We start from the raw sequence: 56,292 nt of genomic DNA, 5'->3' as shown, positions 1-56,292 counted from the left end.
CAATGGTCAGATTTTAAAATTAACAGAGTGTCAATCGCAGTTAAATAATCTAGAATCACACACGACAAATAGTTGGAAAAATCAGTTTAATGAGAGGGGGGTTATTGACCGACATGACCGGAAGCTTTAATGTAAACGTAGAACATGCTGCGAAAGAACACGTGAAATTCAAAAATTGTAAAGCTAGGTGATAGGAATAAAACCAATTCTATCAACTGGCTTAGCGGATCAGTTCCATTAAGAATGAATCAGCTGTTACTTTTATGAATATCTCGATATTTTGACTAAATTATTTTACGCAAACTAGGAGGGATATCCATGACCATTTTAAGAACAGTTGACTTGACGAAGAGATTTGGGGATTTTACAGCGCTGGACAAAGTGAATATTCAAGTAGAAAAAGGTGAAGTTTACGGGTTTATCGGACCTAATGGATCAGGTAAGTCTACAACCTTGCGCATTTTGCTTGGCATTTTAAAAGCTACAGAAGGACGAACTGAAATTTTTGGTAAGGATTCGTGGAAAGATGCGGTGGAAATCCACAAGCGTGTCGCTTATGTTCCTGGCGACGTCAATTTATGGCCTAACTTAACAGGAGGAGAAGTTATCGATTTGTTTGTCAAACTGCGCGGAGGTAACAACCTGAATCGCCGACAGGACCTCATCGAAAAATTCGACTTAGATCCAACAAAAAAATGCCGAACGTATTCTAAAGGAAATCGGCAGAAAGTCGCGTTGATTGCAGCGCTGTCATCAGATGTAGATTTGTATATACTAGATGAACCGACTTCTGGTCTTGATCCTTTAATGGAGCGAGTTTTCCAGGAATACATTATCGAAGCGAAAACACAGGGGAAGAGCGTTTTATTGTCCAGTCACATCCTATCTGAAGTCGAAAAGCTTTGTGATAAAGTCGCGATTATTCGTGAAGGAAAAATCATTGAAACGGGCTCGTTAAACGAGCTTCGCCATTTAACAGGTTCGGTTTTGCTAGTGGAAACAAAAGAACGAATTCAAGATTTGGCAGGACTTAAAGGCGTGAGTGGCATTGAGCAGAAAGGAAATGCGTGGTCTTTCCACGTGGACACGCAAGAAATGGAGCATGTAATTCGGTATGTTAGTCAGTTCGGCGTAATTCGCATCGAAAGTTCACCGCCGACTTTGGAGCAACTATTTATGCGTCATTACGAAGGAGCCAGTAAACCGACAGGAGCAGGGGGCGGATTATAATGAAGCGACATCTTTTTGAAGGGACAGCAACGTTAATCCTTTTTATTCTCCGTCGCGATCGTCTGCGTCTACCTATCTGGTTGATATCGTTCGCTGCTGTCTCAGTCATTGTTTCCTTAGCTTTTGTTGGCTTGTATCAAACGGATGCAGAAAGGCAAGCGATGGCTGAAACGATGCGGAATCCTGCCATGACTGCGATGGTGGGACCAGGGTATGGGTTTAATGATTACACAATCGGAGCTATGACTGCTCATGAAATGCTTTTAATGACCGCGATAGTGGTCGGTTTAATGAACATTTTGCTCGTAATTCGTCACACACGCACAGATGAAGAAGATGGTCGCATCGAAATGATTCGCTCTTTGCCAGTAGGCCGACTATCGAATCTGTTGTCTATTTTACTGGTGTTGATCGGAGTCAATGTAGTATTGGCGCTATTGACTGCTGTTTCGTTAACGATGCTAGGTATAGAAAGTATGGGGTTTGAAGCATCGTTAGTATACGGTTCTGCTTTGGGCGCGAGCGGATTAATATTTGCTGGTGTGGCAGCTGTCTGTGCACAGCTATCTTCAAACGCTAGAACGACATTGGGATTGTCTTTTGTTGTTTTGTTGCTAGCCTATATCATTCGCGCTATCGGTGACGTGACAAATGAAACCTTGTCTTGGTTGTCGCCACTCAACTGGATTTTGCGAACAGAAGCTTACGTCAATAATTATTGGTGGCCAATAGGGTTAACCGTGATAGTTGCGTTGCTATTGATGGGATTAGCTCTGTACCTCAATTCAATCAGAGATCTCGGATCAGGCTTTTTGGCTTCACGGACAGGAAAAGAAGGAGCTTCAAAATTACTTCTCAGTTCGTTTGGGCTTGTTTTTCGGCTTCAGCGAACCGGTTTACTTGTATGGGGGCTAGGTTTGCTACTCATCGGCATTTCTTATGGTTCAATTCTCGGTGATTTAGAATCGTTTTTTAATGAAATTGATATTATGCAACAAATGATTGTTCAGACAACGGGCTCTTCTTTGATAGAGCAATTCATTCCAATACTTATGGCGGTTATGGCGATTATAGGAAGCATTCCGGTATTAATGGCCATTCTGAAATTGAAAACAGAAGAAAAGAACGATCGACTCGAGCATATTTTGAGTCGTGCAGTTTCCAGAAACCACATAATGACTAGTTACCTAGCGATGGCCATTTTAACGGCAGTTGTGATGTTGAGTATCGCGCCTGTTAGTATGGGGCTGGTAGGAAATTTGGTAATGGCAGAAAATCTGTCACTCGCCATGTTTTACAGTTCGGCGATGGTTTATTTTCCAGCAGTTCTTGTTATGGTCGGGGTCGCGTCGCTGTTGCTTGGTTGGGCTCCTAAATGGACGAGTGTGGTATGGCTGTATTTACTGTTTTCTTTTATCGTCGTTTACATGGGCAACCTGTTTCGATTTCCAGACTGGGTAGAAAAATTAACGCCTTATGGTCATGTGCCTCAACTTCCGATTGAGGAGATGGACTATTTGACTGCAGCCATACTGATTTTGGTCGCCATTGGTTTCATTGTCATTGGCATGATTGGATTTAATCGGAGGGATATTGGGAAATAACAACGAATTGAAAGCAATAAAAGAAAGGGCTGTCCCAAAAGGTCACGAAAAACGACTTTTGAGGGCAACCCTTTTTCTCTGTCTTTTTTATTTTAGAGGATTATGAGACAGCCTCTTCTTACTGTTTTACAGGAGCAAAAACGCCGCAACAGGACCTAGTAAGGCCCCAAGTACAGCACTTAAGGTCATGGCAACAGAGCTCATCGAAGCTTCTTGCTGACCGTATTCAAAGGCTTTTGCTGTGCCCATGCCGTGTGAGGACGTACCGAGTGCGATGCCGCGACCGATTGCCGAATCGATATGCAACCAGTTTAAAAAGAACGGGCCGATAATATAACCGGTAAACCCTGCAACCATAACGAAAACCGCAGCTAGAGAAGGAATACCACCAAGGTCGCTTGCCACTTGCATCGCGACGGGTGTCGTCAATGATTTTGGTAAAACGGTCAAAATCAGTTGTTCTGAAAAATGGAATAGCTGAGTAAACAGTATTCCGCTCGTCATGCCAACTGCCACCCCTGCAATAATGCCTGAAAAAATAGGGAGTAAATTACTGAAAAGCAAACCGCGTTGTTTATAAAGAGGAATGGCTAACGCGACAACTGCCGGCCCTAAAAGTGTACCGATCCAGCTGCCACCTGTTAAATACGTATCGTAAGGGATGTTGCCGACTACCAATACAACCGATAGGATTGCTGTAGAAGCAAGTACTGGGTTCAATAGCGTTTTTTGATATTTCACATAAACAACATTCGTAAGAAAATAAACAGCAATAGTCAAGGCGGCAAAGAAAACAGCAATTAGATTAACTTCCATTATGAAGACGGCTCCTTTCGCGCGGCGATATATTGACTGACCCAGCCGGATACCGCGATGGTAAGAAACGTACTAACCATGACAATGGGAATTAGTAAAATTCCTTTTCCAGAAAACAGCTCTCCGTATTCAACGACACCAACAGTAGCAGGAATAAAATAAAGTGGTAAAAAAGCCAATAGAAAATGTGCACCTGAATCAATCCATTTTAGTGGAAAAACTTTAAGCATAAGAACAGCAAACAATAAAAGAAAACCAATAATACTGCCAGGCAGCGGAATGTTGAAGAGGGCTTGAATTGTTTCACCTAATAAATAAAAGCCAGTGATGGCGAAAAGCTGAAGAAAGATGTAGATGATTTTCAAAGAGAACGCCGCCTTCCGGTTAGTAATAAAAAACCCTGCTCTTTCCATAGTAAGTTATTTTACAGCATTTCATTTGAAAAGCGAGAGTAGAGGCTGTGTTTGTCTAATCAGATCAGAAATAACGATGCGAGAATCCAAGCTGTATTTTTTGTGGATAGTGTTAAAGTCATTTATCTTTCTTTATTGCGTTACGGTGCGCGTGTATCCACATAGAGAAATATGATTTTTGATTATTTATACACTTAATAGTATAGATACTATATTGGAAGAATAACCCGAAAATGACAATTGACTAAATAGACGGAATTTAAAAACAACTTCCGTTGAAAAGCTTGCATTTTGGACTCAATGTTGTATTATTATTTTATGCAATATATCGTATACGTTTTAAAAAGAAGAAACGTGTTATATTGAAATTGTAAATACTAAAGACGAAACCATGGTTTTAATCTACAGGAGGAAATAGTAATGGACAGTAAGTTATCGTTTAAGTCTTATGCAGTAGTAGGGATGATGTTGTTTGCGCTGTTCTTCGGAGCAGGAAACTTAATTTTTCCGGCGCAGCTGGGACAATATGCAGGAACAAACGTATGGATCGCAATCTTCGGATTTTTGATTACTGGTGTCGGCTTGCCGTTACTTGGAATATTGGCAATTGGCTATTCGAAAAGCAATGATTTGCAGGATTTATCAAGCCGTGTGCATCCCGTTTATGGACTGATTTTCACGGCAATGCTGTATTTAACAATTGGACCTTTCTTCGCGTTACCAAGAACGGGTGCAGTTTCGTATGAAGTTGGAGTGGCTCCGTTTATTGGAGCAGGAAACGCAACGATCGGTTTGCTTATCTTCTCATTGATCTTTTTTGGCGTTTCACTTGTTGTGTCATTAAACCCAACAAAAATAGTTGATAGTATCGGAAAAGTTTTGTCACCAGCTATTTTGCTGACGTTGGGCGTTTTGTTGGTCGCCGCTTTTGTGAAACCAATGGGCAACCAAGAAGCACCACAACCGGTTTATAAAAGCGACGCTTTCTTTACTGGATTTACAGAAGGCTATAACACGATGGACGCACTTGCTTCTCTTGTGTTCGGAATTATTGTCATCTCGGCTGTTCGCAAAATGGGCGTGAATTCGCCTAAAGGCGTATTGATGGCTACCTTGAAAAGTGGCGTGGTTGCATCAGCTTTATTGGCAATTGTCTATACAGGAATTGCTTATTTAGGATCAACGAGTACAGCTACTTTAGGTCTTATGGAAACAGGGGGACCCGTACTCAGTGGGGCTTCTGATTATTATTTCGGAACTTTTGGTGCCATGTTGCTTGCTGTCATCATCATCCTAGCTTGTTTAACAACAGCGATTGGCTTGACAGTGGCAAACGCTGAATTTTTCCACAAATTAACGCCGAAAATCGGTTATAAGACGTATGTTGTGATTTTCTCTGTCTTTTCATTGGTCGTGACCAATGCGGGACTTGCGAACATCATTACCTATTCAATTCCTGTGTTAATGTTCTTGTATCCATTAGCGATTGTCTTGATCATCCTGGCGTTCTTGTCGCCGTTGTTCAGACATGCGCAACTGGTTTATGTATCGACAATCATTGTTACATTATTTATTAGCGTCATTGATGGATTGAAAACCTTAACTTCTTCAATCGGAGTCGACAATCCAGCATGGTTGCAGTCGATTATCGATTTTTATGCAGATACGTTGCCATTATACAGTAACGGTCTTGGTTGGCTTTTGCCTGCGCTACTTGTTATCGCGATCACAACGGTTATTGCTCGGACCAAAAAAACTGTGAAAGTTCAATCGGCTCAGCATAACGCATAATTTTAAGCAATAATGGCGGGTCTGGTAAACCAGGTTTGCTTCTAAAATAAAAGCTGCATCAAAAGCGTCTATGCTTTTGATGCAGCTTTTTCTAATTAGTTTACAGAAGTTTTTCAGTCGACAACTCATCAATCGTACGAATCCAATTGGATTTCATAAGTTGTGTCACTTTAGTTGGATTTTTTTCTTTTAAGGTCTGGATAATTTCGACGTGCTCATCGTATGAGCTCTTAGTTAACATCAATGAATGATGAAAAAATTGTCGTCTTACATGAGACTGGAGACTGCTGAGGATTGAGTGGATATAAGGATTATCTGCAGCATCGACAATAATTTGATGAAACTCTTGATCGATTTTTAAAGCTGAAAAACCATTTTGGCTTTCAATGGCTTCAATAAATCGTTGGTTAGTTTCTTCGAGCAAACGAAAGACATGCTCATCAAGATTAGGAATAGCAAGTTCTGCTGACAAGGCTTGCAAAACAGCGAGAGGTGGCAACAAGTCTTTGAGGTCCCCTTTTTTAATAGTAGTGACGCGTGTAGCTTTTCCTGGAAACATTTCTACAAACCCTTGAACTTCCAACAGCTGCAACGCTTCGCGTATTGGAGTTCTACTCAAACTCAATGCTTGCGCCAATTCTGTATCGATTAATTTTTCTTCAGGCTGTAGCGTACCATCAATAATCCATTGCTGTAATTGAAGATAAGCACTTTCTTTAGCTGACACGCGGACTGGCTTAGCGTGATTAACTGGAATAGGCATTACAAGCTCCCCTTTTTACTGCGTAATAGATTCTATTATACAGTAATTGGCACCATCGACAAAATATTTCATGCAATATATCGGTAGATAGCATTAAAAAGTCTGGCTATAGCCGTTTGTTAGCTTCTAAATGGGGAATATGAAAACTAACAACAAGTCTATTACTGACGAGGAGGAATAAAGATGTTGTCATTTGTACCAAGCAAAGACATAGAAACAATCGCTATTGAATTCGAAGGAGCAGCCACATACCAGGATGCGATGAAAATTGATAAAATCATTCAAGAAAAATATGCGGATAAAGGAAAGTTCAATATTTATGCCATCATAAGCGAAAGACAAGGCGCATCTTTTGAAGGATTAGAAGAAAGCATGAAAGTAAACATGGATGCATGGAATCATTTTCATAAATTTGCTGTAATCAGTTCCAGCCATATAAAAGAAAAGTCAGCAGAAATAGAAAAATTATTACCGAAACTCGAAGTGAAATATTTTACATTAGATGAAATGAACAATGCTTGGGACTGGATTCAGGAATAGAAAAAGCGTTTTGCATCTGTCATGCAAAACGCTTTTTGTAGTCTGAATCTGCTTTATGACTCTTCTATGCTAATTAAATCGGCTTTGACGATGTGGAATACGCTTAAGACAATCGTTTTCCCTTCGATATTTTCAACAGAAAAAAGACTCACCGAAACCCCTGGAAAGTGGTCTTCAAGAGGTCCTTCAACGCGGATGTTCTCCAGGTATTCCCCATTAGTTAATAGAATATTGTAAACATAAAACTTCTGCTTCATGGCAATTCCTCCTACTGAGTGTGTTGGAAAATTCACATGGCGAGGGTGGGAATCCGGTCAGCTATCGTATACACTAATTATAAAGCAAAACAGTGGTTGACAGATAGGATGAGAGATTATGAATTCGGAAATTTCAGTTAAAATAAATGAGAAATTTAAGACAGGTTACGCTAACGGTTATCCTTTAGTGACGAAAGAAGCTTTAGAAAATGCAGAATTTCTCCAAACCGAAGGAAGTATTTTGAAACTTGTTGATAAACAAGGACGTTTTTTAGCAAAAGGCTATTACGGCTTACAAAATAAGGGGTATGGCTGGGTGCTGACCAATGATGAAAATGAAACTGTCGATCAAGCATTTATTGAACGCAAGTTGACGACTGCGATTTCTCGTAGACAAGCTTTTTTCAATAACTCAGAGACGACCGCTTTTCGTGTTTTCAACGGTGAAGGTGATGGTTTCGGAGGGTTGATCATTGATTATTATGACGGTTTTTATTTGCTTAGCTGGTATAGTGAAGGGGTTTATACGTTTAAAGATCAAGTCATTGCCGCACTTCAAAATGTGACGGAATGCAAAGGCATTTACCAGAAAAAACGATTTGATACAAAAGGTCAGTATATCGAGGAAGATGATTTTGTTGCGGGCGAACGCGGTGAATTTCCGTTAGTCGTCAAAGAAAATGGTGTGAACTTTGCTGTTTACTTAAACGACGGAGCGATGACAGGAATTTTCTTAGACCAGCGTGATGTACGAAATGTGATCAAGCAAAAATACGCCAAAGGCAAAACAGTACTCAATACGTTTTCCTACACTGGCGCATTTTCAGTAGCAGCCGCACTTGGTGGAGCACGGAAAACGACGAGTGTCGATTTGGCGAAGAGAAGTTCTAGTAAAACGATTGAGCAATTCAGTGTGAATGGCATTGATTTTGAAAATCAGGATATTTTGGTTATGGACGTCTTTAATTATTTTAAATACGCTAAGCGAAAAGAATTAAGGTTTGATGTCGTGATTTTAGATCCACCAAGCTTTGCGCGTTCAAAAAAATACACGTTTAGTACGTCTAAGGATTATACGAACTTGATGAAAGAGGCAATCGCCATTACAGAAAAAAACGGCGTTATCGTTGCTTCGACCAATAGTGCTTCTTTTGGCATGAAGAAATTTAAAGGATTTATCGACAAAGCCTTTAAGGAACTTGGTGGAAAATACAGCATTGTTGAGGAATTCACATTACCTAGTGATTTCCGCGTGCACAAAGAATTTAAAGAAGGCAATTACTTGAAAGTTCTTTTTGTGAAACTAGGATAACGTAGAAAGGTTTCTTTATTCTAGCCTAGTCAACTAAGGAACGACTCATGGTTTGTGTCGAAATTTTGCGTACTTTTGTAGAAAGTTCCCGCGTTCTCCCGCTAATCCCTGTACAGCGTTCCCCTTTCGCTTTTATAATGAAAGCAGAATGCGAGGGATAGTTCATGTTTAAAAATGCGTTAAGCACATTTCGTTTTATGGGCGTAGTTGAAGGCGGTTCACTGCTAATCTTGCTGTTTATTGCGATGCCGTTAAAATATTTTTTTGATTTTCCAGAAGCGGTTAGCGTGATTGGACCGATTCACGGGGCTTTGTTCAGTATGTATATTTTAATTACCATTTATATGACGTTTGTTTTTAAATGGCCGTTCCGTTTTTCTGTAGGTGCCGTTGTTTCAGCATTCGTGCCGTTTGGTAATTTCATTTTAGATAAACGCCTTGAAAATTGGCAACAGCTGAAAACTTTAGCTGCCTAAACACCGATTTTATAAATGGAAACACCTGTGGAATTTTTCTGCAGGTGTTTTTAGTGTATGTAGAACAGCTATAAGTTTTCTGTAATAAACTAGTGAAGAACTAGAGTAACTTCGCTTCATGCGACTGACAGAACAGGGGCTCCTATGATGAAAAAGAACGCTAAAGAAAAGAGTTTAAAGCCGTTTATTTCGCTATTGTTGACATTGAAAATCCCGAAACTTGCGCTAGCTATTGGTTTGACGGCTAGTCTGATTACTACGCTTGTTGGACTTGTGGTACCGTTATTAACAAAAAATCTAGTTGATGGTTTTTCCCTTAATGACTTAAGTGTTCCGTTGATTGTTGGAATCGTTGCGGCTTTTATTGTGCAAGCTGTCATTAATGGCATTTCGATTTACTTGCTCAGCATGGTCGGACAACGAGTAGTCGCTGGCTTGAGAGAGCGCATGTGGGCAAAATTGATCCGCTTGCGTGTCCGTTATTTTGATCAGCATTCCAGTGGAGAAACGGTAAGTCGAGTTGTCAATGATACGGGAATTGTTCGGAATTTAATCACGGATCATTTCCCTTCTTTTATTACCGGCATTATTTCTATAATTGGGGCAGTAATTATTTTGGTCATTCTGGACTGGAAAATGACGCTTCTGATGATGTTGTCGGTTCCGCTAACAGTTGTCGTTATGGTACCGCTAGGCCGCCAAATGGCCAAAATTTCTCGTAGCTTACAAGACGAGACTGCTCATTTTACGGGGCATGTGCAACAAACTTTGGGTGAAATTCGGTTGATGAAATCTTCAACGGCTGAACATACAGAAGAAACAAAAGGTGTACAAGGCATCCATAAATTGTTTGCGCTTGGTATGAAAGAAGCCAAAATTTACGCATTGATTGCACCGTTAATGTATTTGGTCGTCATGGTCGTTATCGTATCAATCATCGGCTACGGCGGAATTCGTGTAGCAAATGGGGAAATGTCGACAGGTTCGCTCGTTGCATTTTTATTGTATTTATTTCAAATTATTGTTCCGATGGCGACTTTCGCGCGCTTTTTCACAGAGCTTCAAAAAGCCAAAGGTGCGACAGAACGCATTATCGACATTTTAGAATTGCCATTAGAAGAACAACAGCCAAAATCAACTTTAGATATTGCCGGGAAATCGTTACAAATTAATAAGTTAAGTTTTTCTTATGGGGAAGGAGAGCCCGTTCTAGCTAATATCTCATTTGAAGCACAACCCGGTGAAATGATTGCATTTGCAGGACCAAGTGGTGGTGGAAAGACTACAATTTTTGGGTTGATTGAACGCTTTTACGAACCACTGTCAGGTGAGATTTTGATAGGGAACATGCCAATCGATGAAATTTCAATCACGTCTTGGCGAGATCAAATCGGTTATGTGTCGCAAGAAAGTGCTATGATGGGTGGCACCATTCGCGAAAATTTAACGTACGGATTGCCAAACTCGGCAGCAATTTCAGCTGAAGAATTGTGGCAAGTTGCACGTATGGCTTATGCGGAAGATTTCATACGTGGCTTTGCTGATGGACTGGATACAGAAGTCGGGGAACGCGGCGTTAAGTTATCCGGCGGTCAGCGCCAACGAATTGCCATTGCCCGAGCTTTTTTACGCGATCCCAAAATTTTGATGATGGATGAAGCGACAGCGAGTTTAGATAGTCAGTCAGAAGGCATCGTTCAACAGGCCTTAAGTCGCTTAATGGAAGGGCGGACTACTTTGGTTATCGCTCATCGACTGTCGACAATTGTGGATGCGGATAAAATTGTTTTTATTGAAAAAGGGCGTGTTACCGGAATTGGAACTCACCAAGAACTAATAGCGAGTCACGCGCTGTACCGCGATTTTGCCACACAGCAACTAACTTGATTAACCTGCTTGACCTTAACGCAACGTCAAGGTGTAGGGTAGATTCATCAGGAGGTGGAGAAATGGACTATACCGTGCAAAAGTTGGGGGAGTTAACCGGAGTTAGCACGCGGACTTTGCGTTATTACGATGAAATTGATTTATTGAAGCCGTTAAGAAAAAATGCGTCCGGATATCGAATTTATGGCGCGCGGGAAGTCGATAAGCTGCAGCAAATTTTATTTTACCGCGAACTCGGATTGAGACTGGAACAGATAAAGAACATCGTTAATGACTCTGGCTTCGATAGTGCCAAAGCTTTAAAAGCACACCGGGAAACACTTCTCGCGAAACGGCGGCAATTGGATCTCTTGATTATCAATGTGGAAAAAACCATTTCCACGAAAAAAGGAGAGAGCATGATGGGGGACAAAGAGAAATTTCAAGGCTTTCAGCAAAAACGTGTGGACGACAACGAACAGCAATATGGCAATGAAATACGCAGTAAATATGGTGATAGTCTAGTCGATCAATCGAATGCCAACATGTTAGGGATGGGCGAAGAGAAGTTTCTGGCGTTTAAAAGTTTAGAGCAGCAAGTATTAAACAGCTTGGCAAACGCTATCGAAACGAAAGACCCGTCGAGCGACGCGGCTCAGCAAATGGCTGCGTTACATCGCCAGTGGTTAAACTTTACGTGGCCGTCCTATAGCAAGAAAGCGCATAGAGGACTCGCAGAGATCTATGTGGCAGACGAGCGATTTGCTGCGTATTACAACAAAGTAAACCATGGAGCCGCTGAATTTTTAAGGGACGCCATTGTGGTTTATACATCACCAGAAGAATAAAAATTTGTTCAAGTGCAGGCAGCCGAGACTTAATAGGCTGTCTGCATTTTTTATGTTGCGATTGGTTTAGAGCGGAACTTTTGTTTTTGCTGCGCATCTCTAAATTCTACTGAACGTGCGTAAACTTTCTTGGGCGTGCGTAAACTCTACTGAACGTGCATAAATTTTCTTGAACGTGCGTAAACTCTACTGAACGTGCATAAATTTTCTTGAACGTGCGTAAACTCTACTGAACGTGCGTAAATTTCTTGAACGTGCATAAATTCTACTGAACGTGCGTAAACTTTCTTGGACGTGCGTAAACTCTTCTGAACGTGCATAAATTTTCTTGAACGTGTGTAAACTCTACTGAACGTGCATAAACTCTTCTGAAATGGAAGCAAGTCGTAACACCTCGGATTTTCCGTTTACGAAATCTTTACACTCTTGTCACAGCCACTTCACAAGCACTTGTTATACTAAAGCCAATTAAACAGCTGCCAACGATTTGTGTTCATCGAAAAGGAGAGGTTTGCATGCACGGGAATCAAAAGAAAGCACCAATTGTCAAAGTTATGTCTTTTAACATTGCTCATGGGTTGGGGATGGATGGAGTCGTCGATTTGGAGAGGACCGCAGGAGTTATCGAGGAATCCTGTGCGAACATTATTGCCTTGCAGGAAGTTGACCGTTATTTTTCTGCTCGCAGTTCATTTGTGGACCAAGTAGAGTGGTTGAGCAAAAGACTTGGCATGCATGCGGCTTACGGAGCCAATATGAGTTTTGCACCTGAAGATTCAGAACGTCCGAATCATCAATATGGCAATGTCATTTTGAGTAACTACCCAATCAAATACGTCGAAAATCATTTATTGACTCAAGTTCCGTGTCCATTTGGAAATAATGAACAACGGGGTCTGTTAGAAACCATCATTGAAGTGGAAGGTAGTTATTTGAGTGTATTTAATACCCATTTAGCGCTGAAAGATGAAGAGCTAGCAGTTAGTGTTGATGAAATTTTGACCCTTACAGAAAAAACCCGCTTTCCACAAATTCTTGTTGGGGACTTTAATGCCCCACCTTCGAACGGTTATATGCAAAAACTCAACAGCCAGTTCAACGATGCTTTTTTGACAATGAAAAGAGGCGATGCCTACACATATCCCTCTCCTTACACAAATAAAGAAACAGCTGAGATTTTGTCTCCAGCAATACGAATCGACTATATTTTTTCAGATAGCGCTATTGATGTCGTACAGGTAGCCGTTATTGAGACGGCCGTTTCCGATCATATGCCGATTGTAGCGGATATGGTCCTGACTGGTGCGACAGTACACAGTAAAGATGGTTTGCAAAAAGAACGGGCAAAGGTCTAAACAGTCAAACTTCAGCATATATGATGAAAAAACCGGAAGCTCTCTATTGGAGAGCTTCCGGTTTTTGATGTCCGTAAATTTGATGGCCTGCTAGATCGCGTCTGCATAACTTGACGAGTAAATACACCAGTGGCGTGTCGGCTGCAGCCACGAGCCATTTGAATGCATATTGTGTCACAATCATGCCAAGTAATACACTAGTTGGCAAAGTGCCGTAAAAAGCGATGGTGATGAAAATGCTCGTATCGACCAATTGGCTGACCATTGTTGAGGCATTATTGCGAAGCCACAACTTGGAATGACCATGTTTTTCTTTCAGTTTATGGAAAATAGTGACGTCCAGGTTTTGACTAATAAAGTAAGAAACGAGACTGGCTACAGTAACACGAAAACCTGCAGAAAAGATGGTTTCGAATGATTCTTGATTCGTAAAAAAAGAAGCAGCTGGCAAATGAATAGCAAGAAAAATAAACGCCAGTGCACAAAGCTGTGTAACAAATCCTGCTGTAACGGTTTGTCTTGCAGCTTCTTTGCCATATACTTCTGCAATCGTATCTGTGATCGGGAAAGTGAAAACATAGACGATGACAGCAGCCGGTAAAACAGCCCATTCGCCGATACTGAATAATTTCACCGCGAGTATATTCGATAAGATTAACAAGCCGACAAATGCGCCGTTCAAATAAAGTAACATTTGCTGAGCTCCTTATCGATTGGTAATCGTTTCGGGATTCATGTCGTGATTCATCATCCGGTACGATGCCATTTCTTCGTATTTTGTTCCAGGTTGGCCATAGTTTGTGTAAGGATCAATCGACAAACCGCCACGTGGCGTGAATTTTCCCCAAACTTCGATATACCGAGGATCCATCAATTTGATTAAATCATTCATAATGATGTTAACAACATCTTCATGAAAATCTCCATGATTGCGGAAACTGAATAAATAAAGCTTCAGTGATTTGCTTTCGACTAATGTTTTGTCGGGAATAAAGCTCAAGTAGATCGTAGCGAAATCGGGTTGCCCAGTTTGCGGACAAAGGGAAGTAAACTCAGGACAATTAAATTTCACAAAATAATCACGGCTGTGCAGATTGTCGATGGGTTCTAAAATGTCTGGATCGTATTCAAATTTATACTTGGTGTTTTGATTGCCAAGCAATTCTAAATGCTCGAGCGTGTCTTCGTTTCTTCCTGCCATAAAAACGGCCTCCTTTTAGATGCCCGGTTAGGAAGAGGGTTATAAAAAACGGACAAAAGAAAAAGCCAAATCGCATGTGGATTTGGCTGAGTTTCGACAATCCATAGTTTTTTATAGAGGGTGAAATGCTATGAACCTCTCCCGTTGCCGGGGTATTTACTTTTTACTCATCTATCGTATAAGACTTACTATGCGTTGTCAATCGACCAAATTTGTTAACATATTAGCAACAGCCAAAGGAGAGGATCGCATGGGGCATGATCATGATCATTTTGAAACAGTTAGAAGCGGCAATAAAAAAGCTTTATCTATCGCACTTATCATAACAGCCGGCATCATGTTGCTAGAGTTTTTCGGCGGACTCTTCACAAACAGTTTGGCTTTAATTGCAGACAGCGGTCATATGTTGTCGGATACGGTTTCACTGGTACTGAGTTTGTCAGCTATTTGGTTTGCGGGAAGAGCAGCGTCTGCTAACAAAACCTATGGCTACTACCGTTTTGAAATTCTTACCGCCTTTATTAATGGTATTACGTTATTTGTTATGGCAGGTTTTATCATTTATGAAGCTGTCCAGCGTTTATATGAGCCTGCGGAAGTTCAAGGAGGTTGGATGCTAGTCATTGCGTCAATTGGTCTTGCTGCTAACGTATTGAGCGCGTGGGTGTTAAACCGTGGTGCCGATGTTCAAGGCAATCTTAATATGAAAAGTGCTTATATGCATATTATCGGAGATGCGCTTGGTTCAGTAGGCGCCATAGTAGCGGGCATGCTTATTCTGTTATTTGACTGGACGATAGCGGATCCGCTGATTTCGGTCGCTGTTGCGTTATTGATTTTGCGGAGCGCCTGGGGCATTCTTCAAAATAGCATTCATATTTTGATGGAGGGAACACCTGAGACGATTGATACGCAGCAAGTGAGAGAGCGGCTGCTTGAAATCGAAGGTGTGTTAGACGTTCATGACCTTCACGTGTGGACGATTACATCTGGCATGGACTTGTTTACATGCCACATTGATGTCGATGTCAATATACAAGAGCAAAAGGTTCTTCAAGAAGCTTTGAAATTGGTTTATGATGTGTGCGGAATTGAACATGCCACCATCCAAATTGAAAAAACCGACACTGTACACGACTCACTAAAGGTATAAATTTAAAAAGAGTGGATTATCTGTTAATTTCTCTATCATTGACGGATAGCATCCATATTTTTCATGGTAAACTAAAGGTAAAAGATAGGCAGAAAGGAGCGACAAGAATGGCAGGCGAACAGTATGGATTACAAAAGCAATCAATAGAATGGGTGAAAAGCCAACTAAACGAGCAAGTAGAAATCATCGACGTTGATCCGCTGACGGGCGGAACCTCTTCAAAGCTATTTGAGCTAACTGTCAAAGAGAACGATCAAGTGCTTTCTTACGTTCTGCGACTTTTTCATAAAGCCGATTGGTTGGAAAAAGAGCCTGATTTAGCAAGACATGAAGCAGATAGCCTTCAGTACGCTGAGCAGTCCGGCCTTCTTGTCCCTCACTTAATCGCTTATGACGAAACCGGACAAGAAAATGGCGTGCCTGCAGTATTCATGACAAAAGAGTCTGGCTCTGTCGTACTTCAACCAACTCATGATAACAAATGGACAGATCGACTGGCAGCGGCTTTGGCAGAGTTGCATCAAATAAAGGCAGAAGACTTTCCATACGAATATTTTTCTTATAACGATGCGTTCTTACTTGAAAAGCCGACGTGGTCCAAAGTTCAAAACGATTGGATGCGAGCTTTTTACATTGTTTCTGGAAACCGTCCTAAAGTGCGGGAGTGTTTCATTCATCGAGATTTCCATCCAGCTAATGTGCTGTGGGAAAACGGCGAAATTAGTGCTATCGTAGACTGGGTCAACGCATGTCGAGGGCCCGCAGGAATCGATGTTGGCCATTGCCGTGTCAACCTAGCTCAGATGTATGGAATTTCTGTTGCTAATGAGTTTCTGGCAGCGTATCAGCGGCATGCTGGGAATCTATTTGTTTACGATCCGTATTGGGATCTGGTTTCACTAATAGACACCTTAAATGGATCACCTACTGTGTACCCGGGGTGGAAAGCGTTCGGTATGAAAGGATTGTCTGACGAGTTGGTACGACATCGATTAGATGATTATTTATTAAGTCTTTTGGATCGATTTGATGACTTTTAAGTCCTCCTGCTAAAAGAGTCAGTATCATTTCAGGTTTGATTTCCCCGATAAAGGCAATATAACAATAAGTGAGTTTTTTGAGGAGGAAATTGGATGACAGATGAACAACTAAAGAAATTGAAAAAGCAATTAGTAGAACAAGTAGAATCACTAGAAGAACGCGTAGAGCATACAGAAGAGTTTGAGACGACCGAACTTTCAAACTACGATAATCATCCTGCTGACAATGCCACAGATTTATACGATCAAGAACGCGGTCTGGCGATGACTCAGTTTAAAGAAGAAGAATTAGCAGACGCTAAAGCAGCTCTAGCTGCAATTGAAGACGGTAGCTACGGGACGTGTTCAGTGTGTGGCAAAGAAATTCCGTTTGAACGATTGGAAGCATTGCCAACCGCGTTGACTTGTATCGATCACGCAGATCAACATCCGGATTTGGAAAGTCGCCCATCTGAAGAAGATGTTCTACAGGCTTCCACAGCACAGCCTGTCAAAAAAGAAGACGACGGCATTCGAGACTACCAAGATAGTTTTGAAGATGTAGAGGATTTTGGCTCGTCGGATACACCGCAAGATCAACCAAGCGAAGATTCACAAGATTTTTTCAAAGACGATAAATAAAACGATCCCCTCCTGCCGTTAGGCAAGGAGGGGATTTAAAAAACAGCACGATTTCCCGGGAAATAACAGCTAGGGGGTTAAGTATGGATAGATTGAAAGAAGAAATTTATAGGCTTGAATGCAGCCACTTGGAGCCGGAGTGTTGGGTTTCAACCGATAAGTTAAGTGAAGTGCTGGACGATGAGTTTTTTGAATTTGGCAGTTCTGGAGGTCTTATTAAACGTCAGGATTTTGAAGGGGATTTTCCATCAAATCCCGACCCAATGGCTATTCATTTTTTCGAAATGCACAAATTAGGTCCAGATGCTGTGCTGACCACGTACCAAATAACCAACTTAAAGACGGGAAAGCTGACGAACCGGAGTTCTGTCTGGAAAAAACGAGAAAATGGCTGGAGATTATTTTTCCATCAAGGAACAGTTTCAGCTAGCAACGTGTTTGAATAAAGAAAGAATAGGCTATTCACATAACAGAACTATTTTGTCGAAGGAGGAATTTTTCATGGAACATGCCATCGTATTATTTGATGGAGACTGCAATTTTTGCGATTCAAGCGTTCAATTTATCATCAATCATGATCCCGCTGGCTATTATCAGTTTGCTTCGTTGCAAAGTGAGATTGGCCAAGAACTTTCAAGGAAATTCAAAGTACCGGGAGATGTCGATAGTTTAGTATTGATCAAGGATGGACAGGCGTTTGTGAAATCTGAAGGGGCTTTAATGATTTCGCATCACTTAACAGGTCTCTGGAAATTGGCGCATTACTTGAAACCATTTCCACGAGTAGTTCGTGACGGCGCGTATGACATTATCGCTAAAAATCGGTATAAAGTATTCGGCAAGTTGGATAGCTGCATGCTGCCCCCTCCTCACATACGCAAACGATTTCTGGACAAATAATAGAACAAGCCCGAATCCGGTAATCCTCGGGTTCGGGCTTTCTTAGGAATAGAAAATCTCAGTAGAAATTGGATATTCGCCAATAGTGACTGGCAGTAGGTCCTGCCATAAAAGCGAGACCTTCACTTTCTTTTTGATGAATGGCCGTCCATTCGTGGTTATCTTCAAACTTCAAATAAACTTCGTGATTGGGCGATTGATCATGTACGCCAATAATGTCATACGTGCCATTTTGATAAAAATCAGCTGATAGTTCGTAATCAATGTTTGGTGACGTTGTGAGTGGGTTTCCTACGCAATGCGTTAAGGTGATGACCATTTTTGGTTCGATTTCTGCTGCTTTCTCTAATTCAATTTTTTGAGAGGAAGCAATATCAGCTTTGCTAAAATTTTTTCGCCAATTGTATCCAATGGTGGGTCCTATGTGCTTGTCCCATACCAATGTCGGACTTTGGTTAAAGTTAATAGTAAGATTGACTTGAGACCGGTAATGCGGTGACTCAGCGTCAAAGCTTCGTCCATCCCCTTGAAAATAGGCAAAAGGGGACAAGAGATTAGGGTTTTTCAATAAGGTATCTGGCAGAAAAGTAGTATAGCGTAATTGCCAGGCTGGGACTAGTTGAGTCGATTCTTTATCGGACAATAAAGAATCGAGAGAAGCAATTTTTTTAGTCAGCCAAAAGTCTTCTGTTGCTGCTTTTTTTTGCGGAGATTTTTGGTGTAAACTATTAAAAAACTTATTTAACGCAATTTTTTTGTCGCTAACCTTTTTTTGAGACTTTACGATTGGACGGTTGCCACGAATCCAGTAAGTTGCTTCTTCGTTCATCGAAACTTGTCGGTCCGTGTACTGATTTTTTTCAACGGTTTCAATAAATGCTCCATTGCGATAGATATCATAAGCCGTAATGCCAACAATTTTTCCCCAAGCTAAAGAAATACGACTGTTAGAAACAATGGTTGTTAAAACTAACTCTGCTAAACGATTGTTGCTGTTCATTTGTCGTTTTTCTGTTGCTGTTTGTAGCTTGATTTTATCTACCCAGTGTCCTGACGCATCTAGGCGTTCAAGTGTATAGGTATACAAGTGACCTTCTTTTAATCCTTCATCTTTAAAGCGATTTTGAGTGCCGGTATAAACCATTTGCCCATCTCGCTTTACGCGGCAAACGTCCTCGGTCGCTGTCCATCTGAAATAAATGAATGTATTGGATTGTTCCAATACGAGAATATCTAATTCGTTTTCCATATTTACACCTCCACATGCTATTGTTAGGCATATACCCTTTCAACAATAAAAATGAACCTTTTTAGAAGAGAATAAATAACCATCATACCGGAAAGCTGTTAATGGCAATGTCGGTAAAATTACGTAAAGAATGAGCAAAGCGGATAGGGGGAACAGCAATGGAAACTGCGCATGAAGCAAAAGGTTTTGGTAACTTTGATGATGCAGCTGCCTATATTTTGCAGTTGCTAAGCAAGCAAATTGGCATTAATTCCTTATTTATTGCTAAAAATGATGGCGAGACAAATAAGATTATTAAAGCACATAATAGCAGTAAGAGCCTTGTAGAAGAAGGGAGTTCGATGCCACTCCCTCAGTCTTACTGCAGTTTGAGCATAAATCACGGACCTACTCCGTTAATCATAGAAGATGTTTCAGCAAGTGAGTTAACTCGTTCGATGGCTATTACAAAAAACTATGGTCAAGGTACATTCATCGGCGTTCCAGTTTATTACAGCGATCGTACGGTTTATGGTACGATTTGCGGACTAGATGATCAATCCCATAAACTTTCTGAGGAAGACCTTTCTACTTTTGAAATGATGTCGACTTTATTGACCTATGTATTAGAACTTGAGAAAGCCAATCAGCAAATTCAAACACTGACTGCGCCTATCGTGCCAGTAACTAAAGGTGTAGCAATCGTTCCTGTTATAGGTGAAATTACAGCTTCGCGTGCAGAAGTTATCATCAAGCACGTACTTGGAAAATGTAGCCAAGAATCTATGGATTATTTGATTATCGATGTTTCAGGTGTCTTACAAATCAACTCTACTGTTGGGGAATACTTACTAAAATTGGTTAATATCCTGAAAGTAATTGGTGTCACGCCGGTTATTACGGGAATTCAGCCTTTTATGGCGTTAAAAGTGCCACATTTTGCGGCTGCACTAAAAGGGGTCATGATTGAAGCTAATTTAGAGACAGCTTTAAAACAGCTTGGGTTCGTACTGATAAAAGAGTGCAAAGAAAAATCAGACTCTCATTGAGGAGGTCTGATTTTCTTCGTCCTATTTGACTGCAATACGTAGTTAAATGAGTTGCTCGCAGCCTAATTTTCTTTATCAAAGAAAACGTGTTTGAGTTCCCACGAATCGTCTATTTCTAATAAACCAAAAGAATATTGTTGCTGCCTGCGCTTATCGGTTGGTGAGCCAGGATTAAATAATGTCACACCATCAACTTCTCGTATGACGGGTGTATGGGAATGTCCGAAAACGATAATGTCCACATCGTCATCGCTAAACGTGTCATAAGCTTGCTGTTCGGTCGGTTTACGGTCACTGTCACCGTGAACGACTCCGACTTTCAAGTCTCCGAAGGTAAAAATCTTTTTGCGGCCAAACTTTTCAAGAATGTCCCACGGATCGACATTGCCAGTGACGCCATCAATTTCAGCATAAGCTGCTAATTCATGATAGACATCCATCGTTTGCCAATCACCTGCGTGAATGATAAAGTCAGCTTCTTGGCATGCATCCACCAGTTGCTGAGGTAGTTTTTTAGCGCGAAATGGAATATGTGTATCTGAAACAATAACAATCTTCTTCATCTGAACGCCTCCAGTCAGTATCTTCTGTTTACTTTACCAAACAAATGCCTCATCGTCGAAACCTAGCTACTCAATCTGAAGTTTAAGATAGAGTGTCTAATGAGAAGTAAAAAAGAAATATATATGTTGAACTAATAAACCTATAGTAGTCGATATTCCGCAAAACAGCTCGCTTGCCGGGGGCTCGCGCTGAACTAACTCGGGCTAAACGCCCGAGTGGATTTCAGCACTTCGCTTGCTCCCCAAGGCGTCTTCGCTATTTTGCTCCATCTCTTCAGAGACACTTCCCAGCAAAGGCTTGTCCATAGCGCCGAAGCGGCATATTTGTTGGATTCTTTAATTCAACCTATATAGTAAAGAAAATCCACAACCTAAAAAAACTACGAGACCAGTCTCGAAGCAGCTTTTAATATCGGAATTTTTGAGGGGCAGCAACTATTGGAGGAGAGAAATGATATGGAAAACAACAGAAAAGTGGTTTGTTACATTGCTACGAGTGTAGATGGATATATTGCAACAACAGAAGACTCACTGGACTGGCTGTTCAAAGCAGCGGAAGGACAAGAAGGAGATATGGGTTACGCTGAATTCATAGCTACCATTGATACGGTAGTGCTAGGACGCAGAACGTATGATTGGGTAATGGCAGCGGAAAATGGTCAATTTCCTTATCAAGATAAAATGAGTTATGTTTTTACATCAACAGTTGCTGAGGAACATGCATTTGTCACGTTTACAGATCAAACGGTTTCAGACTTTGTAAAAGCACTCAAAGAAAAGTCAGGGAAAGATATTTGGGTAGTTGGCGGTAGCGGGTTGCTTCATAGTTTCGTCGAAGAAAACCTAATTGATGAATGGATCATTTCCATCGCCCCGGTATTACTTGGCAAAGGTATTCCGTTATTCAAAGAGGTCAATGTGGAATCCTCTCTGAAGCTCAAATCGGTAAAATCGTATGGAGACTTTGTACAGCTTCATTATAAAAAATTATAAGCAAAACAGGTATCTGAGAAATTTTCAGATACCTGTTTTGCTTTAAACATTCGTTTTTCGATTTCGTAAGAGAAAAGAACTAATATTTAGCAGGAGAAAGCACCTTTTTTTATAAAAAAATCAGTATCTTATTCATTTTGACTAGTTATCAATAAATTTAAAGTAGTTACGTTGGATTGAATTCATATAATTACAATTATATACTATTAAAAAGAGTCGTTTGTTGATTCTTGGAATTGAAGGGAGAGAAAGTATGAAAAATTTTAAAGCACTATTGTTTGCTTTGTTTACGGTTTTATTTTTAGGTTTTTCTCAAACGTCTGTGGAAGCACATTCGCCAGATTTACACGAAGGTGTTTCTGGACAAGATGTAAAAGAACTACAATCTACATTAGGGAAATTAGGTTATTTCCATACGACAGCTACAGGTTATTATGGTTCTGTAACTAAAAATGCAGTTATGCAGTTTCAGCGTGACTTTAATGTCTCAGCTACGGGCTTTACGGGACCGTTAACACGTAAAAAAATAACAGAAGTTGAGATGATGGCACGTGTTGTAAATGGAGAAGCACGAGGAGAGAGTTATACCGGACAAGTTGCGGTAGCAGCTGTTATCCTAAATCGTATCGACTCTTCTGCGTTTCCAAACAGTATAGATCAGGTTATTTTCCAACGTAATGCGTTTACTGCCATAAATGATGGGCAGTATAATTTGAAACCGAGTGCATCGTCTTACCAGGCTGTAAAGGCTGCGGTGAAGGGATCTGACCCATCACTTGGTTCAACTTATTACTATAACCCGAGCGGTGTTACGGATACATGGATTTTCTCACGCACGACGATTACGAAAATCGGTAAGCATGTATTTGCAAAATAGTTTTGAGAATCGCCCTGGTTTTTACGGGGCGATTTTTTTTGAGGTGAATAACAGGGCAGAAAAGGGTTATACTGAGAAAGAACAATGAGAGGTGGAATTTAAATGTCTGAAAAAAACGTGCAGCAATTGCCGCCGAAAACTTGTAGCATCGAAAGACTCGTAACGAACAAGCAGGATGTCGAAAAGGTTCTGCTTGGTCAGAAATCGGCGACACGCCGGAATGGTCGTTATGCAGATGTAGGAGAAATCATGGTGCTAAACGATAAGAAATTCTTAGTAAATCACGTCTACCAACAAACACTTGGTGAGTTAACAGATGAACTAGTGGCACGAGAAGGATATGCAAGTGTTGAGGAATACAAACAATCAATACTGTCTACTCACGCAGGTATGCCGTGGTTACCTCAAATGACTGTTTGGGTTCACGAATTTCATTTGATGGAAGAGTAACTGCAACATGTACTCGCTCATATTATTCGCTCATATTTTAAGTGCGGTGCTATCTATTGGACCATTCTTTGTCCTTCTTCCTCTAGTTAAGCGAATGGAGACAGCCTCTGGAGATGTTCTTCAGTCGCATATCGTAACTTTTAAATCAGCGACACGCCTCGTTAAGCATGCAGGTCATGTATTGGTTACAACAGGCGTTCTGCTAATTTGGCAAGGACCGTGGGGCTGGGGAACTTCATGGATTTTAGGTACACTGGCTGTTATGGTCGGATCTGTTTTTTTCTTGGCACGTGCGTTCACGCCGACTCTGCGCAAATTTGGCAATGAAAAATTCAACCACTTGCAGTTAGTTAAGAAGTTACATCGTTCATTATGGATTTATATTTTCTTGTTGTCATTGATGCTATGGTTCATGGTCGACAAGCCGAATTTCTGGTAACGAAAAAGACGGAGCTGTCCCAAAAGTCATGAAAAATGACTTTTCGGGGCAGCCTTTTTTTGTATGGATGAGAAATGGCTGATGTCCATTCCGACGGACGCTTTCCGCGGGCACGGCCTCAGCCGTTCTAAAACGAAAAAAGGATACAAAAAATCGTCCATTTCTGTAAAGTGGGAGTTACCACACAACATTGGAGAAAGGACGATTTTGATGTGCAATCCGAAGATTACTTCCCAAATGATAACCCTGAACAAACTGTATTTCCACGCTCTCGTCTTGTTGTGATTCCAATGATTAAATCCAGAATTGTCTAAATGATTCCAGCTTATAGTTGACAAATCACTGTGTATTTAATACGATAAGCACAACCTTTTTTGTGCGGATTACGGTTGAAGGTGTCGGGAGCGACACCGCCGAAGTCTAGTTGAGCAGAGCATAGTAGAGCTAAATCGATGAGTAAGAAGAGTAGCGCAGATCAACCTCTCAAAGAGAGTCAGTGGCAGGTGGAAACTGACGGGGTGTCTGGGTGAATGGACTTATGAGTGATTCTTTGAACAAGCAGTAGAAGAATCCGTTTCCCCACGTTATCAGGGATCAAGTGAAGGCTTTGTCAGCTTTAACATGAGGTGGTACCGCGGTGATTCCGTCCTCTGCAAGGAACAGTTCTGTTCTTGCAGAGGGCTTTTTTGTTTTAAAAGAGAGTAAAACGTGCAGCAAGGTCTGCGTTTTTAAGAAATGGAGCTGAGTTGAGATGAGTAAAGAAATGAAAATGAGAAAAATTGATGGGGACTCTTTAACACCGATTGCTGTGTTTAACCGACTAGTTGGGGAACGTAAATGCCTGTTAGAAAGTTCGTTAAAAACAAGTGTTACGGGTCGTTATTCGTTTATCGGAGCAAATCCGTCTGTTGGTTATATTGGTCACGGTCAACAATTGCGTGAAATTGATTTTCGAACAGGCGCTGAGAAAATCTACGAGGGAAAACCATTAGAGTTGATCAAAGCACGAATGCCTCGTTACGAAGCAGAAGTAGAGGGACTGCCTTTTACAGGAGGGGCCCTTGGATATATCGGTTATGATGCGATTCAAGTGTATGAACCAATCAAAGCACCAAAAGAAGATAGCTTGCAGATGCCGGATATTCATTTACAAATCTATGAAACCATTGTGGTGTTCGATCACGTAAAAAATGATGTGACCATTTTAACGTTTGAAGACAAGCTTGATGAAATTGAACAACAATTAGCCATTCCTGAACAAGCGGCTATGGCAGTAAATCAGGAATCACTACAATTCGACTCCAAAACGAGTGATGCTTTTTTCCGTAAACAGGTAGAACAAGCAAAAGACCATATTCGTAAAGGTGATGTTTTTCAATTGGTTTTGTCGCAGCGCTTAACGGCAAGTTACAAAGGAGATGCCTTTGCGTTATACCGGAAATTACGCAAACAAAATCCATCTCCCTATCAATTCTTTATCGATTTTGATGGCTATGCAATTGTCGGTGCGTCACCTGAAAGTTTGTTAACAATCCGGGGCAGCCACATGATAACAAATCCGATTGCTGGCACACGAAAACGCGGTGAGACCGACCTTGAGGACAATCGATTGGCAGAAGAACTAGCTAGTGACGAAAAAGAGCAAGCAGAGCATAAAATGCTAGTAGACCTCAGCCGCAACGATGTAGGACGTGTCGCACAAATTGGAACTGTAGAAGTACCGAAATATATGGTTATTGAAAAATACCAACACGTGATGCATCTGGTGTCGGAAGTAACAGGACAGCTGGATAAAAAAATGCACCCATTAGATGCTTTAGTATCCTGCTTGCCTGCGGGGACGGTGTCAGGCGCTCCGAAAGTACGCGCTATGCAATTGATACAAGAATTTGAAGAAGAGCGCAGAGGAGTCTACGGGGGAGCTATTGGCTACTTAGGATTTAATGGCAATCTAGATGTCGCACTGGCAATTCGTACTTTTGTCGTTAAAGATGGAATGGTCCATGTCCAAGCAGGGGCAGGCATTGTCTTTGATTCAGACCCACAAGCAGAGTATGAGGAAACGCTTCATAAAGCGCGTTCACTCACGGAGGTGTTCGGATGATTCTGTTAATCGATCATTATGATTCTTTTACTTATAATATTTATCAAGCTGTTGCTGCTATGGGAGTGGAAGTAGAAGTGGTCCGTTCCGATGTGTTAACACTAGAGGAAATTAAAGCCAAAAACCCGAAAGCAATTATTCTTTCACCGGGACCTGGTCACCCACTGGAATTGCCTGAATCGATTAAACTAATTCAAGAGGTGCACCAATCGATTCCAATTTTAGGGATTTGCTTAGGGCAGCAACTAATTGGAGCAGCATTTGGCGGAAATGTTGTCGAAGCACCATTTATCCGACATGGTAAAGTGTCTCAAGTATCACATGTTCGGCAAGGGTTGTTTAAGAATATGCCACTGCCACTACCGGTCATGCGTTATCATTCACTTGTATTAGAGCCCGAAACTTTGGCTGATTGTTTAGAGGTACAAGCGCGGGCACTCGATGACGACACGATTATGGCTGTTAAACATCGGGACTATCCGGTTTATGGAATCCAGTTCCATCCAGAGTCGATTGGTACGCCGGACGGGGTAGCATTGATGAAAGAATTTGTTATACAGGTCCATGAGGAAGTAGCGAGTCGTTTATAGAACACATGAAAAGAGGCTGTCCCAAAAGTCATGAAAACATTACTTTCAGGGATAGCCTCTTTTGGCAATTGTCAGAAAGGGCTGATGTCCATTTCGACACACGCTTCGCGGGCACAGCCTCAAGCCATTCTAAACTTAAATCAGGAGATAAAAAACCGTCCATTTCTGTAAAACGAAAGTTCCCATACACTCCTTACAGAAAGAACGATTTTTATGTGAAATCTGAAGCTAACTTCCCAAAAAGGATAGCACGGAAAAGGGATGGTGGACATCCTCTTTGAATAGATAACGCAAAATTGACGCAGAAAGTGTGTTCGGTCCTATCAAAGGCACACGACGTTCCGGATTGTGACATGGACCTACAATTTCTTGAAAGTAGCAGGCATTCGCCAACTGCTTTCAGGGCGCTTATCCTAAAAAGACGATGAAAAAGAATTTCTTTTTCATCGTCTTTTTAGAGACTTATGGGGCAATTGCTTTTTTTACACGCGTATCAAAGGCATAGTGCAGCAACGGAAAGCACCACCGGATTTGATAATTTCGGAATAATCGACTTCAATTACATGGAAGCCGCGGGAAGTTAATTGCTTATTCACTTGTGTGTTCTGCGGCTGGCTGAAAACTTGGCGATTGCCAATAGACAGTACGTTGGTGCCTAAAGCAAACTGCTCTTTCTCATTGACACGAATTAATGTATAGCGCTCAGCGAGCATTTCGACAGTAGCCCTATCGAGCGCTTCAGGAAAAATGAGTGCTTCTGTTGGTGACAAGATATTAAAGACACAGTCAAGGTGCAGGTATTTTTCATTAAACGAAATAGGCAGGACTTTAAAATCCGGTAGCTCACGCTGTAAATCACCGATAGCTTTTTTGGAAGTACGGCTGCTGATACCGACAAAGACAGTGTCGCGATCGATGATGACATCACCGCCTTCGATGCGATGACCTGTCAAATTTTTGAAGTTGACATCACGTGTTTGCATCCACTTTCGAAGTTCTTGTTCTTCGCCTTGGCGAATTTCAGAGGCCATTTCGCTAATAAACACCGAGTCTCCAATGGTAAATCCAATATCTCGTGTAAATACTTGTTCCGGATAATTTTCAGCAGGCTCAATCAAATCGGTTTGAACACCACGATCAAGTAACGCTTGAACAAATTCATTGTGTTGATTGAGTGCTTTGTCTATATCGATATTTTCGTCCTTATACCTTTTCTGAACATCATTGATGACATCTTTTATCTCCATAAAGCGTGGCGGGCATAACAAAACACGCCGAAGCGAATCGTATTCGCTCTGGCAACGTGCAGATAGACTTTCTTTTATAGTTGATGACATATAGGTTCCTCCAAAGAACATAGTTATTAATTTACTATTCCTTTTGGGTAGTAAATTAAAACATGCTAATTAGGAGATGGTACACAAAAAGAGGCGAAAATGAGAAAATGTAAAAAGAAAGTTTTTCGATACAGGAGGAGACTGTTACGATGAAAATTATTCAACAGGAAGTGGCGAAAGACCGAGATTTTATACGGAAGAAAATTATTGAACACAATGTCGCCAATTTGCCGGGAGAAGCGAACTCCCCATTTGAACAAATGAGTTTTATCGTGCGTAATGAAGAAGAGGTAATTATAGGCGGTTTAACAACCACCGGTTTTTGGCGCAGTCTTCACATCGATTTCCTGTGGGTTGACCCAGCATTTAGAGGTACCGGTATTGGAGAAAAATTGATGGCACGGGCAGAAATTTATGCGCGCAGTAAAGAATATCGAATGATGATTGTCGACACCTTCAGTTTTCAAGCGCCTGAATTTTATAAGAAACAGGGATTTTCGGAAATTGGTGTAGTTAACAATCATCCAGTAGGCCATAACCATTACTATTTAGAAAAATGGCTCTTGGATTCATCAAGACAATAAAAAAACGGAAGCCCAAAAGGCCTCCGTTTTTTTATTCTTGTTCTTTGTAAAATACTTTGTCTACATTGTATTTGGCTTTTTCTGTGTTAATCAAATACGTTTCGTAGATGTCGCGCTCCATTGGATCTTCTATAATGGAAACGGTAATGCGGTAAACTTCTTCACGATGATTCTTCAATGGCGATACTGAATCTTCGAAATGTTTTTTTACACGTTGGCGTAGTTTGCGGGCTTTTCCGACAAACAATAGTTCTCCACTGTGGTTAAAAAATTGAATGATGCCGCCTTTATCGCGTGGAACATCGTGCAAATCGATAAAGCCGAATAATGGTTTGATGACAGCTTCGTCACCTGTAATTTCTTGTTTGCGCTGTGTAATCGTCACATCCGCTTTTGGTGGTTGAATATTAATCATGCTTATCACGTCCTCTAGTTATCGTATTGCCTAGTTTAACACAAAAAAGAGCGGAAATCCATCCGCTCTTTTTCGCCTATCATTCGAAAATTTCTTATAAAGTCTCTAATTGGTCGCCAACAGGCTGCTCGCCTTGCAGTACTTCAAATGTTTTGTGATACGTATTGTTGCGATCGAGTACATCTACTAAGACTTTAGCGACGTCTGCTCTTGGAATTGATCTTCCTTCAAGAGAAGAAAACCCATTTGAAGAAACCTCGATTTTACCTGACTTGTCTTCGTCTGAAAGAGCTCCAGGACGAACGATTGTATAATCCAAATTAGTAGCTTTCAGGAGGTCATCTGCTGTGCGTTTTGCTACTAGATAAGGCTTCATCGCCTCGCCACCCGCATCCGGATTGTCTGAGCCAACTGAGCCAAGTTGCACAAAGCGTTTAACGCCGTTGTCTTGTGCGTATTGAGCTGCTTTCACAGAACCCCATAAATCAATGGTTAAGGTTTTATCAGCCCCTGTTTTTGGACCAGATCCGGCTGCGAAAATCACGGCATCTACGCCTTCAAAAGCGGCACTGAAATCTTTTTCTAAATCGCCCAATACGACATTAGCAGCACCAAGTTCTTTCATTTTATCAATTTGATCTTCTTTACGGACCATAGCGGTTGCTTGATGATTTGCTTCTGATAATTCTTTGACAACGTTGCGGCCGACTTGACCGTTTGCTCCAATAACTAGTACGTTCATTCGATATCCACTCCTTTAATTGTCTTCACTCTACTTATATCCCCTTTTAATTTCACGATAAACGTTTTATTTCTTCGTTCAACTGTCCAAAAAGCTGTAGACAAGCTAGAATAGAATAACGGAGGTGTTACAATGCAAATTACAGATTATGTGTTTCACAAAATTAACGACCCTACAGGAATTATGGTGGGTGACCGTTACGAATTCTTGTTGAATGTTGAAGTTGATGAAGAAGATGAGTTATATACAGAGGGCGGCTTAGAACTGCGTGTTATTATTGCTGCAGAAGAAGCAGGAGCTCGTATCGCACATTACAACTTTATCGATAAGCAAACAAGAGGTGCACTTGAGTTTGGACTTGAAGATGAGGAAGAAGAAGAAATTCTTGCTTACTGTTCAGAAAAACTAGCATAATCAAAAACATCCTGCTCAATTTGAGCAGGATGTTTTTGATTAGATGTTAACTTCTATTTCAGCTGTTTTCTTTAGTTCTTCAATTTGAACAACTACAGCCTCTTGTGTTTTTTGCTCTTCGAGAGATGTGCGGATTGTCGGTTCCATTTCTTCAAAAGCGGGTGCTTCTTCTTCAGAAGTTTCTGCAAAGCCCTCATAAGCTGTTTTCACTTCTTCGTCTGTCACTTCTCCTGCTGTTACCTCTTCTGCAACATACTGCTCGTAAATCGACTGTTCACGAAGCTGAACTTCCATGTCAGCTAGCGTAAAGCCAGTTTCTTTTAAGGCTTTGTCCATTACCTCTGTCGATTCAAACTGACCCTTTAGTTCTTCTAAGCACTCTTCAACTATTTTTTCATCTGCTTGATAGCCTTTTTTTGCTGCGTCTTGCAAGATTACTTTGTTACCAATCAATACGGACAATGCCTGTTCTTTTACAAGGGCAGCATTTTCATCTTCGGACACATTTTGACCTTGTGCAGTTAATGACGATTCTAGTTGACGAGCCACACTATTATAAACTTTGCCCAAAATTTCTTCCTCATTCACGACAACAACTACATCTTTTTGCTCCGGTAATTCTAAAGCTGATTCGGTAGGAGTGTTTTCACCTGCTGTTTCTTCAGTCGTTTCAGGCGCAGTATTTTCTTCGGATTTAGTTTCTTCCTGATCAGAGCACGCGCCTAATGTTAGCAATAAAAGAATTGGGGCGAACACAAATTTCATTTTCTTCATCATTTAAAAACGCCTCTTTCAGTCTGTCTGCTTAACAGTAAAACATATTTTATTGGGTAGCACAAATAGTTGTACGTGCTTGTGCAAATAAAGCCGCAATTCGGTATAATAATAAGAGATAGACAAGTAATAGAATTAGAAAGCTAGAGTAAGCCGCATGTCTAGTGCGGTTTAGCTAGTGAATTCGATTTGAAATGTCCGTTAAGCGTGTTATGATTGTAGGAATCTGTAGATAATGATACATAACTTATACTTTTGGGGGAATCTCTATGACAAGCTCACATACGATTAAAGCACGTAAAACATTAGACAAAATTCAACCATACTCACCAGGAAAGCCAATTTGGGAAGTGCAAAAAGAATTAGGACTTGATCGTGTCATTAAATTGGCGTCTAACGAAAATCCATTAGGGCCTTCGCCTAAAGCGGTAGCAGCGATTCAAAATGGATTGGCAGAACTAAACCGTTACCCTGATGCAGATGCGAGCGCATTGAAAAAAGCCATTGCTAACAAATTTCAAGTAACTCCTCAACAAGTAATTACAACAAATGGTGCTGACGAATTGATTACGTTGATTTCTGAAGCTTTTCTCGAAGCTGGAGATGAAGTCATTGTTCCGTCTCCGTCATTCAGTGAATATGATTTTGGTGCACATATTATGGGTGCCACAGTTGTACCGGTCAAATTCAAAGAAGGATTTGAATATGATGTAGATGCGTTACTAGCAGCAGTAACAGAAAAAACCAAAATTATTTACATCTGTACGCCGAACAATCCAACAGGTACGTATATACCAAAATCAGATTTGGATACATTAGTAGAAGCGATTGATAACGTATTGGTCGTTATTGATGCGGCTTACGATCATTTCGCTGATGCCGCGGACTACACAAATGGTGTGGAATACATCAACGCGGGACAGTCAGTCGTAACATTGGAGACCTTCTCAAAAATTTATGGTATTGCTGGAGTACGAGTTGGCTTTGGAATCGCTCCTGAATCAATCATTCAATCGATTTTAAAAGTAAAAGAACCGTTTAACGTCAATACATTAGCGCAAATTGCAGCAACTGCAGCAATTGAAGATACTGAACATGTACAGACTTCCCAAGAAACCAATAAAGCAGGACGCGAACAACTATACAAAGCCTTTAAAGACCTAGGGTTAACGTACGTTGAAAGCATGGCCAACTTCGTATTAGTGCAGCTGGGCGAAGATGGCGAAGAACTGTACAAACAGTTAATGGCGAACGGAGTTATCGTTCGTCACGGAAAAATTTGGGACTTACCTGATTACATCCGTGTTTCTGTTGGGACGACAGAAGAAAATCAGTTCTTTATTGACGTTTTAAAAGGATTATTAGTTAAACAAGCATAAAGAAGATGCTCCTGAAACTAGGAGCATCTTTTTTATAGGCTACCGAATTCGTGTATTCATCATTAACGATTTGAGCTGTGTATAAACGTATGCTTTGCTTAAAACCCTGCCTATACGATAAACTTCTAGGAAAAGATTCTTAAGGAATAGGAGGAATGCCAGCTTGGACCAAGTAAATTTATTGTCGTCCATCACTTACATTGATACAGAGCGTTCTATTGAATTCGGAGAAATAAAAATCACCGATACAGAATGTAATATTCACCTATACGAAGATATCGTGGTAACTTCTGCGACGAAATTCCAAGTAGCAAACGTATGGGATGTATCTTATAAGTCCTTTTCATCTGAAGCAAGTTTGTTGTATCTGCATACTCATAGGGGAGTATTAACGTACAAAGTCTATACAGATCCAGATCACTTTGTGGAAACGTTTAAAAAACTGAAAAATAAACATTACTAAAGAAGATAGGGATGGTCCTGTCTTCTTTTTTGATTCTATCGAGTTGCAGAAAAGCTAGGCTATAACAGAGGAGAGATGGTTATAGAGGACAATCTTAAAATTGCAGATAGATGGACAACCAAAGTAAACGACAAAGATGTTAAAGCAGTACTAGAAATATCAGATCTCCACGTTGAATTGGTAGGTCCAAGAGCTGCGGTAGAAGGTCATGATATTCTAAGGAAATGGATTGAAGAGTTGGACGTTCATATGGAGACGCAACACCAGTATGTAAAGGGGATGAAGTGATTTGCGTGCAGAAGGCTACTTGGCAAAACCAAAGTGGCCATGTACCGATTTATACTTTCATGGAAAGCAGCAATGGAAAAGTTCATCGCTTGGGGAGGTTTGATACCTTAGATGATGCTTTTGGGCAATGCCAATTGAGCGAAGAAGATAAAGTTGACTAAAGTGAAGTTCCGATTTTGAAAGTAATAGAATACATCAAAAAACCATAGAAGGAAAATAATCGATTCTTCAATGGTTTTTTTGATTGGAAACTTACTTTATTTCACTATTTATTAAATCGCCCAACTCATCCCAATTCTCAACACGTGGCAAATCGAGGTGCCGATTATAAGATTGATCTTTGACGATAACTTTTACAGGAGTATTCGTTAAAGTATCCAAGACAGCAGGCTTATCGTCGAAATAATAATCCAGCTGCAAATTTTGAATGATCTCCACTTTTTCCGAATCTTTCATGCCACAGAAAAAGTTTTCTCTTACGATAGGGAAGTCTTGTTCAACCATCCAGTTGAACGTATTGTCAGCATACTCTGGGGGACGTGATGTTATATAGTAGATGTCGTGACCACCTGATTCGAGTTGTTTCAGTAGATCAAGTGCCCCGAAGTAGAGGGGACAGTCCGTGAAATACAAAAAATCCAAAGAGCGATTCCACAAATCCTTGCCTTCTTCATCACTTAATCCGAACGCTTCATGTATTTCGACGCGATTCAAGGTGTGGAAAATATCGATGTCCACACGTTTACCTAATTGCTGTTGGTAATAATGAAAGGCATATTCACGTAAATTAATCAATGTATCGTCTATGTCAAAGCCAAATTTCATATGCTGCTGCCTCGCTTTTCAGGATAGCCTGTAAATTTAAAGTCTTTGCCAATTTTGCTGAATTCACCATCACGTAAATCGATGGCATCTTTCATCCAGTCCACACCTATTCCTTCAATAAAAGTAGGTGCTAATTTGCCTCCGACTATTTTAGGAGCAAAGTAAAACACGACTTTATCGATTAAGTCATTTTCTAGAAATGCGGCATTGATGGTACCGCCACCTTCGATAAAAAGCGATGAAATGCCTTTTTCACCAAGTGTCCGAACAACATCTAAAACATCTACTTGCGTATCGTGACTCGTTGCAAAAATAGAAATACCTAACTTCTCTAATGCCTGTCGTTTATCACTATCGCAATTTCGACTTGTGAAAATCCAAGTATCTGCGATTCCATCTGTCAAAAGCTTTGAATCAAGCGGAATACGTAATGTGGAATCTAAAACAATACGAAGCGGATTGCGGCCATTTGGGATTCGAGCCGTCAATTCAGGATCGTCTTCAATTACCGTACCCACCCCCACCAGTATGGCCATATGCTGACTCCGTAATAGATGAACATCCAATCGAGCTTCTTCAGAAGTAATCCATTTGCTGTCAAGAGAGTGAGTAGCAATTTTCCCATCAAGTGTAGAAGCGGCTTTCAAGGTTACGAAAGGGGTTTTACCGACGATGAATTTATTGAACACTTCATTCATTTTTCGTGACTCTTCCTCGCGTATGCCGACGATTACATCGATACCCGCATCTTGAAGCATCCGGACACCGTTTCCGGAAACCAGTGGATTCGGATCTAACGTGGCCACGACAACTCTTTTGATGCCGGCATCGATAATGGCTTGTGCACACGGTCCCGTCCGCCCAAAATGGGAGCAAGGTTCAAGCGTTACGTAAATCGTAGCGCCATGACTCCTATCACCCGCCATGCGAAGTGCATGGATTTCGGCATGAGGTTCGCCGGCTTTCAAGTGAGTTCCAATACCGACAATTCCGCTGTTATTGACAATGATAGAGCCGACCAATGGATTTGGATCTGTCTGGCCCTTTAAAGCTTGTGCATTACTGAGCGCAAGGTCCATATAGAATTCATGGCTTGACATGCATCATGTCCTCCTCGTCTTTAAGGTGCCCTGAGCGTTCAATTTTGGTCTGCAAATAATCCGTGTTGTATTGAGACTCGTCTCCCCATAGGGAAGTTCTTGAAGCAATTTTAAGTCCCGCTTTTTCAATAGCTGCAACTTTTTTAGGGTTATTCGTCATTAACGTTACGGGCTTGGTACGCAATGATTGCAATACAGCAATAGCATCACCGTAATTTCTTGAATCGTCTACATATCCTAATTTTTCATTAGCTTCGACCGTATCGTAACCATTTTCTTGAAGTACATAAGCCATCGCTTTGCTGAACAAACCAATGCCACGACCTTCATGATTCGCCAAATAAAATAACGCACCGGTGCCATGGTCAGTAATTCGTTTCATCGATTGTTTTAATTGAAAGCCACAGTCGCAGCGCTTGCTGCCAAAAATATCGCCTGTATGGCAAATAGAATGCATACGAATCAAGGCATCTTCATTGTTCTCAAAATCACCGTATACGAGGACGCTCGATTGCTGATACTCAGCAAGGTTTGCGGAGTTCAGTTTTTCAATAATGCTCTCGTAATCCTCAGTCACTTCATCGAGGCTCAACCAGCAATACCAATTAAATATAAACGTTTCGTTATATAAGTCAACAGGAAGACGGATGGGGCCGACCAAGTAAACGGCGCCTTCTTCAGTCTGGATCATTTGGATTTTTTCTTTTAATAGGGCAAAGACTTGTGGATCTAATTTCATATCGTGCATGCCAACATCCCCTTATATAATTCTTATACAATATATCGTACTACAATCTGTTGATAAAAGTGAGTGGTTTGTACTTAACGATAATTATTATCATTTAAATAAAGTATAATTCCTTAATAATTGATATTTATTATCAATTAGAAACAAATATTCTCATTTGATTTGATTAATTCGATAGGCTATGTTATATTGTCTACATTATAATAATTATAAATAAGAGCGTAGGAGGAATAAACATGTTATCAGAAAAACTGACGAACGCATTGAACGATCAATTTAATAACGAATTACAGGCTGCACATGCTTATACTGCGATGGCCGCATATTTTTCGAAAAAAGGCTTTCATGGATTTGCAAACTTCTATCTTATCCAATCAAAAGAAGAGCATTACCATGCAATGAAATTTTATCATTATTTAGTGACGATGGATGAAAAACCGGTTCTACAAGCTTTGACTGAACCCAAAAATCATTTTGTTAGCGCGTTGGACGTTCTTGAAAACTCATTGTCTCAAGAAAAAAGCGTAACGAGCAATATTTACGCATTGGTAACATTAGCTGGTGAACTAGAAGAGCATGCGACACTGTCTTTCCTTGATTGGTTTGTTGAAGAACAAATGGAAGAAGAAAAATCGTTCCGCGACATCATTGCGAGAGTAAAAGCCATCGAAGAAGGTGGAGAATACTTCCTGAAAATGGACGATGAGTTTGCACAACGTAAGCTAGAAGCATAATAGTAACGAAGCAGCACACAGAACAAGGTGTGCTGTTTTTTCTGTCTGAAAGGAAGTGATGATTCATGACGATAACTTATAAGCCGGCAATTCATTTCAATCACGTTGATTTTTCATTTGCAAAAACTCCTGTGTTAAAAGAGATTACCGGCTCTTTTCCAGAAGGAAAAATTACGACGCTGGTCGGTCCATCGGGGGCAGGAAAGACAACGCTTTTAAAATTGTGCAACGGCTTATTGTCGACTCAATCGGGAGAAGTTTATATAAAAGACCGGCCGATTGAAAGCTATGAGCCCGTCAAACTGCGTCGCTTAGTCGGAATAGCGCTTCAAAGTGCACCGATGATAACCGGCAGTGTCTATGAGAATTTAAGCTTGCCGCTAGAATTACAAGGCAACTCTTTATCTAAAGAGGAAGCAATTGAATTATTGCATGACGTTGGACTAGAAGAAGAGTTGATGGACAGGAAAGTGAAAGACTTGTCCGGTGGTCAACGCCAAAAGGTTTCAATTGCGAGAACACTCGTCAACAAACCGACAGTTTTACTGCTTGACGAAATCACTTCTTCTTTAGATCGGACGTCCTTACGGGAAATTGAAGAACTGATCGTCAAAATTAACCGGAAATACGGCACGACCATCATCTGGATTACGCATAATCTTCAACAAGCGCTTGAAATTGGGGATTATACGTGGGTAATGATGGATGGTGAAGTCGTGGAAACAGGAGAAAGTGATTTACTCAATGATCCTGTCAATGACAGAGTTCGGCAGTTTGTTAAGGGGGAGGCAGAATGAGTTACTTAACTTTATCCATTACCCTCATTTTTGTAGCGATTCCTCTCTTATTGTCCAAGACCTTAAACCTCGGCTTAGAAAAAGATACAATTATCGCAACTTTACGTTCGATTGTGCAGTTGTTAGCAGTCGGTTACGTCTTGAAATTCGTTTTTGATTCGGAAAGCCTCATCTATATTTTCTTGATGGTTGGCTTAATGATTGTAGCAGCTACACATAACGCCCAGAAAAAAGGATCGGCGATTCGAGGCATTACGATAAAAGTAGCCGTCACCTTACTATCTGTAGAAGTATTGACGCAAAGTATTTTACTTGGCTTTGCCATTACACCGGCTACGGCCCAATACATTATTCCCATTAGCGGAATGGTTATCGGAAATTCCATGGTGTTGTCGATTTTGTTCCTGAATCGTTTTACAGCAGAAGTCGAGTCAAATCAAGACCAAACAGAGCTAATTTTGTCTCTTGGTGGAACGCCGAAACAGGCAATCCATAGACAATTGATCACAGCCATAAAGGCTAGCATGATTCCGACAATTGAAAGCCAGAAAACGGTAGGACTCGTTCAGCTACCAGGAATGATGAGTGGACAAATTATTGCAGGGGCAGATCCAATTCAAGCCGTTCAATTCCAATTGCTCATCATGTTCTTATTGCTGACAACCGCTGCTGTAACGAGTGTTATGCTTGGTTTCTTGTCGTATCCGACGCTTTTTAACCAACGCATGCAGTTAATAAAAAAATGATTTTGATTCAGAGAAAAGGCACATTCGATTACCGAATGTGCCTTTTCTTATGAAGGGTAAAACGTATCGAGTTCAAAAGATCCAGAACCAGGCAATCCTTCGATAAGGCTTGAACCGAAAAGACCCGCTGGAGTGTAATAGCCGCCTTCAATTTTTTCGATTAGCAAGCGGCGTACAATTTCCAGTGAACTGTAGATCGTTAAATCATAGACGTTGGCCGTTTGAATTCGTGCAACTTTTTTAACGCCTTCATGATTGATCGCTTCTCCCCAAATGTAAGCAGGAGAACTGGCGCGATTTTTGTGATCAGGACCTGTCACTTTTTGCTCTACTAGCTTTTGCAGTTTTTGCTTCACCCAGTCTGTCGCGAGTAGCTGTCCTGTTGAACCTACTAGACGGGCGCTATAGATTTGTGACTTGGGCAGTGGAATCCAAGTAGAGATGTTCGGAATGCCTGTTGTGTAGAAAGCAGTCGAGACATCGCCCCAAGGAATGCCCATAGCGGAGCGGGAACCTCGACCAAAATCGATGGTCCGCTGTTGTTTGCCGAGCGGGACGGTTTCCAAGATACCTTCTTTTCTATGCATGCTACCAGAACCCAAGCCTTGAATCATGGTTTTAAATGTTCCCGGTGAAACGCCAGAATCTGAATCAAAGCCGAGTGCTAGGTTAACTGCATCCGGTAACTCTTCTTTTAATTTCAAGGCAATGCAGTCTGTTGGCACGATGTCAAAGCCGACACCTGAACATAAAATGATGGCTCTTTCGACAGCTTGAGTGTGTAAGAAATGAGTATGTTCAAAGACAGAAACCTCGCCTGTAATGTCTAAGTAATGTGTTTTTGAAGATAGACAAGCTTGAATCATCGGTTCACTCGTTAGTTGAAACGGACCGGCACAGTGAAGAACCAAATCAATTTCTTCTAGTTGCTCTGCTGCGTGTTCATCTAATGGAAAAGCTTGGAAATTTAATGATAATTCTTCTGCTAAGGCCTGAATTTTTTTGGCACTACGCCCTCCAAGTACAGGAGACATACCTCTCCTTACCGCTTCTCTAGCAATCAACTCACCTGTGTAGCCATTTGCCCCGTAAATCATCCATTTTTTCATTTCATCGGCTCCTTACTTTTAGCTCCTCTATAGGTATTCTGGAAAACCTAAAGAAATCCTTTGTTCAGTTGTACTGATCGCATTAATAGAGGGCAACAAACTGTTTGCAAAATGAATTTGTATGTTAATGACGAAGCATAAAAGCTGAAAAGAATAAGTGATATATTTACATTTTTTAGAAATAATTATTGACTATAAAAATGAGGGGTGCTTTAATTATTTATGTATTCAGAAAAATAAAAAGGAGTGAGAGATTTGACGAAGGAAATTGCAGGAAGTGAAACCCATAGTAAAAAAAACGACGAAGAGCACGTGCGTGCCAGACAGTCTGGTGGCATGCCTGATTTCGAAAAGATAGAAAATTCATCAAGTTTCAGGGAATTAATGAGCAGAAAAAAGCGCTTTTTGATTCCGACAACAATTCTGTTTTTAGGACTTTATCTTTTGTTTAATATTGTTATTTCGTATACAACTTGGTTGAACGCAACTTTTATTGGAGATATCACATGGGTATGGGTTTTTGCTTTCGGATTGTTTGCAATGACGTGGATTCTTGTAACTGTTTATATGAGACGTGCGGCGAAGTTCGATGAAATGGCTAAAGCCACGTTGAAGGAATTTGACTATGACGAGGAGGAACCTAAATGAATGTTACGGTTATAGCCATTTTCGTTTTTATTGTTGGGATTACGCTTGTTATTACTTATTTTGCAGCGAAACGAACGAATTCTGCTAGTGATTTCTACACAGCAGGAGGCGGGTTAACTGGTTGGCAAAATGGACTAGCTATTGCTGGGGACTATTTGTCAGCAGCCTCTTTTCTAGGAATTGCCGGAGCCATCGCTTTGTTTGGTTTTGATGGGTTCTTGTTTTCTATCGGTTATTTGGTAGCGTATTTGGTCGTTCTTTTCATCGTGGCTGAACCGCTCCGTAATTTAGGGAAGTATACGCTTGCAGACATGATTAACGCACGCTTTAATGCGAAAAAAGTTCGCGGAGCAGCAGCGTTAAGTTCCATTACCATCGTTATTTTCTACATGATTGCCCAATTGGTTGGGGCGGGGGCATTGATTCAATTGCTGTTTGGCATTGATTACATATGGGCTGTTCTGCTTGTTGGCATTATGATGACTATTTATGTATTGTTCGGTGGGATGACAGCCACAAGTTGGGTGCAGATTATCAAGGCAGTGCTGTTGATGATTGGTACGGTTATCTTGTCTTTCCTCGTACTGAAGAATTTCAACTTCAATATTTTAGAAATGTTTACGCAAATGAAGACGGCAACGCCGCACGGAGAAGCTTATTTAAGTCCTGGTGTAAAATACAAAATTCCACTAGATACCATTTCATTAATGCTGGCTTTGGTCTTGGGAACTGCAGGGCTGCCGCACATTCTGATGCGTTTCTTTACTGTTAAAGACGCCAAAACGGCAAGAAGCTCAGTGATGTGGGCTACATGGATTGTTGGGATTTTCTATGTCATGACCATCTTCCTTGGTTTTGGGGCAGCCGCTTTTGTCGGATCTGATTTGATTACTGCGACAAACCCAGCCGGAAATATGGCAGCACCGCTTCTTGCCCAAGCGCTAGGTGGCGACGTATTGATGTCGTTCATTTCAGCAGTGGCATTCGCAACGATTCTTGCAGTAGTAGCAGGACTAGTTTTGACAGGTGCATCAGCGTTTGCTCATGATATTTATGGTCAAATTATCAAAAAAGGCCAAGCAACCGAACATCAGCAAATGTTGGCTGCTCGTTATGCCTCTCTTGGCGTATCGGCGTTTTCTATCCTGCTAGCGATTTTTGCACAAAGTTTGAACGTTGCATTCCTAGTATCGCTAGCATTTTGTATTGCAGCTAGCGCTAATCTACCGGTTATCATTTACACGATTTTCTGGAAACGCTTTAATACAACCGGTGCGGTATCAGCGATTTTAACGGGCTTAATTTCGGCTTTGGTGCTCGTATCACTCAGCCCAAGCGTAATGAGTCCTGAAGCGGGAGCAGCAATTTTTGTCGGTGATCCGATCTTCCCATTAACCAATCCTGCTTTGTTCTCTGTGCCGCTTGGATTTATCGGCGGTTGGGTCGGAACGATGCTATCAAAAGAACGCGATCTCAAGAAATACTCCGAGGTCAATGTCCGTGCAAATACCGGCGGCTTTAGACAATTATAAAAAAAGGGAAATCGATGCCTTAACGGGCATCGATTTTTTTGTGAATAATAAAGGATTTAGAAAGACTGCGACGAATTAGGACAGTAAGAAAAAAATCGGAAGTTAAGGGAGTGACATAAATGGCGAAGTTACATTTAATTCCTTACCGCGTAGAAGAAGTAACTGAAAGACCCCCGCAAATTCCAGAAGGAGTATGCATGATTGAAGCTCCAGAAGTTTGGGAAGCGGCAGAAAAAGGACAGGGAACAATCATTGCCATTTTAGATACAGGCTGTCAAAAGGATCATCCTGACTTGCAAGACCGAATCATTGGTGGAAAGAATTTTACACCAGATTTTAATGGAGATGCATCGAATTTTGATGATAATAATGGTCATGGCACACATGTAGCCGGAACAGTCGCAGCTTCCTATAGAAAAGAAGGGGGAATAGCGGGAGTGGCACCATCTGCTCAGTTGCTGATAATCAAAGTGTTGGCGGGTGAAGGTGGCGGAGAATACCAAGGAATTATCGACGGCATTCAATTTGCGATTGATTGGAGAGGGCCAAACGGAGAGGCAGTAACAGTCATTTCGATGTCGCTCGGTGGTCCAGAAGATGTAGTTGAACTTCATGACGTAATCAAGCGTTCTGTAGGTGCAGGAATACCCGTTGTCTGTGCGGCAGGCAATGAAGGAGATGACGCATACGATACGAACGAATTTGCTTATCCAGGAGCATACGGAGAAGTAATTCAAGTAGGAGCAGTGAATTTTCAGCGCAAGATTGCGAATTTCAGTAATACGAATGATGAAATCGATTTGGTAGCTCCAGGTGTCGATATCTATTCAACCTTCCCAGGAGGAAAATACGCCAGTTTGTCAGGCACTTCAATGGCGACACCGCATGTGTCCGGCGCTTTAGCCTTAATTAAAAATATTGCAGAAAAAGAATTTGCCCGTGAACTGACAGAAGCTGAATTATACGCTCAACTAGTTCGACGCACGATACCGCTTGGCTATCCAAAAACGGCAGAAGGAAATGGCTTGTTGTCATTGGATATTTTGAATAAAATCGAGCAATTGTTTAAAGTGATGAACAAATCGTATCGTGCAAATGAAAAAACAGATCCAAGAAAGTTATAATGAGCAAAGCCATCCCAGTCAAGACGCGCGGATGGCTTTTTTATGCTAAAAATTAAATGAGCGCGTTAAACGAAGAGCTTCACGAACGTATCTCTTAAAAACTTAATAAACAGAATAAATAAATATTAATTTGATAATTCGTTTTTAAATGATTATACTTTAAATATCTTCTTTTTGTCTGTGAATTGACTAGATTAAGTTCCGTTATGCAGAAGAAAGACGCTAAAAACAGTCGAGGAGGAAAAAGAGTGAAGAAAAAAACGCATCGATCCATGTATCTTTTACTGATGTTGGTTTTATTGCTTACGGCTTGTTCTGGACAAACGGAAACCACAAGTTCAGAAAATGATGGAAAAGAAATGACAGAAGAAGATAAGCAAGGTGGCACATTGATTTATGGTCGCGGAGCTGACTCTGTCGGATTGGATCCAATCAATGTAACAGATGGTGAGTCCATCCGAGTCACTCACAATGTTTTCGAAACGTTGTTGGAATACGATCAAAATTTAGAATTGCAGCCGAAATTGGCAACTGAGTATAGTTCGAGTGAAGATGGGTTGACTTGGACATTCCAATTGCGTGAAGGCGTCAAATTCCACGATGGAACTGACTTTAATGCAGACGCTGTAGTCTTTAACTTTGAACGATGGATGGACCCTGAAAATCCTTACCACCAAGGAGATTTCGCTTATTATCCATTCCTCTACGGCGGATTTAAAGGAGATGAAAACCACTTAATCGAGTCTGTCAAAGCAACAAAGGAGCATGAACTCGAAATCAAATTGACACGCAAAACTGCCCCATTCCTTAGTTATTTAGCTATTTCGATGTTCGGGATTGCAAGTCCAGCTGCTATTGAGCAGTATGGTGACAAATTGTACGAGCATCCGGTAGGCACTGGACCGTTCCAGTTTGAAGAGTGGAGCCGTAACAGTACCATTACCTTAGCGAAAAATCCGGAGTACTGGATGGATGGAAAACCTTATTTGGATAAACTTATCTATCAAGTAATCCCTGAAAATGCAGCACGATTGAACGCTCTGCAAACGGGAGAAATTGATGTCTTAGATGGAATGAACGCGGGTGATACGAATATTGTAGAAGAAACAGAAGGGCTAGAGCTGCAGAAGCGTCCAAGCTTCAATATCGGCTACATGGCCTTCAATATGGAAAAAGAACCGTTTGATGATCCATTAGTCCGAAAAGCAATCAATATGGCAATCAATAAAGAAGAAATTGTAGATGCATTCTATAATGGGTTAGCGGACACTGCAACGAGTCCATTGCCTCCTTCACTATGGAGTCATGATGATACGTTGAAAAAATACGATTACAATGTCGAAGAAGCGAAAAAGCTATTAGCTGAAGCAGGATTCGCAGATGGTTTTAAAACGGAATTGTACACAATGAGCAATCCGCGTCCTTATTTGCCGGAACCAATGAAAATTGCTGAAGCAATCCAGTCAGATTTGGCTGAGATTGGAATTACAGCTGAAATCGTCTCGATGGAATGGGCAACTTATTTAGAAGACACGAAAAATGGCAAGCATAGTATGGCTATGTACGGTTGGACGGGTGTCATGGCAGATCCTGATAATTTCTTGTATCCCAACTTAAGTAAAACCAATGCACAAGTGCCGGCACAGAATATCGCCTTCTATAAGAGCGATGAATTTACTGGATTAATTACAGAAGCTCGTGAAACCATTGATCAAGACAAGCGGACTGAGCTTTATAAAGAAGCGCAAGCATTGTTCCAAGAAGATGCACCGTGGGTAATGCTCGCTTATACGACTCCACCGCTCGCACAAAGCGACTATGTCGAAGATTATAAACCGCATCCGATGAGTAATGATTTAATGACGGATGTCTATTTATCAAATCAATAATGGGAGTGGATGATTTTTGTACGAATTGCTGAAAAATCTATGTGAATTAGTAGGACCAAGTGGTTTTGAACAAGATGTTCAGCGCTTTATCAAGGAGGAAATACAGCACAAAGTAGATAGGTTGCAAGTCGATGCGCTAGGTAACTTAATTGCGACAATAAAAGCGACAGATTCTCAGTTGCCATCTATTCTATTGGTAGCACATGCAGATGAAATTGGTTTTATCGTCAAAAAAATTGAAGCGAATGGGACCTTGCGTTTTGAACAACTCGGTGGATTCGATAACCGTGTGCTGTTAGCGCAGTCTGTAACGATTAAAGGTGCGAATGGGTATATTGAAGGGGTAATTGGCACTTTATCTGTCCATTATGTGAAGTGGGACAACCCGAACCGGATTACTTCTCATCGTGATTTGTACATCGACGTCGGTGCATCTACGGCCGAAGAAGTTCTTGAAATGGGCATTAAAGTTGGCCAGCCAATTAGCTATGGCAGCGGCTTGAAGTTAGTTGGAGATAAAAAACGCAATCGCGTAGTTGGCAAAGCACTTGATGACCGCGCAGGATGTGCTGTATTGATCGGACTAATCAATAAGATTCAAGCGAACAAAAAAGACAAGCACGGAGACATTTACTGTGTCTTTACGGTCCAAGAAGAAGTGGGGTTAAGGGGGGCTTCTGTATTATCACCGAATCTCAAACCGGATTTTGCGTTAGCAATCGATACGACACCGACTAGTGATACGTACGATGTTTTAATGACAGGAACGCGACTGCTCGGGAGTGGTCCTTGTATTAAAATCGCTGACAAGTCATTGATATCACATCCGCTGGTTACAGCACTTTTAGAAAAAGTCGCAGTAGAACAGAGCATTCCGCATCAACATGAAATTTTTATGGGTATTGGCACGGATGCCGGAGCTATTCATATGACGTCGACCGGAGTTTCGTCAGGCGTAGTATCTATTCCTTCGCGCTATACGCACACACCTATTGAAATTGTTGATTTGGATGATTTAGAGAATACAGTTCGATTAGTAGAAGCGTTCATTTTTGCTTCAAAGAGACTAGTCGGAAAGGATTTTTTAGACACGTGAATAAAAAAGCCAAGCGCCTATTATCAGGCGCTTGGCTTTTTGCATGAGTAGTTAAACGATAACTACTTGGTTTTTGCCTTTATCTTTTGCTCTATATAACGCATCGTCTACCCATTCAACCATGGAATTAAGTGAGAAATCGTTAGCAAAACTTTTACCGCCTATTGATACGGTGACGTTGATTTGGCAATTCTGTCCTTGGATTTTTAGTTGCTGAATTTCTTGGTTTAGTCTGTTCGCTATCATTTCTAATTCTACTTTGTTGGTGTTTGGTAACAGTATCGCAAACTCATCTCCACCTATACGTGCTGTAATATCAGAGAGTCTTACGGAATTTGTAATCTGAAGCGCCAACTTTTTTAAAACTTTGTCACCGACGGGATGACCGTGCGTGTCATTAATGCCTTTGAAATCGTCCGTGTCAATGTACAACAAAGATATCGGCGTCTTGTTTTGAAGAGCCAGATTTGCTTCTTTTGTGAGTTGCTCTTGGAAATAACGTCGATTAAAAAGTGCAGTCAGTGAATCCTTCTCTGCATATTCTTTCAATTGGAGTTCAAGAAGCTTTTGTTTTGTAATGTCTACATGACGAATGACTATCCCTTCAATCGCAATTTCATTTGCTTGAAGAGGGGTAGCTTGCATCGAAAACCATCTTTTTGTTGAAGAAGAATGACAAGGATATTCAAAATTGAAGCAATCTGCGTTTCCTGTTAAGATCGCCTGCAACCCTTGAAATACAGCAGGTTCTTCTGTGCAATGCTGTAGATAATTTATGCCAATACCACAGTTCGATAAAGTACCGCCGTTTGTTACGGCAAATCGATTCCATTCTTTGTTTGTAAAGCAGATGGTCCCATTCAAATCGATCAAACAGATTTGATCCTTTAAAGAATTCAGGATAGAATCATTTATTTTTGGGTCAATTGACAGAAAAGTATTAACTTGCGTTTCCAATACAATCAGCATCTTTCTATATAAGCGATAAGTTTGTGTGATATTCCCTACACACTATTCCCCCTTTTTTTGATTCGAAACACCTATATATTTTGTTAAGAAATCTTTTGGCAGCAAAGGCTTATCGTGAAAGTAGCCTTGGTGAATAGGGCATCCATTCGCTTGTAAAAATAGAGATTCTTCTTGTGTTTCTACGCCTTCTGCTAGTAATGTACAGCCAACCCCTTTTACAAATTGAATAAGAGATTTGAGAACAGCTTCGGATTTTTCATCCTGACCAATCTTGCTAACAAATGATTTATCTAGTTTAATTTTATCGATTGGATAGTCCATTAAATACGATAGCATCGAAAAGCCAGTGCCAAAATCGTCTAAAGCAATTGATATACCTTTTGACTGACAAGTTATCAAGTTAGCCAGAGTGATTTCCGAATAGGTCAATTCTACACTTTCGGTAATTTCAATTTCAATTTGTTCAGAGGATATCTGATTTTGCTCCATAAGTAGAAACAACTCTTTAAAGAATGTTTTACTTGAAAGTAAGGATGCTGTCACATTAATAGCAGTTTTAGGGAAAATGTCACCCTGATTTTTTGTGCAATTAATAAAAGAAAAGACATCCTTCAGCAGACAGTTTGTTAAATTTGAAATAGTACCTGTTTCTTCTGCGATCGTAATGAATTCAATTGGGGAAATAGGTCCGAGTGTTGGGTGATTCCATCTTGACAGTACTTCAACACCGACAAGTTCACCGGTATCACAATTAATTTGCGGTTGAACGACAAAGTAGAAACCAAGTTCTTTTACATTTCCTGACAAGCTCTTTTCAATTACTAGTCGTCGGTTCAAATCAACTCTCATACTTGGCTGGAAAAAGCAGCAAGAAGAACCGTTTTGCTTTTTAGCAGCACGCATAGCGGTCTCTGAGAAAGAAATTAGATTTTCAACACTATAGCTACCTTGTAAATAAGAATAGACACCAATACTCGCGTTCACCGTAATTGAGCGGAGATCTTCTAGAACGATAGGATGGGTAAAGAGTTCTCTAACCTTTTCTGCAAAGTGTATAATGTTTTCGTCTCCTCGATGCAAGTGAAGAAAGACTAGTTCGTCACCGTCGAGGCGTCCAACTAAATCTTTCTGATCAAGTAGTTTCTCCAAATTTTTCGCTATGCTTTTGATGATTTCGTCACCTGTTCGATGGTTATAAAGTGTATTGATGTATTTGAAGTTATCTAAGTTGATATAAAAGAGAGAAAAAGCTTTCTTTTCATATAGAATTTTTTCTAGTTCCTCCTCAAACTTTGTACGAGTCGGCCAATTAGTTAAATAATCGGTATAGGGAATCTTTTGGCGTTCGGCTTCTATGTTATAGTCACTATTATTTTTTTGGAAATATACAGCCAACCCACCATCTTTAACCGGGGATGCTTTGACATTGAACCAATTATTTAACGGAGCATAGAAATCTTTAAACTGAACAGTAACTCGTTTTTCCATAGCATGATTACATTTTGAATAAAATTCAGTTCCTACAGCTGCAGGAAAGCAATTCCAAAGGGTACGACCAATCATGTCTTCTTTTTTGCATTGAAAAACCTTTTCTGACTCTGAATTTAAAAAGTAAAACTTCATTTGATCGTCTAGAAGAAAAAAGGCATCCGTCATATTTTCAAGAATAACTTCTGTGTCTAAAGAAGGGGTTGCGGGTTTATTCGTTACCAATTGTTTATGCAAAATAATTCCCTTTGAATTATTAGTGAATAAAAACTGTTGATAATGCACAGATAAATAATCTATTTTTTCCTGTGTATAAAATAAGGATAACTGAAATTTTTCTTCTTCGACTCCAGTTAAGACATCTTTTAAACACTGAAGTTCGTTAAATTTATTCGATTTTTCTAAGCTATTAAAGTAGTTTTCTCCAACTTCCCAAAGAGCATTTTCCGTTTGATGCTTCTGACAATATTTTTTCCAATTTTGACTGGAATGGACAATGATGCCATCACTACTAAGGATAATGATGAAGTCTCCTAGTATTTCGGTTGATTTGTATAGTTGTAACTCTGTATTTTGCATACGTAATCATACCCACCAATCTCAAATTTACTTTAATGTGTTAAAAACATTGCTAAAGACTTTCAAATAACGTAAATACAGCTAAGGGAATGGATAGTTGTAATCATTAAAATAGGTGCAATTCTTTTGTCACTATTGAAAGAGACTTGCATCTATCTAATTGAAGTTTTCAAAGAAATTTAATAATTATAGTATAGGTAGAGTGAATACATATACTTATTGTATTCGGTATTAGTAACTAATTATATGAGTCTTATACCTAATTTGAAATAGGTATTTTTTTGCGATATATGATTTCCTTATGAATATTGAAATCGAATAATCCCGATTTAAAGTAAAAGAAGATTTTTTTATTTTTTTTTGCATGTAAAAAAAGGTCAAAAGAACTGTTTTAAGCTTGTTCAGTGGATTAATTGTTGATTGATTAGGGGTGTATCAACAATTTCAGTGTTCAAAGATAATCGACACATATGTCAGTAGTCGCCAATTTGTAAGATACTATTCATTTCAAGAAGTGCAAGTTGATACTCTATCTGTTATCTTGTTTGAGGTAGCTTATGTATAAGATTGAAACTCTCATTTTAGGAGACAAACTAAACTTCTCACAATATATTACTGAAGATACGGTAAGTGAAGAGTTTGCAAAAGAAAAGAAACCAAAAAACATTACCCAGAAATGAAATCAACTCTCCATCTATGTTATAAAGGAATATGAGTATGGAATACGATTGTGGTATAAAGATAGTGCTTTACCACAAAAAAGAAGGGATGATTTTTTGTTAGATGTTAAGAATTTTGATTGGGAAGCGCTTCTTTTTGGCGCAGGAGTAATTGCAGCTCAAATTATTGGGATTTTAGTTGCTTTTGTTTTAGTAAGAGCGATTGGGAAAAAACTAATAGATCGTTTCTTCGATAAGCTGTTAGTAAAAGGGGACGTTACAAAAGGTCGTGCGTTAACGCTTCAGAGCTTATCTGAAAATATTTTCTCTTACATTTTAATTTTTGTATTGGTGACTACCGTATTCAATATATTCGGTTTGTCTGTTGCAAGTCTCATTGCGGGCGCGGGGATTATTGGACTGGCGATAGGTTTCGGAGCGCAGGGACTTGTTAGTGACGTGGTTACAGGGTTCTTTTTATTGCTCGAAAAACAACTGGATGTTAATGATTACGTAACGGTTGGGAGTATCGATGGCATTGTGGAAGCAGTCGGACTAAGAACGACAAAGATCCGCAGTTTCGATGGCACCTTGAACTATATTCCGAACCGGGACATTATGACAGTCAGCAATCATTCGCGTGGCAATATGCGAGCGTTAGTCGATATTGGTATCTCCTACGATGAAAACATTGACGAAGCGATGGCAGTCATACAAGCGGCTTGCACGCATGTGGCAACCGAAGACGTAGGAATCGTTGAAGGACCTGATGTTATTGGGGTACAGGCATTTGGTGCGTCGGACGTGACTTTACGCGTTATTGCAAAAGCAAAAAACGGCGAGCAGTGGGCGGTAGAGCGCCATTTGCGTAAAGCTATTAAAGAGGCGTTGGATACAAACGGTATTGAAATTCCATTTCCTCATCAAGTAAATATCCAAAAAAATGGTGGGGCTTTAGAAAGTTAACTACAGTATAAGTTGAACAATAGAACCCCCGCTTCGGTCGCTTGGGCACAGCTCCAGCAAGAACCCCCGCCCGTGGACGCGCCGGCGCTAAGTAACTTGTTGAGTAAGAAGGTATTGTCTATTTTTCCGTTGTGAACGAGAAGATATGGCACAAATCCTTAGCAACTGGAAATCACTAGTTCAACCGATATAAACAGAAATAAAAAAAGCGATAAAAACAGTTTTGAGGTAGTGAAAAAGGCAGCCAAAATGGCTGCCTTTTTACGTCCGATTACTTATTTACTAATAGTGTTTAGTATCAGAGAAGGAAGTTGAAGAATGAGTAACATCGCTTCTTTTGGTTATATTGCGGTTTTCCAATGCAACGAGTAGCTTCATCGCCCCGTTGCTCCACTGGTTAACTTCCGCAATATTGTCTCGATTATGGTCTACGCGTGATGCAATATTCCCTGTAATTGCCCGCACTGAAGCATTTAAGTCGATAACTGAGTTCACGGTACCTTTTCCGGCATCCATCAAAGCAGTGATTTTTTCGGATTTCATTTGCATATCTTCTTTCAGCTCGTTGGCATTATGCGACAGACTTGTTGTTTCGAGTTGAAGTTTGCCCATTCGATCTTTCAGATTGTTGGCGGAACCTTTCATCTTTTTCAGCGGTTCTTTCATGCCTACTATCAGCATAACCACACCAATAATTGCGATGATCAGTGCCACGACAAAGATTGCGAGTGCTATGTAAAGCCACAGTGCATAGTCCATCTTTTTTCCTCCTCTATTCCATTCATGTCTTGAGTATGTTATACCCGTTAAACTTCAGTGATTAACATCCTATTATAGAAGAAAAGAATCTTCATTTCTAGAGCGCATTTGAAACCTTTCCCATAATATAAATGAGTATGGTAGAATTTCATCATATGTCTATAATATTATCTGGCATTTTTCTAGGGAGATGCGAGAAAGAGCAGGTGCGGAAATGATTGTTGGAATAGATGCAGGCGGTACGTTAATCAAAGTGGCGTATACCAACAAAGGGGAAATCCATTTTGAAAAACACCCAATTGCTGAAATTGAGCAAGTTGCCGACTGGGTAAACGGCCTTGGTGACAGTGAAGTTTGTGTAACAGGTGGAAGGTCGGGCGTACTGGTTTCTTTGCTCAACCAACCAGCACAGGAAATGGTCGAGTTTGAAGCTACTCATCTAGGTGTACAAGTTCTTCTCAAAGAGATGGGTCGTTTAGAAGATGCTTATTTGGTGACGAATGTTGGAACCGGCACTTCTATCCACTGCATTCAAGATAATGTCCATGAACGTTTGGGCGGCACGGGTGTTGGTGGAGGAACGTTGATTGGCTTGAGCCATTTGTTGACCGGTGTTACCCGCTACGACGAAATTGTTTCTCTAGCCAGACAAGGTTCCCGTGAACGAATCGATTTGAAAGTTAAGCATATCTATGAAGGCAAAGAGCCTCCTATCTCAGGAGAGCTGACAGCTAGTAACTTTGGACAAAACTTGTTTGCCATTTCAAAAGATTTGACGAAAGAAGAGCTATTAGCGACGGTTATTGGTCTAGTTGGTGAAACAGTCAGCACAGTGAGTGTACAAGCGGCTCGACAATGTAGAAGCTCGACCATCGTTTATATCGGCTCTTCTTTTATCGACAATCCGTTACTGAAAGAAGTAGTGACAAGCTATACGATTTTGCGCGGCTCTGTTCCTGTATTTCTCGATAATGGGGAATTTTCAGGAGCGATGGGAGCGATGTCTTCGTTAGCTAAAAAAAGGGGTTAGTTACCTGTTAAAAAGACGTCTATGCAGCCATCAAGATGGGTGCATAGACGTCTTTTAGTTTGGCGATGTTACATTATGATACCTCGACAGACTTTAATTTCATTAGCATTAAACCGCTCCAGGCAAAGATGACGGATGCTACATAAAAAATACTGGCAATCGTTAGAAAATCAACGAGATAACCCGTAGCAATAATAGCAACAGCTGCAGCGACAGAAGTCCAGACATGATAGTGGCCGATTTGCGTGCCAGCCATTTCTTTTGTAACATAGCGTGCTAAGACCGTTTTTTCAGAGTTTTTCTGGACAGCACCCAGCATCCCCATGAGAACTTGTAGAATATACACGTGCCAAACTTCAGAAGCTAGTGGGAAAAATAGCAAAAGAATCGCCATTCCCCAAGAATAAACAAAAAGTAACGTTTTATCGCCAACTTGGTCAGCGTATTTCCCAATCAGCGGATAACAAAGAGCAGCCGTCAACGCGAACAAGCCATATGCCCAGCCAAACTGAGCATAGCTGTCGCCAACATTACGAATCAGTAAAATGTAGAAAGGGAAAATCATACTGGACGCCATACCGATTGTGCCTTGATAATAAATAAAACGTTTATAGTTCATGGCCGATACTCCTCATAAAAGAGATTCATAAAGCGGTGATCCGGATCAAACTGGTCTTTCAACTCAAAGAATTCCTTGGTTCTCGGATAAGCTTCTTGCATTTGAGATTTTGTTGGGTAGCCGAAATAAGGTAAATAATAACTACCGTCGTGTGCGAGTGTCACATCAATCATATCCTGAACGACCTTTTCTGTTTCTTTTACACTTTTTGGATCGGTTCCTTGGTTAATGAGTAGCACCAGTGAAAACATGTCTTCTTTTGCATAAGATAAAACGGCATCCTCATTTTTCTCCACATAACGGATCGTGACATTTACTAAATTAAAGTCAGGACTGTTTTCAAGCACTGCTTTTAATGCCGGAATATAGTTTTCAAATTGATCTACAGGAACAAAATACTCCTGTAAAATTTCGGTTCTTCGGCTATTGTCGTACTCCATGAACTCAGAATCGGATCGCATAACATTGTTTCGCGATACGAGATTGCCATCGATTTGTTGTGTGTAGGTTTTTTGTGCATTCCAAAAGCTGTCTTTTCCAGCATCATTAATACGTGACAGCCCTAAGAAAAATTTCGGTACTGCTACTAGGTTTTCGGTTTTCAGCTTTTGGTATTGAGCAAGCTTTTGTTGATCTTGAGCTGACTTGTACGTAATGGTGTACATGTCTTCCATAAAAGATTCTGGAGCAATTGAAATTCGAGCTAGGTGCATTTTGGCATCGGGATCGTTGTGTACGTGTTGCTTGAAATAAGATGGGTAATCGCGATAGGACATGCTTGCCGTATCGGTTTCATACAACTCATCATCAGTCAGCTGTAGTGTGACGTCTAGAATAATACCAAACAAACCATAGCCACCAAGAACCGCATAAAACAACTCGCTATTTTCAGTAGGGCTTAGTTTGATAATGTCCCCGTTAGCATCTATTAGACGCATTGAAGAAACCGTATCAGTCAATCCACCATTTCGAATGTCCAAGCCATGTGCATTCACGCTCAGCGAACCACCAACTGTGAAGATGTTTTGCGATTGACTTACCTTTAGTGAAAAGCCATAAGGATTGATGGCTTCTTGAATGTCTGCCCACGTTGCTCCACTTTGCACAGTCACCGTTTTTGTTGCTTTATCAACGTTGACTATTTGGTTGTAGGGCTTCATATCCATCATGATACCGTTCGGATAAACTGTCTGTCCGCCTTGGCTATGTTGCATGCCTGCGATTGAGAGAACCTCTTCAGTTTTCTTTGCTTCTCGAACAATTTTCTGAAGCTCATCGTCAGTCGTACCTGACCGGACTGTTTTGATCTCGACAGGTAAAAGTCGTTGATGTAGTTCAGTTGCAGGGCCGTTTAGTTGTGTGGCATATAAATAAATAGACAAACCGAAAACAGATAGGTAGATAAGGATTATCCATGCAGCTTTCATAATACCTTCACCCTTTTTTTAGACTCTACGCTCTTTCTCTATAAGACCGTTACTAATTGAAATAGTTCCACTAATTAGTAAATAGTAGTAGGAATTTTAATTTTATTGATCGTGTCCGAGTTGTTGCAAATAAAAAGAGATGTTGCAGGCTGCAGCATCTCTTTTATATCGGGTTAAATAAGTGGCTAACTTACCATTATTCATAAAAAATATACTTTTCAATATTAAAAAAGTGAACTACCCAATAATTGGAGAAGTTTTAGAAAACAAGCTTAACGATGCTATTCACTAATAATTGTCAGTTTTTCACGGATATCAGTGCGTTGTTGTTTTGCCGGAATATGAGCAGGGTACCCAATCATCATAGTAGCGATAATTTTTTCGCCTGGTTTTACACCAAGGGCTTCACGGAATATAGGGTTGTAGATCCAGTCGTTAGAACGCCAAATCATACCAATGCCGCGTTGCCATGCAGCCAGTTGGAAATTTTGAAGCATCGATGAAACTGCACCGTAGTCTTCGTCCCATCTTCGTTGCCTTGGATCTTCAGGCATAACGACAACCAAATGAAGTGGAATACTCCGGAAGTAGTCGGCTTTGTTTAGTGCTTTTGGTGGAATTTCACCTTCTGGCGTTCGCATGGCTTCCATAAAAGCTTCAACGAATTTTTCTTTCCCAGCAGCTGTATACAATTGAAAGCGCCACGGCTCATTAACTTTATGGTTAGGCGCCCATTTGGCGACATTCAGCAGTTCGATAATTTCTTCCACGTTGATCGCATCATCCTTAAATTTCTTGATGGAGCGTCTTTCTATGATATTCTGATCAATAGCGTTCATCATTAAACGTCTCTCCCTTTCGCAAAAAATGCGGTTATCTATTCTTTATCCTAACACGCAGAGAGATTAAAAGTGTATCAAAAAAGACATGAACAATTAGGCTGACAACTGAAAGTGTTGGTAGAATATAAGTATAGGCAAGGAGTGGATTGAGTTGAAAAAAATTGTTGTAGTCGGCGGGGGAATTACGGGTCTTTCCGCAATGTATTATTTACAAAAACTAAACCTGAAAGAACATCTCGATATGGAGTTAGTACTGATTGAAGAAAAGGAACAATTAGGCGGGAAGATCAAAACGGTTAAAGACTCGGAATTTGTAATGGAAGTCGGGGCAGATTCTATCGTTGCACGTCATGCCAGTGTTCTGCCACTAATAGAAGAGTTAGGCTTGGAAAAACGGATGGTTTACAACGGCACAGGAATTTCATATTTATATGCCAATAATGTCCTGCATGCTATTCCGAAAGATACTGTTTTTGGTATTCCGATGAGTAAAGAGGCTTTGTTTAGTTCAACGCTTGTTTCTGACGACGGCAAAAAGAGAGCGTTAGAAGATTTAGATAGTATGAACGAAAGCTTTACGCGGGATAGCTCAATTGGGGATTTTCTCGAAGCTTTCTTAGGGAAAGAATTGGTTGAAAATCAGATTGCGCCTGTGTTATCGGGAGTCTATTCTGGAAACCTTCATGAATTGACCTTGGCATCGACATTACCTTATTTGGTTGATTACAAAAATAAGTATGGCAGTATCATAAAAGGATTCGAAGCCAATAAAGAATTTTTCCAAGGTGCGGCCAATAAAAAATTTATCTCATTTGATGGCGGTATGCAGGTGTTAATCGACGAATTGGAAAATAAGTTACACCATGCCCGTATAATTAAGGGAGTTGGAACCAAAGCCGTCAAAAAAGAAGCAGCACACTACCGAATAGAGCTTGAAGACGGCGAGACAATAGAAGCAGATTATGTAATTTTAGCAACGCCTCATCAAGTAGCGCAGCAACTTTTAGAAATAGCGGAGCTGGACACGGAATTTGATGAGTTTCTGAATTCGTCCTTGATTAGTGTCTATCTTGGATTTGATATTCCAGATGATCGACTGCCTGAAGATGGGACGGGATTCATTGTGTCGCAGGAAAGTGATTTGCAGTGCAATGCTTGTACGTGGACGAGTCGGAAGTGGCGTCATACGTCCACAAACCATAAATTACTCGTGCGCCTATTTTACAAGAGTTCACACCCATCTTACGGTAGGTTAAAGAGTTTAACAAAAGAAGAATTGACAGCGGTAGCGATGGAAGATGTCCGCAAAAGCTTAGGAATTGAAGATGTACCTTTGGCTGTCGAAGTGACTGGTTGGAAAAACTTAATGCCAAATTATCACATGGGCCATAAAACAGCTCTTAGTGCGTTAGAATTGAAAATGGAAGAATTGGTGCCGGGTATTAAATTAGCAGGTTCCTCTTATTTTGGTGTCGGAATCGGAGCATGTATTCAAAATGGCTCTGATTTGGCAGAAATTATCGCTAATAATCTAGCCGATCAAATTGAAGAGTAGAAAAAAGGCCAGCAATGGTCTTTTTTTAGGTTTAAAAACAATAAAAAGCCGTTTATCCACATTTTGGATAAACGGCTAATTGAGAAAATAGAAACGATATTATCAAGTACTTATTTTATTTCTGTAAGATTTGGAACCGCAAGACCAAGACCTTCAGCAACGCGTGTCCCAAATTC

General features: G+C 40.6%; 62 protein-coding genes, 1 riboswitch and 1 other annotated feature (1 of these 64 running past the window's edge). Of the genes, 39 read left to right on the top strand and 23 right to left on the bottom strand.

Annotated elements, in window-relative coordinates:
- The first annotated feature begins 318 nt into the window (after positions 1–318).
- Positions 319–1,230, top strand: a complete 912-nt coding sequence (locus AUO94_RS07460) for an ABC transporter ATP-binding protein (protein ID WP_058386631.1) — start codon at positions 319–321, stop codon at positions 1,228–1,230.
- Positions 1,230–2,834: an ABC transporter permease gene (locus AUO94_RS07455; RefSeq protein ID WP_058386630.1), complete on the top strand. Its 1,605-nt coding sequence runs from the start codon at positions 1,230–1,232 to the stop codon at positions 2,832–2,834. Before AUO94_RS07460 ends, AUO94_RS07455 begins: the two co-directional genes overlap by 1 nt.
- Positions 2,835–2,960: 126 nt before the next feature.
- Here the strand turns inward: AUO94_RS07455 and AUO94_RS07450 are convergent, their stop codons facing one another.
- Both AUO94_RS07450 and AUO94_RS07445 read right to left on the bottom strand, forming a co-directional pair.
- Positions 2,961–3,650: an LrgB family protein gene (locus AUO94_RS07450; protein ID WP_058386629.1), complete on the bottom strand. Its 690-nt coding sequence runs from the start codon at positions 3,648–3,650 to the stop codon at positions 2,961–2,963.
- Positions 3,650–4,015: a CidA/LrgA family protein gene (locus AUO94_RS07445; protein WP_058386628.1), complete on the bottom strand. Its 366-nt coding sequence runs from the start codon at positions 4,013–4,015 to the stop codon at positions 3,650–3,652. Before AUO94_RS07445 ends, AUO94_RS07450 begins: the two co-directional genes overlap by 1 nt.
- A gap of 468 nt (positions 4,016–4,483) precedes the next feature.
- Between AUO94_RS07445 and brnQ the strand changes: the two genes are divergently transcribed.
- Positions 4,484–5,854 (top strand): branched-chain amino acid transport system II carrier protein, encoded by a 1,371-nt coding sequence (gene brnQ / locus AUO94_RS07440; protein ID WP_058386627.1) that lies wholly within the window; start codon positions 4,484–4,486, stop codon positions 5,852–5,854.
- 100 nt (positions 5,855–5,954) lie between these two features.
- Here brnQ and AUO94_RS07435 read toward each other — a convergent pair whose 3' ends face one another.
- Positions 5,955–6,617: a GntR family transcriptional regulator gene (locus AUO94_RS07435; RefSeq protein WP_058386626.1), complete on the bottom strand. Its 663-nt coding sequence runs from the start codon at positions 6,615–6,617 to the stop codon at positions 5,955–5,957.
- A gap of 183 nt (positions 6,618–6,800) precedes the next feature.
- Between AUO94_RS07435 and AUO94_RS07430 the strand changes: the two genes are divergently transcribed.
- Positions 6,801–7,157 carry a SpoIIAA family protein gene (locus AUO94_RS07430; RefSeq protein ID WP_058386625.1) on the top strand — a complete coding sequence of 119 codons (357 nt, stop codon included), beginning with the start codon at positions 6,801–6,803 and terminating at the stop codon, positions 7,155–7,157.
- Positions 7,158–7,210: 53 nt separating this feature from the next.
- Here the strand turns inward: AUO94_RS07430 and AUO94_RS07425 are convergent, their stop codons facing one another.
- Positions 7,211–7,414 (bottom strand): hypothetical protein, encoded by a 204-nt coding sequence (locus AUO94_RS07425; RefSeq protein ID WP_058386624.1) that lies wholly within the window; start codon positions 7,412–7,414, stop codon positions 7,211–7,213.
- Between the two features lie 118 nt (positions 7,415–7,532).
- On the opposite strand from AUO94_RS07425, the gene AUO94_RS07420 reads away from it, so the two are divergent.
- The 5 genes from AUO94_RS07420 to AUO94_RS07400 all read left to right on the top strand — a co-directional run bounded on the left by AUO94_RS07420 (position 7,533) and on the right by AUO94_RS07400 (position 13,271).
- Positions 7,533–8,726 (top strand): class I SAM-dependent rRNA methyltransferase, encoded by a 1,194-nt coding sequence (locus AUO94_RS07420; RefSeq protein WP_058386623.1) that lies wholly within the window; start codon positions 7,533–7,535, stop codon positions 8,724–8,726.
- Positions 8,727–8,890: 164 nt separating this feature from the next.
- Positions 8,891–9,202 carry a DUF3817 domain-containing protein gene (locus AUO94_RS07415; RefSeq protein WP_058386622.1) on the top strand — a complete coding sequence of 104 codons (312 nt, stop codon included), beginning with the start codon at positions 8,891–8,893 and terminating at the stop codon, positions 9,200–9,202.
- 147 nt (positions 9,203–9,349) lie between these two features.
- Positions 9,350–11,089: an ABC transporter ATP-binding protein gene (locus AUO94_RS07410; protein WP_058386621.1), complete on the top strand. Its 1,740-nt coding sequence runs from the start codon at positions 9,350–9,352 to the stop codon at positions 11,087–11,089.
- A gap of 62 nt (positions 11,090–11,151) precedes the next feature.
- The gene (locus tag AUO94_RS07405; protein ID WP_058386620.1) at positions 11,152–11,916 is read left to right on the top strand and encodes a MerR family transcriptional regulator; all 765 of its coding nucleotides are present in this window, start codon (positions 11,152–11,154) and stop codon (positions 11,914–11,916) included.
- 515 nt (positions 11,917–12,431) lie between these two features.
- Entirely contained in the window at positions 12,432–13,271 is an 840-nt protein-coding gene (locus AUO94_RS07400) for an endonuclease/exonuclease/phosphatase family protein (protein ID WP_058386619.1), read from the top strand.
- A gap of 43 nt (positions 13,272–13,314) precedes the next feature.
- Here AUO94_RS07400 and AUO94_RS07395 read toward each other — a convergent pair whose 3' ends face one another.
- Positions 13,315–13,965, bottom strand: coding sequence for a queuosine precursor transporter (locus AUO94_RS07395; RefSeq protein ID WP_058386618.1), 651 nt, complete (start codon positions 13,963–13,965; stop codon positions 13,315–13,317).
- Positions 13,966–13,977: 12 nt separating this feature from the next.
- Positions 13,978–14,472: a preQ(1) synthase gene (gene queF, locus AUO94_RS07390; RefSeq protein WP_058386617.1), complete on the bottom strand. Its 495-nt coding sequence runs from the start codon at positions 14,470–14,472 to the stop codon at positions 13,978–13,980.
- Between the two features lie 97 nt (positions 14,473–14,569).
- Positions 14,570–14,617, bottom strand: a riboswitch (PreQ1 riboswitch).
- A 105-nt stretch (positions 14,618–14,722) separates the two neighbouring features.
- Between queF and AUO94_RS07385 the strand changes: the two genes are divergently transcribed.
- From AUO94_RS07385 to AUO94_RS07365, 5 genes are all read left to right on the top strand, one after another.
- Positions 14,723–15,625 (top strand): cation diffusion facilitator family transporter, encoded by a 903-nt coding sequence (locus AUO94_RS07385; RefSeq protein WP_058386616.1) that lies wholly within the window; start codon positions 14,723–14,725, stop codon positions 15,623–15,625.
- Positions 15,626–15,732: 107 nt separating this feature from the next.
- Positions 15,733–16,665: a phosphotransferase family protein gene (locus AUO94_RS07380; RefSeq protein WP_058386615.1), complete on the top strand. Its 933-nt coding sequence runs from the start codon at positions 15,733–15,735 to the stop codon at positions 16,663–16,665.
- A 93-nt stretch (positions 16,666–16,758) separates the two neighbouring features.
- Positions 16,759–17,286, top strand: coding sequence for a TraR/DksA C4-type zinc finger protein (locus AUO94_RS07375; RefSeq protein WP_058386614.1), 528 nt, complete (start codon positions 16,759–16,761; stop codon positions 17,284–17,286).
- A gap of 83 nt (positions 17,287–17,369) precedes the next feature.
- A complete protein-coding gene (locus AUO94_RS07370; protein ID WP_058386613.1) occupies positions 17,370–17,732 on the top strand; it encodes a nuclear transport factor 2 family protein in 363 nt (120 codons plus the stop codon).
- A gap of 55 nt (positions 17,733–17,787) precedes the next feature.
- Positions 17,788–18,186, top strand: a complete 399-nt coding sequence (locus tag AUO94_RS07365; RefSeq protein WP_058386612.1) for a thiol-disulfide oxidoreductase DCC family protein — start codon at positions 17,788–17,790, stop codon at positions 18,184–18,186.
- A 58-nt stretch (positions 18,187–18,244) separates the two neighbouring features.
- Here the strand turns inward: AUO94_RS07365 and AUO94_RS07360 are convergent, their stop codons facing one another.
- Positions 18,245–19,435: a hypothetical protein gene (locus tag AUO94_RS07360; protein WP_058386611.1), complete on the bottom strand. Its 1,191-nt coding sequence runs from the start codon at positions 19,433–19,435 to the stop codon at positions 18,245–18,247.
- 158 nt (positions 19,436–19,593) lie between these two features.
- Here AUO94_RS07360 and AUO94_RS07355 point away from each other — a divergent pair, with 158 nt between their 5' ends.
- Entirely contained in the window at positions 19,594–20,463 is an 870-nt protein-coding gene (locus AUO94_RS07355; RefSeq protein ID WP_058386610.1) for an STAS domain-containing protein, read from the top strand.
- A gap of 62 nt (positions 20,464–20,525) precedes the next feature.
- Here the strand turns inward: AUO94_RS07355 and AUO94_RS07350 are convergent, their stop codons facing one another.
- Entirely contained in the window at positions 20,526–21,026 is a 501-nt protein-coding gene (locus AUO94_RS07350) for a metallophosphoesterase family protein (RefSeq protein ID WP_058386609.1), read from the bottom strand.
- 456 nt (positions 21,027–21,482) lie between these two features.
- Between AUO94_RS07350 and AUO94_RS07345 the strand changes: the two genes are divergently transcribed.
- The 7 genes from AUO94_RS07345 to AUO94_RS07320 all read left to right on the top strand — a co-directional run bounded on the left by AUO94_RS07345 (position 21,483) and on the right by AUO94_RS07320 (position 26,479).
- The gene (locus tag AUO94_RS07345; protein ID WP_058386608.1) at positions 21,483–22,019 is read left to right on the top strand and encodes a dihydrofolate reductase family protein; all 537 of its coding nucleotides are present in this window, start codon (positions 21,483–21,485) and stop codon (positions 22,017–22,019) included.
- 253 nt (positions 22,020–22,272) lie between these two features.
- Complete coding sequence (locus tag AUO94_RS07340) at positions 22,273–22,896, top strand: cell wall hydrolase (RefSeq protein WP_058386986.1); 624 nt, start codon at positions 22,273–22,275, stop codon at positions 22,894–22,896.
- Positions 22,897–22,998: 102 nt separating this feature from the next.
- Positions 22,999–23,346, top strand: a complete 348-nt coding sequence (locus tag AUO94_RS07335; protein ID WP_058386607.1) for an ASCH domain-containing protein — start codon at positions 22,999–23,001, stop codon at positions 23,344–23,346.
- 7 nt (positions 23,347–23,353) lie between these two features.
- A complete protein-coding gene (locus AUO94_RS07330; RefSeq protein WP_058386606.1) occupies positions 23,354–23,785 on the top strand; it encodes a hypothetical protein in 432 nt (143 codons plus the stop codon).
- Positions 23,786–23,848: 63 nt separating this feature from the next.
- Entirely contained in the window at positions 23,849–24,070 is a 222-nt protein-coding gene (locus tag AUO94_RS17385; RefSeq protein WP_169793167.1) for a hypothetical protein, read from the top strand.
- A 158-nt stretch (positions 24,071–24,228) separates the two neighbouring features.
- Positions 24,229–24,439 (top strand) — a binding site (T-box leader).
- A gap of 97 nt (positions 24,440–24,536) precedes the next feature.
- Complete coding sequence (trpE, locus tag AUO94_RS07325; protein ID WP_058386605.1) at positions 24,537–25,889, top strand: anthranilate synthase component I; 1,353 nt, start codon at positions 24,537–24,539, stop codon at positions 25,887–25,889.
- The gene (locus AUO94_RS07320) at positions 25,886–26,479 is read left to right on the top strand and encodes an anthranilate synthase component II (protein WP_058386604.1); all 594 of its coding nucleotides are present in this window, start codon (positions 25,886–25,888) and stop codon (positions 26,477–26,479) included. Before trpE ends, AUO94_RS07320 begins: the two co-directional genes overlap by 4 nt.
- Before the next feature lie 482 nt (positions 26,480–26,961).
- On the opposite strand, the gene AUO94_RS07310 is transcribed toward AUO94_RS07320, so the two are convergent.
- Positions 26,962–27,816, bottom strand: a complete 855-nt coding sequence (locus AUO94_RS07310) for a dimethylarginine dimethylaminohydrolase family protein (protein WP_058386602.1) — start codon at positions 27,814–27,816, stop codon at positions 26,962–26,964.
- 149 nt (positions 27,817–27,965) lie between these two features.
- Between AUO94_RS07310 and AUO94_RS07305 the strand changes: the two genes are divergently transcribed.
- Positions 27,966–28,400 (top strand): GNAT family N-acetyltransferase, encoded by a 435-nt coding sequence (locus AUO94_RS07305; RefSeq protein WP_058386601.1) that lies wholly within the window; start codon positions 27,966–27,968, stop codon positions 28,398–28,400.
- Between the two features lie 31 nt (positions 28,401–28,431).
- Here the strand turns inward: AUO94_RS07305 and AUO94_RS07300 are convergent, their stop codons facing one another.
- Positions 28,432–28,815: a nucleotide excision repair endonuclease gene (locus AUO94_RS07300; protein WP_058386600.1), complete on the bottom strand. Its 384-nt coding sequence runs from the start codon at positions 28,813–28,815 to the stop codon at positions 28,432–28,434.
- A gap of 94 nt (positions 28,816–28,909) precedes the next feature.
- Positions 28,910–29,557 (bottom strand): SDR family oxidoreductase, encoded by a 648-nt coding sequence (locus AUO94_RS07295; protein ID WP_058386599.1) that lies wholly within the window; start codon positions 29,555–29,557, stop codon positions 28,910–28,912.
- A 132-nt stretch (positions 29,558–29,689) separates the two neighbouring features.
- Between AUO94_RS07295 and AUO94_RS07290 the strand changes: the two genes are divergently transcribed.
- Positions 29,690–29,971, top strand: coding sequence for a DUF6509 family protein (locus tag AUO94_RS07290; RefSeq protein ID WP_058386598.1), 282 nt, complete (start codon positions 29,690–29,692; stop codon positions 29,969–29,971).
- A gap of 39 nt (positions 29,972–30,010) precedes the next feature.
- Here AUO94_RS07290 and AUO94_RS07285 read toward each other — a convergent pair whose 3' ends face one another.
- Positions 30,011–30,748, bottom strand: coding sequence for a SurA N-terminal domain-containing protein (locus AUO94_RS07285; protein WP_058386597.1), 738 nt, complete (start codon positions 30,746–30,748; stop codon positions 30,011–30,013).
- A 266-nt stretch (positions 30,749–31,014) separates the two neighbouring features.
- Between AUO94_RS07285 and hisC the strand changes: the two genes are divergently transcribed.
- From hisC to AUO94_RS17600, 3 genes are all read left to right on the top strand, one after another.
- Positions 31,015–32,124 (top strand): histidinol-phosphate transaminase, encoded by a 1,110-nt coding sequence (gene hisC, locus AUO94_RS07280; RefSeq protein ID WP_058386596.1) that lies wholly within the window; start codon positions 31,015–31,017, stop codon positions 32,122–32,124.
- 163 nt (positions 32,125–32,287) lie between these two features.
- A complete protein-coding gene (locus tag AUO94_RS07275) occupies positions 32,288–32,587 on the top strand; it encodes a hypothetical protein (RefSeq protein WP_058386595.1) in 300 nt (99 codons plus the stop codon).
- 75 nt (positions 32,588–32,662) lie between these two features.
- The gene (locus tag AUO94_RS17600) at positions 32,663–32,875 is read left to right on the top strand and encodes a hypothetical protein (protein WP_237150191.1); all 213 of its coding nucleotides are present in this window, start codon (positions 32,663–32,665) and stop codon (positions 32,873–32,875) included.
- 252 nt (positions 32,876–33,127) lie between these two features.
- Here AUO94_RS17600 and AUO94_RS07265 read toward each other — a convergent pair whose 3' ends face one another.
- The 3 genes from AUO94_RS07265 to AUO94_RS07255 are packed head-to-tail and all read right to left on the bottom strand — an operon-like array spanning position 33,128 to position 35,548.
- Positions 33,128–33,700: a 5' nucleotidase, NT5C type gene (locus tag AUO94_RS07265; protein ID WP_058386594.1), complete on the bottom strand. Its 573-nt coding sequence runs from the start codon at positions 33,698–33,700 to the stop codon at positions 33,128–33,130.
- On the bottom strand, positions 33,697–34,800 hold the full coding sequence (gene ribD / locus AUO94_RS07260; protein WP_058386593.1) for a bifunctional diaminohydroxyphosphoribosylaminopyrimidine deaminase/5-amino-6-(5-phosphoribosylamino)uracil reductase RibD: 1,104 nt from the start codon (positions 34,798–34,800) through the stop codon (positions 33,697–33,699). Before ribD ends, AUO94_RS07265 begins: the two co-directional genes overlap by 4 nt.
- Positions 34,787–35,548, bottom strand: a complete 762-nt coding sequence (locus AUO94_RS07255) for a GTP cyclohydrolase II (RefSeq protein WP_058386592.1) — start codon at positions 35,546–35,548, stop codon at positions 34,787–34,789. Before AUO94_RS07255 ends, ribD begins: the two co-directional genes overlap by 14 nt.
- 236 nt (positions 35,549–35,784) lie before the next feature.
- Here AUO94_RS07255 and AUO94_RS07250 point away from each other — a divergent pair, with 236 nt between their 5' ends.
- From AUO94_RS07250 to AUO94_RS07240, 3 genes are all read left to right on the top strand, one after another.
- Entirely contained in the window at positions 35,785–36,282 is a 498-nt protein-coding gene (locus tag AUO94_RS07250; protein WP_058386591.1) for a ferritin, read from the top strand.
- 65 nt (positions 36,283–36,347) lie between these two features.
- On the top strand, positions 36,348–37,079 hold the full coding sequence (locus AUO94_RS07245; RefSeq protein ID WP_058386590.1) for an ABC transporter ATP-binding protein: 732 nt from the start codon (positions 36,348–36,350) through the stop codon (positions 37,077–37,079).
- Positions 37,076–37,825, top strand: coding sequence for an ABC transporter permease (locus AUO94_RS07240; protein WP_058386589.1), 750 nt, complete (start codon positions 37,076–37,078; stop codon positions 37,823–37,825). The genes AUO94_RS07245 and AUO94_RS07240 overlap by 4 nt, the downstream gene beginning before the upstream one ends.
- 47 nt (positions 37,826–37,872) lie before the next feature.
- On the opposite strand, the gene AUO94_RS07235 is transcribed toward AUO94_RS07240, so the two are convergent.
- Complete coding sequence (locus tag AUO94_RS07235; RefSeq protein WP_058386588.1) at positions 37,873–38,934, bottom strand: saccharopine dehydrogenase family protein; 1,062 nt, start codon at positions 38,932–38,934, stop codon at positions 37,873–37,875.
- Positions 38,935–39,189: 255 nt separating this feature from the next.
- On the opposite strand from AUO94_RS07235, the gene AUO94_RS07230 reads away from it, so the two are divergent.
- The 5 genes from AUO94_RS07230 to AUO94_RS07210 all read left to right on the top strand — a co-directional run bounded on the left by AUO94_RS07230 (position 39,190) and on the right by AUO94_RS07210 (position 45,223).
- Positions 39,190–39,582 (top strand): DUF485 domain-containing protein, encoded by a 393-nt coding sequence (locus AUO94_RS07230; protein ID WP_082707510.1) that lies wholly within the window; start codon positions 39,190–39,192, stop codon positions 39,580–39,582.
- Positions 39,579–41,114, top strand: coding sequence for a solute symporter family protein (locus AUO94_RS07225; RefSeq protein ID WP_058386587.1), 1,536 nt, complete (start codon positions 39,579–39,581; stop codon positions 41,112–41,114). Before AUO94_RS07230 ends, AUO94_RS07225 begins: the two co-directional genes overlap by 4 nt.
- Before the next feature lie 119 nt (positions 41,115–41,233).
- The gene (locus tag AUO94_RS07220; RefSeq protein WP_058386586.1) at positions 41,234–42,238 is read left to right on the top strand and encodes a S8 family peptidase; all 1,005 of its coding nucleotides are present in this window, start codon (positions 41,234–41,236) and stop codon (positions 42,236–42,238) included.
- A gap of 272 nt (positions 42,239–42,510) precedes the next feature.
- On the top strand, positions 42,511–44,127 hold the full coding sequence (locus tag AUO94_RS07215) for an ABC transporter substrate-binding protein (protein WP_470382024.1): 1,617 nt from the start codon (positions 42,511–42,513) through the stop codon (positions 44,125–44,127).
- Positions 44,128–44,143: 16 nt separating this feature from the next.
- The gene (locus AUO94_RS07210; protein ID WP_058386584.1) at positions 44,144–45,223 is read left to right on the top strand and encodes a M42 family metallopeptidase; all 1,080 of its coding nucleotides are present in this window, start codon (positions 44,144–44,146) and stop codon (positions 45,221–45,223) included.
- 51 nt (positions 45,224–45,274) lie between these two features.
- Here AUO94_RS07210 and AUO94_RS07205 read toward each other — a convergent pair whose 3' ends face one another.
- On the bottom strand, positions 45,275–46,192 hold the full coding sequence (locus AUO94_RS07205; protein ID WP_237150190.1) for a sensor domain-containing diguanylate cyclase: 918 nt from the start codon (positions 46,190–46,192) through the stop codon (positions 45,275–45,277).
- A 42-nt stretch (positions 46,193–46,234) separates the two neighbouring features.
- On the bottom strand, positions 46,235–48,259 hold the full coding sequence (locus AUO94_RS07200; protein WP_058386583.1) for a sensor domain-containing phosphodiesterase: 2,025 nt from the start codon (positions 48,257–48,259) through the stop codon (positions 46,235–46,237).
- A gap of 557 nt (positions 48,260–48,816) precedes the next feature.
- Here AUO94_RS07200 and AUO94_RS17690 point away from each other — a divergent pair.
- Both AUO94_RS17690 and AUO94_RS07195 read left to right on the top strand, forming a co-directional pair.
- On the top strand, positions 48,817–48,939 hold the full coding sequence (locus AUO94_RS17690) for a hypothetical protein (RefSeq protein ID WP_257721245.1): 123 nt from the start codon (positions 48,817–48,819) through the stop codon (positions 48,937–48,939).
- Positions 48,940–49,035: 96 nt separating this feature from the next.
- Positions 49,036–49,884: a mechanosensitive ion channel family protein gene (locus AUO94_RS07195; RefSeq protein WP_058386582.1), complete on the top strand. Its 849-nt coding sequence runs from the start codon at positions 49,036–49,038 to the stop codon at positions 49,882–49,884.
- Between the two features lie 282 nt (positions 49,885–50,166).
- On the opposite strand, the gene AUO94_RS07190 is transcribed toward AUO94_RS07195, so the two are convergent.
- Positions 50,167–50,643: a DUF948 domain-containing protein gene (locus tag AUO94_RS07190; RefSeq protein WP_058386581.1), complete on the bottom strand. Its 477-nt coding sequence runs from the start codon at positions 50,641–50,643 to the stop codon at positions 50,167–50,169.
- A gap of 214 nt (positions 50,644–50,857) precedes the next feature.
- Here AUO94_RS07190 and coaW point away from each other — a divergent pair, with 214 nt between their 5' ends.
- Positions 50,858–51,673, top strand: a complete 816-nt coding sequence (coaW, locus tag AUO94_RS07185; RefSeq protein WP_058386580.1) for a type II pantothenate kinase — start codon at positions 50,858–50,860, stop codon at positions 51,671–51,673.
- Positions 51,674–51,746: 73 nt separating this feature from the next.
- Here coaW and AUO94_RS07180 read toward each other — a convergent pair whose 3' ends face one another.
- From AUO94_RS07180 to AUO94_RS07170, 3 genes are all read right to left on the bottom strand, one after another.
- Entirely contained in the window at positions 51,747–52,292 is a 546-nt protein-coding gene (locus tag AUO94_RS07180; RefSeq protein WP_058386579.1) for an MFS transporter, read from the bottom strand.
- The gene (locus AUO94_RS07175) at positions 52,289–53,719 is read right to left on the bottom strand and encodes an FAD-binding oxidoreductase (RefSeq protein ID WP_058386578.1); all 1,431 of its coding nucleotides are present in this window, start codon (positions 53,717–53,719) and stop codon (positions 52,289–52,291) included. The genes AUO94_RS07180 and AUO94_RS07175 overlap by 4 nt, the downstream gene beginning before the upstream one ends.
- 281 nt (positions 53,720–54,000) lie before the next feature.
- Complete coding sequence (locus AUO94_RS07170; RefSeq protein ID WP_058386983.1) at positions 54,001–54,558, bottom strand: nitroreductase family protein; 558 nt, start codon at positions 54,556–54,558, stop codon at positions 54,001–54,003.
- Between the two features lie 154 nt (positions 54,559–54,712).
- Here AUO94_RS07170 and AUO94_RS07165 point away from each other — a divergent pair, with 154 nt between their 5' ends.
- On the top strand, positions 54,713–56,116 hold the full coding sequence (locus AUO94_RS07165; protein ID WP_058386577.1) for a protoporphyrinogen oxidase: 1,404 nt from the start codon (positions 54,713–54,715) through the stop codon (positions 56,114–56,116).
- A gap of 110 nt (positions 56,117–56,226) precedes the next feature.
- On the opposite strand, the gene katA is transcribed toward AUO94_RS07165, so the two are convergent.
- Positions 56,227–56,292: the 3' end of a catalase KatA gene (katA, locus tag AUO94_RS07160; protein ID WP_058386576.1), read on the bottom strand. The gene runs 1,401 nt beyond the window's last position; the window shows 66 of its 1,467 coding nt (coding positions 1,402–1,467); the start codon falls outside the window, past its right edge; the stop codon is at positions 56,227–56,229.

The sequence above is a fragment of the Planococcus kocurii genome (genome assembly GCF_001465835.2).
GTDB lineage: Bacteria > Bacillota > Bacilli > Bacillales_A > Planococcaceae > Planococcus > Planococcus kocurii.
This window is presented reverse-complemented; position numbering and strand designations above follow the sequence as displayed.

Coding starts and splice junctions, on each gene's coding strand:
- AUO94_RS07190 (WP_058386581.1), bottom strand. CDS start 50,643: ATGGACTATGCACTGTGGCTTTACATAGCACTCGCAATCTTTGTCGTG.
- AUO94_RS07425 (WP_058386624.1), bottom strand. CDS start 7,414: ATGAAGCAGAAGTTTTATGTTTACAATATTCTATTAACTAATGGGGAA.
- AUO94_RS07420 (WP_058386623.1), top strand. CDS start 7,533: ATGAATTCGGAAATTTCAGTTAAAATAAATGAGAAATTTAAGACAGGT.
- brnQ (WP_058386627.1), top strand. CDS start 4,484: ATGGACAGTAAGTTATCGTTTAAGTCTTATGCAGTAGTAGGGATGATG.
- AUO94_RS07355 (WP_058386610.1), top strand. CDS start 19,594: ATGGAAACTGCGCATGAAGCAAAAGGTTTTGGTAACTTTGATGATGCA.
- AUO94_RS07460 (WP_058386631.1), top strand. CDS start 319: ATGACCATTTTAAGAACAGTTGACTTGACGAAGAGATTTGGGGATTTT.
- AUO94_RS07215 (WP_470382024.1), top strand. CDS start 42,511: ATGTATCTTTTACTGATGTTGGTTTTATTGCTTACGGCTTGTTCTGGA.
- AUO94_RS07250 (WP_058386591.1), top strand. CDS start 35,785: ATGTTATCAGAAAAACTGACGAACGCATTGAACGATCAATTTAATAAC.
- AUO94_RS07295 (WP_058386599.1), bottom strand. CDS start 29,557: ATGAACGTACTAGTTATTGGAGCAAACGGTCAAGTCGGCCGCAACGTT.
- AUO94_RS07430 (WP_058386625.1), top strand. CDS start 6,801: ATGTTGTCATTTGTACCAAGCAAAGACATAGAAACAATCGCTATTGAA.
- AUO94_RS07180 (WP_058386579.1), bottom strand. CDS start 52,292: ATGAACTATAAACGTTTTATTTATTATCAAGGCACAATCGGTATGGCG.
- AUO94_RS07335 (WP_058386607.1), top strand. CDS start 22,999: ATGTCTGAAAAAAACGTGCAGCAATTGCCGCCGAAAACTTGTAGCATC.
- hisC (WP_058386596.1), top strand. CDS start 31,015: ATGACAAGCTCACATACGATTAAAGCACGTAAAACATTAGACAAAATT.
- AUO94_RS07395 (WP_058386618.1), bottom strand. CDS start 13,965: ATGTTACTTTATTTGAACGGCGCATTTGTCGGCTTGTTAATCTTATCG.
- AUO94_RS07330 (WP_058386606.1), top strand. CDS start 23,354: ATGTACTCGCTCATATTATTCGCTCATATTTTAAGTGCGGTGCTATCT.
- AUO94_RS07415 (WP_058386622.1), top strand. CDS start 8,891: ATGTTTAAAAATGCGTTAAGCACATTTCGTTTTATGGGCGTAGTTGAA.
- AUO94_RS07380 (WP_058386615.1), top strand. CDS start 15,733: ATGGCAGGCGAACAGTATGGATTACAAAAGCAATCAATAGAATGGGTG.
- AUO94_RS07235 (WP_058386588.1), bottom strand. CDS start 38,934: ATGAAAAAATGGATGATTTACGGGGCAAATGGCTACACAGGTGAGTTG.
- AUO94_RS07435 (WP_058386626.1), bottom strand. CDS start 6,617: ATGCCTATTCCAGTTAATCACGCTAAGCCAGTCCGCGTGTCAGCTAAA.
- AUO94_RS07455 (WP_058386630.1), top strand. CDS start 1,230: ATGAAGCGACATCTTTTTGAAGGGACAGCAACGTTAATCCTTTTTATT.
- AUO94_RS07170 (WP_058386983.1), bottom strand. CDS start 54,558: ATGAACGCTATTGATCAGAATATCATAGAAAGACGCTCCATCAAGAAA.
- AUO94_RS07375 (WP_058386614.1), top strand. CDS start 16,759: ATGACAGATGAACAACTAAAGAAATTGAAAAAGCAATTAGTAGAACAA.
- AUO94_RS07220 (WP_058386586.1), top strand. CDS start 41,234: ATGGCGAAGTTACATTTAATTCCTTACCGCGTAGAAGAAGTAACTGAA.
- AUO94_RS17690 (WP_257721245.1), top strand. CDS start 48,817: ATGTATAAGATTGAAACTCTCATTTTAGGAGACAAACTAAACTTCTCA.
- AUO94_RS07340 (WP_058386986.1), top strand. CDS start 22,273: ATGAAAAATTTTAAAGCACTATTGTTTGCTTTGTTTACGGTTTTATTT.
- AUO94_RS07200 (WP_058386583.1), bottom strand. CDS start 48,259: ATGCAAAATACAGAGTTACAACTATACAAATCAACCGAAATACTAGGA.
- queF (WP_058386617.1), bottom strand. CDS start 14,472: ATGGCAGGAAGAAACGAAGACACGCTCGAGCATTTAGAATTGCTTGGC.
- AUO94_RS07265 (WP_058386594.1), bottom strand. CDS start 33,700: ATGAAATTTGGCTTTGACATAGACGATACATTGATTAATTTACGTGAA.
- AUO94_RS07365 (WP_058386612.1), top strand. CDS start 17,788: ATGGAACATGCCATCGTATTATTTGATGGAGACTGCAATTTTTGCGAT.
- AUO94_RS07225 (WP_058386587.1), top strand. CDS start 39,579: ATGAATGTTACGGTTATAGCCATTTTCGTTTTTATTGTTGGGATTACG.
- AUO94_RS07400 (WP_058386619.1), top strand. CDS start 12,432: ATGCACGGGAATCAAAAGAAAGCACCAATTGTCAAAGTTATGTCTTTT.
- AUO94_RS07240 (WP_058386589.1), top strand. CDS start 37,076: ATGAGTTACTTAACTTTATCCATTACCCTCATTTTTGTAGCGATTCCT.
- AUO94_RS07285 (WP_058386597.1), bottom strand. CDS start 30,748: ATGATGAAGAAAATGAAATTTGTGTTCGCCCCAATTCTTTTATTGCTA.
- AUO94_RS07305 (WP_058386601.1), top strand. CDS start 27,966: ATGAAAATTATTCAACAGGAAGTGGCGAAAGACCGAGATTTTATACGG.
- AUO94_RS07310 (WP_058386602.1), bottom strand. CDS start 27,816: ATGTCATCAACTATAAAAGAAAGTCTATCTGCACGTTGCCAGAGCGAA.
- AUO94_RS07345 (WP_058386608.1), top strand. CDS start 21,483: ATGGAAAACAACAGAAAAGTGGTTTGTTACATTGCTACGAGTGTAGAT.
- AUO94_RS07255 (WP_058386592.1), bottom strand. CDS start 35,548: ATGCACGATATGAAATTAGATCCACAAGTCTTTGCCCTATTAAAAGAA.
- AUO94_RS07290 (WP_058386598.1), top strand. CDS start 29,690: ATGCAAATTACAGATTATGTGTTTCACAAAATTAACGACCCTACAGGA.
- AUO94_RS07410 (WP_058386621.1), top strand. CDS start 9,350: ATGAAAAAGAACGCTAAAGAAAAGAGTTTAAAGCCGTTTATTTCGCTA.
- trpE (WP_058386605.1), top strand. CDS start 24,537: ATGAGTAAAGAAATGAAAATGAGAAAAATTGATGGGGACTCTTTAACA.
- AUO94_RS07350 (WP_058386609.1), bottom strand. CDS start 21,026: ATGAAGAAGATTGTTATTGTTTCAGATACACATATTCCATTTCGCGCT.
- AUO94_RS17385 (WP_169793167.1), top strand. CDS start 23,849: ATGGATGAGAAATGGCTGATGTCCATTCCGACGGACGCTTTCCGCGGG.
- AUO94_RS07245 (WP_058386590.1), top strand. CDS start 36,348: ATGACGATAACTTATAAGCCGGCAATTCATTTCAATCACGTTGATTTT.
- AUO94_RS17600 (WP_237150191.1), top strand. CDS start 32,663: ATGGTTATAGAGGACAATCTTAAAATTGCAGATAGATGGACAACCAAA.
- AUO94_RS07320 (WP_058386604.1), top strand. CDS start 25,886: ATGATTCTGTTAATCGATCATTATGATTCTTTTACTTATAATATTTAT.
- AUO94_RS07360 (WP_058386611.1), bottom strand. CDS start 19,435: ATGGAAAACGAATTAGATATTCTCGTATTGGAACAATCCAATACATTC.
- ribD (WP_058386593.1), bottom strand. CDS start 34,800: ATGTCAAGCCATGAATTCTATATGGACCTTGCGCTCAGTAATGCACAA.
- AUO94_RS07175 (WP_058386578.1), bottom strand. CDS start 53,719: ATGAAAGCTGCATGGATAATCCTTATCTACCTATCTGTTTTCGGTTTG.
- AUO94_RS07370 (WP_058386613.1), top strand. CDS start 17,370: ATGGATAGATTGAAAGAAGAAATTTATAGGCTTGAATGCAGCCACTTG.
- AUO94_RS07385 (WP_058386616.1), top strand. CDS start 14,723: ATGGGGCATGATCATGATCATTTTGAAACAGTTAGAAGCGGCAATAAA.
- AUO94_RS07300 (WP_058386600.1), bottom strand. CDS start 28,815: ATGATTAATATTCAACCACCAAAAGCGGATGTGACGATTACACAGCGC.
- AUO94_RS07205 (WP_237150190.1), bottom strand. CDS start 46,192: ATGCTGATTGTATTGGAAACGCAAGTTAATACTTTTCTGTCAATTGAC.
- AUO94_RS07450 (WP_058386629.1), bottom strand. CDS start 3,650: ATGGAAGTTAATCTAATTGCTGTTTTCTTTGCCGCCTTGACTATTGCT.
- coaW (WP_058386580.1), top strand. CDS start 50,858: ATGATTGTTGGAATAGATGCAGGCGGTACGTTAATCAAAGTGGCGTAT.
- AUO94_RS07405 (WP_058386620.1), top strand. CDS start 11,152: ATGGACTATACCGTGCAAAAGTTGGGGGAGTTAACCGGAGTTAGCACG.